The following is a 57,671-nucleotide window of genomic DNA, read 5'->3' as shown; positions in this document are numbered from 1 at the left end:
TCAGCGGCGACCTCGCCACCCTCGCCGGCAGCCTGCTGCTCTTCCTGGAGCGTTACAACGGCACCCCGCTGGCGGTGACCGACACCCACGTGCACCTGCTGCGGATGGGCCCCCGCCCGGACGCCGACCGGCCCGACCGACGGCAACCGCGGGTGCTGTGGAGTGTGCGGCGCGACCGGGTGGCCCGGGTCGACTCGGAGCGCGGCGCGACAGGGCTCGTGCAGCTGACGTCCACGATCGTCTTCGACGACGGCTCGTGGATCCGACTCACCCAGCCCGCGCTCCGCGACGACCAGTCGCGCTTCCTGACCGCGATCCACGACCTCCCCGGCCAGCGCCCTCAACCGTGACCCGGCGCGCCGGGCCGGCCGCGACCGGGCGCGCGGGCTCAGCCGTGACCCGGCCGGCTGGTCAGCCGTCGCGTTCGGGGTAGCCGACCGGCACCGCGGAGACGTCGTCCAGCGCGGTGGTGATCTCCTCGGGCAGGGTGATCCGCTCCACTGCGAGCGCGCCGAGCAACTGCCCGACGGTGCGCGCGCCGAGGATCGGCGCTGTCACGCCGGGCCGGTCCCGGATCCAGGCCAACGCCACCTCCAGCGGCGACACCCCCAGCCCGCCAGCCGCTGTCGCCACCGCCTCCACGATGCTGGAGCAGCGTGGCTCCAGGTAGGTCGAGACGAACCGTTCGAAGTGCGGCGACGCGGCCCGGGAGTCGGCCGGGCGGCCGTGCCGGTACTTGCCGGTGAGCACGCCCCGGCCCAGCGGCGACCAGGGCAGCAGGCCCAAGCCGAGCGCGTCGCACGCGGGCAGCACCTCCCGCTCCACACCCCGCTCCAGCAGCGAATACTCCACCTGGGACGCGACCACCGGCGCCCGCCCCGGCCAGGCGGTCTGCCAGGCGGCGGCCCGCGCGGTCTGCCAGCCGGAGAAGTTCGACACCCCGACGTAGCGGACCTTGCCGCTGGCCACCGCGTGGTCCAGGGCGGCCAGGGTCTCCTCCAGCGGGGTGTCCGGGTCGTACCCGTGCACCTGGAACAGGTCGACGTGGTCGGTGCCGAGCCGGCGCAGCGACGCGTCCAACGTGCGCAGCAGGTGCCCCCGGGAGCCGTCCCGACGTCGGCCACTGCCGGGGCGCAACCCGGCCTTGGTCGCGATCAGCAGCTCCTCGCGGGGGACGAGGGAGCCCAGCAGCGAGCCGATCACCGACTCGGCGTCGCCGTCGCCGTACACGTCGGCGGTGTCGATCAGGTTGCCGCCCGCGTCGAGGTAACTCTTCAGCTGAGCGGCCGCATCGTCGGCGTCGGTGTCCCGGCCCCAGGTCATGGTGCCGAGCGCGAGCCGGGAAACCGCCAGCCCGCTTCGGCCGAGCGGTCGCTGTTGCATGGGTGAACCTTATTTCGAACCTGCCGCCACGGATATCCTCGCTCCCGTATCTCTGCCGGTTCTGCCGGTTCCGCCGTCCCGGGCTGCCCCGATGGAGGGGGGACCAAAGGGGTCGAGCCGGTGATCGAGTCCGTTATCGGCATTGCGTAACCTGGGGCGACCTGTGCCACGGATGGGGGAGGACCAGTGCGACTCGGGCTCAGTCTCGGATACCAGACGGCGTGGAGCACACCGGCCGACCACCTGGCGCTGGCCCAGGAGGCGGACCGGCTGGGCTATTCGGTGGTGTGGGCGGCGGAGGCATACGGCTCCGACTCGCCCAGCATGCTCGCCTGGATGGCCGGCCAGACCGAACGGATCGACGTCGGCGCCGCGGTGATGCAGATCCCCGCCCGTACGCCGGCGGCCACCGCCATGACCGCCGCCACCATCGACGCGCTCTCCGGCGGCCGGTTCCGGCTCGGCCTGGGTGTCTCCGGCCCGCAGGTGTCCGAGGGTTGGCACGGCGTGCGCTTCGCCAAGCCGCTGGCCCGGACCCGCGAGTTCGTCGACATCGTCAAGCTGGCCATCGCCCGCAAGGAGGTGGCGTACGACGGCGAGCACTACACGCTGCCGCTGCCGGACGGCCCGGGCAAGGCCCTGCGGCTGGGCTTCCACCCACCCCGCGAGCACATACCGATCTACCTGGCCGCTGTCGGCCCGAAGAACCTGGAGCTGGCCGGCGAGATCGCCGACGGCTGGCTGGCCGTGTTCTACGCCCCGGAGTTCGCCGAGGAGCAGCTCGCCTCGGTGCGAGCCGGGCGGGCCAAGGTCGGCAAGGAGCTGGCCGGGTTCGACGTGGTGCCGTCGGTGCCCGTGGTGATCGGCGACGACGTGGCCTCCTGCGCCGAACTCGTCCGCTGGTACGCCGCGCTCTACGTGGGCGGCATGGGCAGCCGCCAGCAGAACTTCTACAACCAGCTCGCCACCCGGATGGGCTACGGCGACGCCGCCCGCGAGGTGCAGGACCTGTACCTGGCCAAGCGGCAGCGCGACGCCGCAGCCGCCGTGCCCATGGAGTTCATCGACCGCACCTCGCTGCTCGGCCCGAAGGAGCGCATCGCCGAGCGGATGCGGGAGTACGCGGCGGCCGGTGTCACCACGCTGTCGGTGACCCTCTTCGTGGCCGACCGGGACAGCGGTGTGCAGACCCTGCGTACCGTCGCCGAGGCTCTCGACCTCTCGGGAGTCGGCGAGTGACCTGGGTCGAGGCCATCGTCCTGGGCATCGTCCAGGGACTGACCGAGTTCCTTCCGGTCAGCTCGTCGGGGCATCTGCGGATCACCTCGGCGATCTTCTTCGACCGGGACGCCGGTGCGTCGTTCACAGCGGTCACCCAGCTCGGCACCGAAGCGGCAGTGCTGATCTACTTCGCCAAGGACATCTGGCGGATCACCCGGACGTGGCTGGTGGGCATCCGGGACACGTCGGTCCGCTCCAGCCTCGACTACCGGATGGGCTGGTACGTGATCGTCGGCTCGATCCCGATCGGGCTGTTCGGTTTCGTGTTCAAGGACCAGATCAAGACCGCCGGGCGCAACCTGTGGGTGGTGGCGACCACGCTGATCGTGTTCGCCTTCGTGTTGGCGTTCGCCGAGTACTGGGGGCGGCAGACCCGCACCCTGGAGAACTTCCGGATGAAGGACGGCATCGTGATGGGCTTCGCCCAGGCGATGGCGCTGGTCCCCGGGGTGTCCCGCTCCGGCGGCACGCTCACCGCCGGCCTGCTGCTCAACCTGACCCGGGAGGCGGCGGCACGGTACTCGTTCCTGCTGGCCATTCCGGCGGTGGTGATGTCCGGGGTGTTCAGCCTCGGGGACGTCTTCGAACCGTCCGCCCCGGGCACGTCGGTGCCCACCGTGGCCCAGACGATCGTGGCCACCCTCATCGCCTTCGGCATCGGCTACGCGGCCATCGCCTGGCTGCTGCGCTACGTCGCCCACCACACCCTGTACGTCTTCGTGCTGTACCGGGTCGCGCTGGGCACCCTGGTCCTGGCCCTGCTGCTGACCGGCACGATCGACGCCACCTGAGCGATCCGCCGACGGCCCCCGGCTCCGCCCGCAGGCGGAGCCGGGGGCCGCATTCGTGAGGTCGCCGCCCGCGACGGCCCGACGCGGGGCCCAGGTCATAGGGTGGTCCCGTGGCGACCCTTCTTCTTCTGCGACACGGCCGAACCACGGCGAACGCCGATGGCGGCCTGGCCGGTCGGCAACCGGTCGAGTTGGACGACACCGGGCGCGCCCAGGCCACAGCGGTCGGCGAGCGGTTGCGGGCGGTGCCGCTGGCCGCGGTGGTGACCAGCCCGCTCATCCGCTGCCGGCAGACCCTGGAGCTGGCGCTGCCGCAGGCCGCCCCGGTGGTCGAGGACGGGCTGATCGAGTGCGACTACGGCAGCTGGGAGGGGCAGCCGCTGAAGAAACTCGCCAAGGAGCCGCTCTGGCCGGTGGTCCAGCAGCACCCCAGCGCGGCGGTCTTCCCGGGTGGGGAGGCGATGGCGGCGATGGCGGCACGTGCCGTGGCGGCGGTGCGTTCCTGGGACGCCCGGGTGAACGCCGAGCACGGGCCCGAGGCGGTCTGGTTGGCGTGCAGCCACGGCGACGTGATCAAGGCCATCGTGGCGGACGCGCTCGGCGTACACCTGGATGCCTTTCAGCGGATCGTGGCCGACCCGGCGTCGGTGACGGCGATCCGGTTCACGCCGCTGCGTCCGTTTCTGGTGCGACTCAACGACACCGGCGGCGACCTGGCGGCGCTGGTGCCGCCGCCGGCCAAGCGGCGTCGGCGCGCGAATCGCGTGGCCGACTCGGACGCGGCCGTCGGCGGTGGGGCGGGTGCGTCGCGGTGAGGCGCGTCACGACACCGCCTGCGGCCAGGGCGTCAGCGGACGCCGGAAAGGCCGCCACGCCCGGTTTTAGCCCCTGGTACGCCGGGCGCGCCGTCGCTGTGGCGATTCGCGTCGGTGGGGTGCGCGACGCCAAGGCGGGCCGGATAGGGTCGTGGGTATGACCCACCAGGTGCACGCCTTCGAACCGCCGGAGCGGTTCGTCGCCGGGACTGTCGGGCCGCCGGGGGAGCGCACGTTCTTCCTGCAGGCCCGCGGCGGCGGCAGGCTGGTCAGCGTCGCGCTGGAGAAGGTCCAGGTTTCCCTGCTCGCCGAGAAGCTCGAGGAGCTGCTCACCGAGGCGCAGCGTCGCTTCGGGGTGGACCTGCCCGAGCTGGCGCCGGTGATCGGCGACAACGAGCCGCTGGACACTCCCGTCGACGAGGAGTTCCGGGTCGGGACGCTCGGGCTGGCCTTCGACGTGGACACCGCGACAGTGGTGATCGAGGCGATCGCGGCGGGCGAGGTGGAGCCCGAGGTCGAGCTGGGCGACGAGGACGACGAGGACGAGGACGACGACGAGGACGAAGAGCCGGACGAGGACCTGGATCGGCTCCGGGTCCGGCTCACCCCGCAGGCGACCCGCCAGTTCATCGAGCGGGCCCGGCGAGTGGTCAACGCGGGCCGGCCACCGTGCCCGCTCTGCGGCCAACCGTTGGACCCCGCCGGGCACCTCTGCCCGCGGCACAACGGTTATCACCGGTGACCTCGTCCGGCCTCCAGCCTCGCCAGGACGGCGACGCCGCGCTGCGGCTGCTGCGTGACGGCGTCCTCGACCTGGAGGGTCGGCTGGTCGACGCGTCGAACACGACGCTGCGCGGCATCCTGACCCTGGACGGGTCGACCGCCCGCTGCGTCTACAAGCCGGTCCGGGGCGAGCGCCCCCTCTGGGACTTCCCCGACGGCACCCTGGCCGGTCGGGAGGTCTCGGCGTACCTGGTCTCCCGGGCCACCGGATGGGATCTGGTGCCGCCCACAGTGCTGCGGGACGGCCCGTTCGGCCCCGGCTCCTGCCAGCTGTGGATCGACGAGCCGGAGGACGCCGAACCACTTGTCGGTTTCCTGCCCGCCGGGGAGTTGCCGCCGCGCTGGATCCCGATTGCCGCCGCCCGGGACGACGACGGCGCCGCGTACGCCCTCGCCCACGCCGACGACCCGCGGCTGGCCCGGCTCGCGGTGCTCGACGCGGTGCTCAACAACGCCGACCGTAAGGGCGGTCACGTGCTCGTCGGTGCCGACGACCGGATCTACGGCGTCGACCACGGGGTGAGCTTCCACGTGGAGGACAAGCTGCGCACGGTTCTCTGGGGCTGGGCCGGTAAGCGGCTGCCCGCGGACGCCGTGGAGATGCTCGACGCGCTGGCCGGGCAGGTCGCCGGTGCGCTCGGCGCGGAGCTGGCCGACCATCTGACCATCAGCGAGGTGGCCGAGGTGGCCGCCCGGGTCGACCGGCTGCGCGAGACCGGTTGCTTCCCCCAGCCTCCGGAGGACTGGCCGGCGATGCCCTGGCCGCCCATGTGAACCGCTGTCATCTTGATCACCCGTGGGGTGCTCCGGCGTTGTCGCCGGGCTGGCTAGGCTGATCCCATGGAGTCTTGGGCGGGACACGAGGTGCCACGGCTGCCGGGCAGGGGCGAGCCACTGGCGTTGTACGACTCGGCGCGGCAGGGTGTCCACCCGAGTGAGCCGGCCGACGCGGGCAGCATGTACGTCTGCGGCATCACCCCGTACGACGCCACCCACCTCGGCCACGCCGCCACCATGATCACGTTCGACCTGGTGCAGCGGATGTGGCGCGACGCCGGCCGTCCGGTGCGCTACGTGCAGAACGTCACCGACATCGACGACCCACTGCTGGAGCGGGCCGCCCGCGACGGCGAGGACTGGGTGGTCCTGGCGATGCGCGAGACGGCGCTGTTCCGCGAGGACATGGAGGCGCTGCGGATCATCCCGCCGGCGCACTACGTGGGCGCTGTCGAGTCGATCCCGGACATCGCCGACAAGGTCGAGGTGCTGCTCAAGGACGGCGCCGCGTACCGGCTCGACGACGGCACGGGCGACGTCTACTTCGACATCTCCGCCACGCCTCGCTTCGGCTACGAGTCGAACCTGACCCGCGAGCAGATGCTGGAGATCTTCCCCGAGCGCGGCGGCGACCCCGACCGGGCCGGCAAGCGGGACCCACTGGACCCGCTGCTGTGGCGCGGCGCCCGCGAGGGCGAGCCGTCCTGGCCGGGCGGCGAGCTGGGCCCGGGCCGCCCCGGCTGGCACATCGAGTGCGCGGTGATCGCGCTCAACCTGCTCGGCGACCGGATCGACGTGCAGGGCGGCGGCAACGACCTGCTGTTCCCGCACCACGAGGCCTCCGCCGCGCACGCCGAGCGGCTCACCGGCCAGGCGCCGTTCGCGGAGCACTACGTCCACGCCGGCATGATCGGTCTGGACGGCGAGAAGATGTCCAAGTCCCGCGGCAACCTGGTCTTCGTGTCCCGGCTGCGCGCCGACAAGGTCGACCCGATGGCGATCCGGCTGGCGCTGATCTCCGGGCACTACCGCAGCGACCGCACCTGGACCGACGACCTGCTCACCGCCGCGTACGAACGCCTGGACCGTTGGCGGCGGGCCGCCGCCGCGCCCGCCGGGCCGTCCGGGGCTGAGCTGCTGTCCGAGGTACGCGCACGCCTGGCCGACGACCTGGACACCCCCGGAGCCCTGGCCGCAGCCGACCGCTGGGCCGAGGCGACCCTCGCCGGTGCCACCGACGACCCCGAAGCGCCCGCCCTCTTCGCGAACACTGTCGACGCCCTCCTGGGCATCCGCCTCTAGCCCAGCCCACGCACGGCTCAGTTCAGGACCGGGCCGGGGTCGTGGCGCGCCCTCGACCGGGTCACGGAATGAACGCCACTTCGGGGAAGGACCGGCTCGGGCCGTTCAGCAGGTGGCCACCCCGGTGCCGCAGGTGCAGGTCGAAGAACGCCAGCGGGTACGCCTGCCCGATGCGGACCGCGCGGGCGGGGTCGAGTGTGCCGACCCAACCGACGAGTTCCTCGTCGCTCATGCCGATGAGCTTTGCCAGTTGCGGCACGAGCCACTGGTTGTCGCCGTAGGACGAGTGGACCGCTTCGGCGGCCTGCACGTTGAGTCGCCATCCGCGTAGGTGCGTGAAGAACTCGGCGACGGCGGGCTCCGCAGCCCGGCTGTACTCCGCCGTCATCAGCATGAACGGCCGGTACAGGTCGGCGGAGGGCAGCGGCTGCGACACCATCGGGCCGTCCAGGCTCAACCCCGCCCGGACCCGTCGGTCGGTGCCCATGGTCAGGGCCGTCGCGGTGCCGCCCTTCGACCAGCCGAACATGCCGATCCGACTCAGGTCGAGGGCAGCGCCCAGCCCGGTCGGCAGCGGCGCGTGGTCGACGTCGGGGTTCCCCCCGGCGGCGAGGTCGGAGATCTGATCGAGGACGAACCGGACGTCCCGGGTGTAGGTCCACGGGGTGGAATCGAAGCCCTCCTCCTGGACGGTGACTCGGCCGTCCGGGAATTCGCTGAACCCGTCGTACGTGTGGTCCACAGTGACCACCGCGTACCCGTGGCTGGCGAGTTCCTGCACCACGATGGTGGTGTCCGAACGGTGGCTGCCGGCGCCGTGCGAATACAGCACCACCGGCAACCGCCGGCCCGGGTGCCGCACCGGGGCGCCCTCGTGCCCGGCCGTCAGCGGTGCCAGCGCGGCGTGGGGGTCGAAACCGGCGGAGTCCAGCAGCATGCGCATCGAGGCGGCGGTCATCCACGGGGAGCGCGGGTAGCGCCGCTCGTTCCGGGCGGGATACCAGACGCTGACCATCAGTTCCCGATACCGCTCCGGCCCGGCCAGCGGTTCCGGCCGCGACCGGTCGACCAGATGCAGCGGCACCACACCCACGGGGTACGGCCCGGTCGGCCGGGGGAGAGCGAGCCGGACCGGGCCCGCATCGGCGGTCGCCGCCGCGGCGCGGCCGGCGATGCCCATCGGTACGCCGGCCCCGACCGCCAGCGCGGCTCCGACAAGGCCACGGCGCGTGATCCCCCGCGCACCAACAGATTTCACGGTCAGCATTGATCCTCCAGTGGGTTGCTCGACGCCGGAACCGGACCGCCCCGGCCATCGATATACCCGCAGTATATATACCGAGTGTATAGATGCAAGGTTGGCGGCGCGCTTCGACAGCGATGAGCTCTCACGGACCCCCTGGCGCGCCTTTCGCCCCGCGACCTTGCAGTTTCTGTCCCGGCGAAAGGCGCAAAACCGGCATAAGTGCGACCGAAAGTGCAAGATCGCCCGGGCTGGGCTGGGCTGGGCCGGGCCGGGCCGGGGCCGAGGCGGGCCGGGCCGGGCTGGGCGAGTGGGGCGGCGGGGCTGGCTAGCCCAGGACCAGGCCGGGGTCAGGTTCCGGGTCGGGGGTCGGGCCGGGGATCTTGTACTCCTCGGTCAGGGTGGTCATGGGGCCGGGCCAGGTCGCCTGGGACACCTCGATCGGCTTGCGGTGCGCGTCGTACGCGACGTGCAGCAGGTGCAGCACCGGGGTGTCCGGCCGGATCTGGAGGGTCTCGGCCTCCTCCCGGCTCGGCTGGCGGGCGCTGATCGTGTCGGTGGCCGAGACGTACCGCCGTCCGGTCGCTTCCTCCGCCTCCTGGTAGAGCGGCCGGCCGAACGCCTCGGTGCGCTCCAGCGAGGTGCCGGCGGTGTCGCGGGGCAGGAACCAGGAGGCGCCGACCTCGACGGGGGAGTCGTCGGTGCGGACGAGGTGCCGCCGGCAGAGCAGGTTGGTGCCGTCGGACACGCCGAAGGCGTCGGCCACCTCGGCGGGGGCGGGGGCGTGCCCCACGGAGACGAGCTGTTGACGGTATCGGGCGGCCAGATCGGTGTGGTAGCCGCGGAAGCCGCCGTACCGGCCTCGGGAGAGGCGGTTGAGGCGGCGGCGGGTGCCTCGGACGTACGTACCGGAGCCGGGTTTGGTGATCAGGATGCCCTCGACCCGCAGCTGGTCGACGGCGCGTTGCACCGTCTGCTTGGCGACGCCGAACATCTCGGCGATGGCCGGGATGGACGGCAGCCGCTCGCCCGGCCCCCAGTCGCCCCGGCGGACCTGGGCCTTGAGCTGCGCGGCGATCTGTCGGTGCGGGAACTCGGCGGCCCCGGGATTGATCTGCACACCCGCCTCCTTGATCACATCTAGGTTCCTAGGATGCCCCAGCGGGTGTGACGGCGCCACCCCGGACACGCGAAAACGGGCCCCCGGACCAGAAAAGGTCCGAAGGCCCGCAGCCGAAACAGTGCTACCAGGAGCCGGCGGTGGGGCCGGCCGAACCGCCCCGGCGGCGCAGGTACTTCTCGAACTCCTGGGCGATCTCGTCACCGGTCAACGGGGTGATTCCCTCGTCGCCGACCCGTTCTTCCAGCTCGCGGACGTATTCGCCCAGCTCGGCGTCCTGCTCCGCGGCGCTGCGCACCCGCTGCTCCCACTCGGCGGACTCCTCGGCCAGGTCGGCCATCGGCACCGGCAGGTCGACGACCTCCTCGACCCGGTGCAGCAGGGCGAGGGTGGCCTTCGGGCAGGGCGGGTTGTTGGCGTAGTGCGGCACGTGCACCCAGAACGAGACGGCGTCCACCTCGGCGCGGGTGCAGGCGTCGTGCAGCACGCCGACGATGCCGGTCGGCCCGTCGTACCGGGTGGGGGTGAGCTGGTAGCGCTCGGCGGCCTGCGCGTCGGAGGCGCTGCCGCTGATCGGCAGCGGCCGGGTGTACGGCACGTCGGCCAGCAACGCGCCGAGCAGCACCACCCGTTCCACCTCCAGGCTGTGGCAGATCTCCAGCACCTGCTCGCAGAACGTCCGCCAGCGCATGCTGGGCTCGATGCCCCGGATCAGCACCACGTCACGGTCGGTGCCCTCCGGGCTGGCCACCATGAACCGGGTCGTCGGCCACTCCACCCGTCGGGTCTCCCCGTCGGCCATGGTGATGGTGGGCCGGCTGACCTGGAAGTCGTAGAAGTCCTCCGGATCCAGCTCGGCGATCTGTCGGGCGTTCCAGACCTGCTCCAGGTGCTCGACCGCGGCGGTGGACGCGTCGGCGGCGTCATTCCAGCCCTCGAACGCGGCGATCGCCACCGGGGACCGCAGCACCGGCAGTCCGTCGAACTCGGTCACGCCGTCACCTCACCCTGCTCGTCGCGGCTGGCGCCGGGACCGCGCCCGGTCGTCATACCGTGTGGCACGGCGGCGTCCCTGTTGTCCTTCACGTCCGTCAGCCTACGTGCAGGGCGAGGGTGCGGCCCGTCGGCCGCGCCGGTCGGCCGCTCCGGCAGCAGGTCATACCCGAACGAACCAGACAGGGTGATAACCGTGACACAATAGGGGATCGCTCGAGGATGGTCGTGGAGTCCGGCCGAATCGCACTAACCTGAACGGGTGCGGACTTCATTGATGGATGTGCTGGCTGAGCGGATTCTCATCGCCGATGGCGCGATGGGCACGATGCTTCAGGCCGCGGACCTCACGCTCGACGACTTCGACGGGCTGGAGGGGTGCAACGAGATCCTCAACGTCACCCGCCCGGACGTGGTGCGCGGGGTGCACGACGCCTACCTGGCCGTCGGTGCCGACTGCGTGGAGACCAACACCTTCGGGGCCAACCTCGCCAACCTCGCCGAGTACGACATCCCGCACCGCATCCGCGAGTTGTCCGAGGCGGGCGCTCGGATCGCCCGGGAGGCCGCCGACGCGGCCAGCACCCCGGAGCGGCCCCGATTCGTGCTCGGCTCGATCGGGCCGGGCACCAAGCTGCCCACCCTCGGGCACGCCGCCTACTCGACCCTGCGCGACGCCTACCAGGAGAACGCCGCGGGTCTGATCGTCGGCGGCGCGGACGCGCTGATCATCGAGACCTGCCAGGACCTGCTCCAGGTCAAGGCGGCAGTGGTCGGGTCGAAGCGGGCGATGGCCGAGCTGGGCCAGTCGGTCCCGATCATCTGTCACGTGGCCGTGGAGACCACCGGCACCATGCTGGTGGGCAGCGAGATCGGGGCGGCCCTCGCCGCGATCGAGCCGCTCGGCGTGGACCTGATCGGGCTCAACTGCTCGACCGGCCCGGCCGAGATGAGCGAGCACCTGCGCTACCTGTCGCAGCACTCCCGCATCCCGCTGTCGGTGATGCCGAACGCCGGCCTGCCGGTGCTGACCGCCGACGGGGCGTACTTCCCGCTGACTCCCGTGGAGCTGGCCGAGGCCCTGGAGCGGTTCATCACCGAGTATGGCGTGGGGCTGGTCGGCGGCTGCTGCGGCACCACCCCGGAGCACATCCAGGTGCTGGCCGAGCGGCTGCACGGCGTCACCGCCCCGGCCCGCGAGCCCCGGCACGAGGCGGGCGTCTCCTCGGTCTACCACCCGGTGCCGTTCGCCCAGGACGCGTCGGTGCTGATGGTGGGGGAGCGGACCAACGCCAACGGCTCGAAGGCGTTCCGGGAGGCGATGCTCGCCGGTGACTGGCGGGCCTGTGTGGAGATCGCCCGCAGTCAGGCGCGCGACGGCTCGCACCTGCTCGACCTGTGCGTGGACTACGTCGGCCGCGACGGCACGCAGGACATGCGGGAGCTGGCCGGCCGGTTCGCCACCGCGTCGACGCTGCCGATCATGTTGGACTCCACCGAGCCGAACGTGGTGGAGGCCGGCTTGGAGATGCTCGGCGGTCGCTGCGTGGTCAACTCGGTGAACTTCGAGGACGGTGACGGCCCCGAATCGCGGTACGCGCGGGTGATGCCGATCGTCCGTGAGCACGGCGCGGCGGTGGTGGCGCTACTCATCGACGAGGAGGGCCAGGCCCGTACCCAGGAGTGGAAGGTCCGGGTCGCGGCGCGGTTGATCGACGACCTGACCGGCCGCTGGGGCGTGGACCGCTCCGACATCCTGATCGACGCGCTGACCTTCCCGATCGCCACCGGCCAGGAGGAGACCCGCCGCGACGGCATCGAGACGATCGAGGCGATCCGGGAGATCTCCCGCCGTTACCCCGGTGTCAACTTCACCCTGGGCATCTCGAACATCTCGTTCGGGCTCAACCCGGCGGCCCGGCAGGTGCTCAACTCGGTGTTCCTGCACGAGTGTGTGCAGGCCGGCCTGACCTCGGCGATCGTGCACGCCAGCAAGATCCTGCCGATGTCGAAGATCCCCGACGCGCAGCGCGAGGTCGCCCTGGACCTGGTCTACGACCGGCGTCGCGAGGGGTACGACCCGGTGCAGCATTTCCTGGAGCTCTTCGAGGGCGTCGACGTGACCAGCGCCCGGGCCAGCCGCGCCCAGGAGTTGGCGGCGCTGCCGTTGGACGAGCGGCTCAAGCGGCGGATCATCGACGGTGAGCGCAACGGCCTGGAGGCCGACCTGGACGAGGCGATGGCCGGCGGCCGGTCGCCGTTGTCGATCATCAACGACATCCTGCTGGACGGCATGAAGGTGGTCGGTGAGCTGTTCGGCTCCGGCCAGATGCAGCTGCCGTTCGTGCTCCAGTCCGCCGAGGTGATGAAGACCGCGGTGGCCTACCTGGAACCGCACATGGAGACCATCGAGGACGGCGGCAAGGGCCGCATCGTGCTCGCCACCGTGCGCGGCGACGTGCACGACATCGGCAAGAACCTGGTCGACATCATCCTGTCCAACAACGGCTACGAGGTGGTGAACATCGGCATCAAGCAGCCGATCAGCGCCATCCTGGACGCCGCCGAGCAGCACCGCGCCGACGCGATCGGCATGTCCGGGCTGCTGGTCAAGAGCACTGTCATCATGAAGGAGAACCTGGCCGAGATGGCCACCCGCGGGGTCGCGGAACGCTGGCCGGTCCTGCTGGGTGGGGCGGCGCTGACCCGCGCGTACGTCGAGGACGACCTGCGGTCGACGTTCCCCGGGCAGGTGCACTACGCGCGGGACGCGTTCGAGGGTCTGTCCCTGATGGACAGGGTGATGACCGCCAAGCGCGGCGGCGCCCCGGTGATCGACCCGGAGCGGGAGGCCGCGCTCGCGGCCCGGCGGGCGCGCCGGGAACGGCAGCGCTCGATGGTCACGACGTCGCTGCCGGAGCTGCACGACTCCTCGGTCCGCTCCGACGTGGCCGCCGACGTGGCGGTGCCCACCCCGCCGTTCTTCGGCACCCGCGTCGTCAAGGGCGTGCCGATGGCCGACTACGCGGCGCTGCTCGACGAACGGGCCACCTTCTCCGGCCAGTGGGGGCTGCGCGGCGCCCGGGGCGGCAGCGGACCCTCCTACGAGGAGCTGGTCGAGACCGAGGGCCGGCCGCGGCTGCGGTACTGGCTGGACCGGCTGATCGCCGACCAGGTCCTTGAGGCAGCAGTGGTGTACGGCTACTTCCCCGCGTACTCCGAAGGCAACGACCTGGTGGTGCTCGACGAGAACGGGCACGCGGAGCGCGCCCGGTTCTCCTTCCCCCGGCAGCGGCAGGAGCGGCGGCTCTGCCTGGCGGACTTCTTCAGGCCCCAGGGCGACCAGCTCGATGTGGTCGCGTTGCAACTGGTCACCGTCGGCCAGCCGGTCAGCGAGTACGCGGCGAAGCTGTTCGCTCGCAACGAGTACCGCGACTACCTGGAGGTGCACGGCCTCTCCGTGCAGCTCACCGAGGCCCTCGCCGAATACTGGCACCAGCGCATCCGCGCCGAGATGACCCTGCCCGACGGTCGTCCGCTGGGGCACGACGACCCGGCGGACCTCGCCGGCATCCTGCACAACGACTACCGGGGTTGCCGGTACGCGTTCGGCTACCCGGCCTGCCCCGACCTGGAAGACCGGGCGAAGATCATGGATCTGCTCGGCGCGGACCGGATCGGGGTCGAGCTGTCCGAGGAGTTCCAGCTCATGCCGGAGCAGGCCACCGACGCGATCGTGGTCCACCACCCGGAGGCCAACTACTTCAACGCCAAGTAACGGGCGCAGGTGGCCTGACCTGCTCCTGAGGTCGTCCGGAGGGCCGCTGAACCATGATCATGCCGTCTCCAGGCCGTCAAAGGCTTCCGGGCCGTCCTCGGCGGTCTGGTTCTCGCCGAACGCGGCGTCGATGGCGCGCCGCGTTCGGTCCTCGCTGGTCGGCAGGAGATGCGTGTAGGTCCGCAGGGTGAACCCAGGGTCGGCGTGGCCCAGGTACGTCGACAGGGCCTTGACGCTCTCGCCGGCGTCCAGGAGGACCGAGGCGTAGGTGTGCCGCAGGACGTGCATGCCGTTGTGACGGTCGTCGGGGATGCCGGCGGCCCGGATGGCGCGCTTCCAGACTCCGGGGTTGAACTTCGAGCGGCTGAGCGGCAGGCCGTCGGCGGTGGTCAGGTAGAGCGTGACGGTCGTGGGATCGCCGGTCAGGGCTCCCCAGGGCAGGGTGACCTCTACGGGCGGGTACTGCTGGGCGTGGTCGCTCAGGCGGCGAGCTACTGAGGCGGGGAGGGGAACCTCCCGGGTCTTGCCGCCTTTGGGTGGGGCGAAGATGAGCGCGCCGCGCACGAGTTTGACCTGACGGGCGACTCGGAGGGTTGGCCGGTTCGCGTCCAAATCGTCAGGGCTTACGGCGAAAATTTCCCCCTGTCGCAGTCCGCAGCCCGCGCCCAGATCGACCGCGACTCGGTAGCGGTCTGGCATTTTGGAGCGGAACGCGGTGAGCCGGTCGACTGACCACGGCTGGACCTTGGTGGGAACGTGCCTGGGGCGTTGGATGCTCTTGGCTGCGAACGGATTACTGACGATCTTCTTGTCATCTACAGCCGCGTTCAGAATCATCGACACGTCGCTGAAGAGGACCCGGCGGTAGCCGGCAGACAGTCCCTTTTCCTGCAACCCGCGCGCCCACGCTCGGATCGTCGCCGGCTGGATCGATGCGACCGGCTTGTCACCGAGGACGGGATACACATGCAACCGGAGTTCGTACTCGATGCGGTCGCGGGTGAGGACGTCGGTAGTTGCAGCGGCGAGCCATTCGTCGGCGTACCGCTTGAAGGTGGTGCGACCGGCGTCGGGGTCGACGTAGGTGCCCTTGAGAATGTCAGCTTGGACGTTGGCCAGGAATGCCTGTGCCTCGCGCTTCTTCTTGTCGGGGAACGACTGCGACTTCTCTTTGCCGTCCGGAGCGAGGTACCGGACGCGGTAGCGCATCCCCTGTCCGCACGCTGGCTTTGGTTCCTGCCGGGACTTCCCGCCCGGACCGGCAACCGTCTTGTACCAGAGGTCAACGATGTGCCCCATCTCAGGCCGCCTTGGACTGGTCGGCGAACCACGCACGCACCGCGTCAGGGTCGTAGCGCAGATGCCTACCGACGCGGCCGGCGGGTGGACCGATGCGGCGCTTGCGCCAGGTGTAGAGGGTCTGGACCGGGACGCCGAGGTAGGCCGATACGTCGTCGACGGTCCAGAGCGTGAGGGGTTGGGCGGTCATGTCGTCTCCCGTTGTCGAGGGGTCAAGCAGCAGCCAGCGGGGTGCCGGCGGGGGTGGTGTCGAGTTCGCGGGCTAGTTCATCGCGGGTCGCTCTCGCGCCCTGGCGGACGCTTTGGCGAGTGGCGTGTCGCCGGTGGTGTGCCAGCCACGGTCCGGCGAAGGTGCGGTGCAGGCCGGCCGGTGTTAGGGCGCACGTCATCGCCCCGGTTCACCCGCGGCGAGCGGGTTGCGGGCAGGGGTTGTCGCCCCGGCGGCCCGCCCGGACAGGGCTGCGGGGGGTGAAGAGGGATACGGAGTCGCCGCCGACGCGTGAGGTGCGCTGCGCCTGGTCGGGTACTGGTTATCGCCTCGTGACCAAGTCGCAGGTCACGAGCGTCTTGTTAGAAGCGTTGGGCGGCTGTTCGGGGTGTTACTCCAGCCTGTCGAGGAAGCCGTCGATCATCGTGATGAGTTCGTCAGTGGGGACGCCGTTGGTGGCTGCGGTGCGGACCTCGCCGAGTACCTCGCGAACCTGCTGGCGGGTCTTGCGGCGGATCTCGTCGCTGTCGGCGAAGAAGCCGTCGAACGCGGCCTGTGCCCTGGTCAGGAACTCGTCGCGCAGCTGTTGCGGGACTCTGCCCTCAGACGGGCCGAGTGACCCGGCCGCGACCGCCTCGTAGTGCGCCGTGTCGGTGCCGTTGAGCGCTTCCTCGCCGCGCATCCACCGCAGTAGCCGGGTTGAGTCGACCACCACGCCAGGCGCGACCTGCACCTGTTGGTCGGCGCCGGGAACCAGCAAAGCCTCCGGTGGGACATCCAGCGCGTAGGCGAAGCGCATCAGCTCGTCGACCGTGACCGGAGTCCGGCGGCGGCCCGCCTCGATGTTCATCAACACCGTCGTCGACATCGCCGGATCGCCGTACAGCTCAGCAGCTTTGTCCGGGTTCAGCCGGCGCTTCTTCCGGATCTCTTTGAGGCGCAGACGTACCACCTCACCCGGCGTTGCGTCGCCGCCGAGCTGCTCACTTGTCATGTCCGTAAGTTTTACTCGCCCTGTTGACAAGTTGCAAGCCCCGCGGCCATATTGCTTTCGCACCTAGCAAGTTACCTTTGATTGCTTACCGATAAGGCAAGTGAGTGGACGATGCGAGAAGAGCCGAACGGCATGTGGACCCACGACGAAGCAGCCCGATACCTGGGTATCCAGCCCCAGACCTTGTACTACATGAACTACAAGGGCAACGGGCCCAAGTCGTACAAGGTCGGAAAGTACCGCCGCTACCGCAGGCGCGACATCGACGCGTGGCTCGAAGCGAACAGCTCCGAACGCTGACACCCCCACCACCGCCACGCCACCCGGTTCGGAGCGCGCCCCGCATGACCACCGGCACCAACTTCGCCCTGTTCTATGTCGACGACTCTGGTAGCGAAGCCCACGGCTTGACCACGTTCAGCTGGATCCGGACCGACCCGGCGCACTGGGCCGACGCTATTCAGCGATGGCTCCAGTTCCGCGCCGCGATCTACCGCCGCCACGGCATCCCCGCCGACACCCGGCTGCACGCCACCGAACTCGCCGGTGGCCGAGGAACCTGGGCACAAGCCCCTGCCACGAGGAGCAAGCGCGCGGGCCTCGCCGTCATCCAAGACGGACTGAACGCCATCGCGGCCCTGCCGGGCATCACCCTTGGGAGCGTCTACCGCCGCACCAGCTCTCGCGGACGCGACTTCGAACGCGACAAGCAAGATCTCTACCGCTGCATGGTCGCGAGACTCGACGCCGAATTACGGGAGGCTGCCGCCTTCGGTGCCGTCGTGATGGACGGCGATGGCACGAACGGGAACTACAACCGCGGACACCGATGCCTCGACAACGGTCGTGCCCTCATCGAGGACCCCTTTTTCCGGCAGGCCAGCGCCAGCCAATGGGTCCAGATCGCCGACCTCGCGGCATGGACCGGGTATCGGTCTCTTCGCCCTGCCGGTCGGAGAGACAAGAGCACCGCGTGGTACGCCCAAATCCTGCAGCACCTTGACAGGGACGGAGGGCCGGTTGAACTCTGAACGCTCGGCAACCTATCGCGGCGCTCTCTAGGTGGATGCGCGCGCGAATAAATTGATCAGCCGAGACTTGCGGATCAAAGGTGGGCGCCCCCGCCGCTAGCGGCCCGTAGTGGCGCGGGCGCAGGAGTAGCATCCGCCCCCGACGCAAGCGGTGTCATAGCCCCCACTTTTGGTGACCCGCCGGAGTGCAGCGGGAGACATCCTTCTCGCCTTGGCCGGTTTGGGGGCTTGACAGCGGTAGTCGGGGGAGGAGCGTCGCTCCTCGCCCGCAGCGCCAAACGGGCCGCACCGCCGAGCAAGTCGTTCCGGTGCCAGTGCACCGGCTCTTCTGGCCCGCTCGCAAGGTCTCAGCTCCTCTTGGCCCTGTAAGGCCGCCGGGCGTTGGGTTAGCTCGACCCACGCTTGCTGCCATAGCGTCGCACCTGCCTATTCGCGGCCTACGCGCCCATCACCGCCACCGAATCGCGCGCCGTGCTCGTCGTCGTCAGCCGTTCCCTGCGTGCTTCTGTCCAGATACTGGGTGTGCCACCGGCTCGCGGAGAAGCTCGCGCTCGGCTGGCGCCTTACCACGGAGGCGTAGCGCTGGGACCCACCAAGCGGACGGGTCGCGCCCACGTTGGCGGCAGCGCTGCAACGGAGACCGGCCGTTCCTGGCCGGTGGAACCCCATCGAGGTCACCCGCGACCACACGATCTGATGGCTGCAACGGGAGACCGCCGTTCCTGGCCGGTGGAACCCCCGGCTGGTCGTCGGACAGGGTGAGGGTGGTGCGGCTGCAACGGAGACCGGCCCTTCTTGGCCGGTGGAACCCGGCGCATCTTCGCGCCCGGGTCCTGCGAGCCGCTGCTGCAACGGAGACCGACCGTTCCTGGCCGGTGGAACGCGGAGCACGTACGAGTCCATGCGCCGGCTGATCTCGGCGCTGCAACGGAGACCGACCGTTCCTTGGCCGGTGGAACCGGTGGCGTCCTGGACGGTGATACCGGCGGCCCGGTTGCTGCAGCGGTCACCGACCGTATCCGCCCGGTGAAAATCCGACCACTCGACGTCGCCCACCTCGGGGTCGAGCGAGCTGCAACGGAGACCGGCCGCATCCGGCCGGTAAAACTCCCAGACTTCGCCGCACCACCTACTGGGCCAGATCGCGCTACAACGGAGACCGGCCGTATCCGGCCGGTGAAACTCCCCGACGATCGGCAGCCAACCAGCGATACCCTCGGCGCTGCAACGGAGACCGGCCGCATCCGGCCGGTGAAACTGGCGGGCCTCATGGGCAGCGACGCGGGTACGTCCCTGCTGCAACGGAGACCGGCCGCATCCGGCCGGTGAGACCCTTCTTGAACTGGTCAAATGCGTGGGCGCCAATGTGGCCACACCCATTCTGGTGCCTGCTATGCCAGATTTTGCCCGGGTATGTTGGTTCGGAACCTCGTGCTTGTGGCGTGATCGCCTACGGTTCCGAACCGCGGAGGCAGCGCGTGCCTGCCGGAGGTGGCGCGCTTTAGTTGTCAAGGTCCGTGGCCGGGGGATGGGCTGGTTGTCAATGAATTGCCTGATGCCGTTGGCGGCGATCCCTGCGTGAGTTCGCCAGACTTGCTTAACCCAATCGGATTCCGTGGCCTCGTCGTGTCGGGGCGGTGCCAGATTAGCTCGGAGTCTCCTCGACGACCGAAGTGGCATTAAGGCGTGCGCTGCCTGGCCTGGTGGGCTTTGCGTGAGCGCCTGGTACCGGGGGTGGGTCTGCACGGCGTTGGTCAGGTTGGTGGACCGGGTCGTGGCTAGGTTTGTTGGATCCCGGCAGTGTCACACCGATGAGGAGCGTGTGTGTGGCGTCTTTGACGCGTTCTTAGAGTTGACGTCCGGTGCTCGACCGCGGTTAGGGCATCTCTCAGGCTATCTACCCCATCGACTTCGCCCGGGTCTTCAAAGGCGCCAGTGGGCGATAGATGAGATCCATCTGTGTCCGGAGTCGACGACGACGTTGCGACAGCTCGCGGCGTTCACTCGTGCGGTGGGTGTGGGGTCGTGGCCGACGGTTGAACCGACCGTCTGACGTGCATGTCGGCCACCATTTCCACCAGTCTGCTCGACACGGGGGATAACTCGGTTCCGGTTGCCGACTCGGCAGCTTGGCGCCGTTCGGGTGTCTCACGCTGGGTCGGCATCAAGATCCTCGCAGTCAACCCCGCCGGCGTCTGTTCAGGCGCCATGGTCGCGTGGATCTTCGATGAAGGCCAGGAAGGACCGACCGAACCGGGTGACCGCGTCCAGCCTGACGTAATGGGCGAAGTAGCTGTGCTCGCCGTTGTACCCGGCTTCGGTGAGTGAGCCGACGTCGAGCAGGCCCTCGTCCTTGAGACGCTCGCACTGTTTGTCGAGGAGGACCTCCACGTCGCCGCTGGCATTGGCTGGAGACTGCACCGGCGATAGCCGGTGGGCGATGTCGGCAACGAGCACCAGCTCGGTCTCCGGAAACGACGACTCGGCGACCATGATCTCCTCGCGGTACTGCGGGTCCGCCAAGAACTTGAGTAAACGCAGTGAGACCGGCGGGAGTCGATCGATCAGATCAAAGAAGACATGCTGACGGTCTTCGTCCGGGTCGACAGCGAGGGCGGTGTTGAGCACCGCGTTACGGAGTAACTCGCGCTTTTCCCGACGGCTCCGTTCGGCGATCCGCGTTCCCGCCGCCACTGCGTCCACGAACGCCTCGTTGTTGGCGAGGTGCTCAAAGTCGCCCACGCGTTCCTCTAGCTCACGTAGGGCGACGGCCAGGTCGGTCAGCCACTCCTGCATGCGCCGGTTGTACCGGCGTGCGAGCACGTCGGCGAGCATGACGCCGAGAGGTCCTCCAACACCAGGAATCGCAGAAACCACCATCTCGGCAGCTTTGCTCAGTCCCTGTCGGCGGTCGCTCTGCGCGGGCGGTCTCAACTCCATGCCGACCATGATGGACGACGGCGTCCAGCTAGATCAGTAAGCGGGCCGGACTCCGCCCGTTCGAGGGTGACCTGGTTGGCGGGTCGAGGGGGTGGTCGGTGGAGACGAACGACGACGCCAGGATCGCCGCTGGTCCGGTGAGCGCGCGCTTGACGGGCCGGTTGGTCCGTGACTGCGCGCGCTATGCGGCTGCGGCGAGTGCGGAGATGACAGAGGTGGGCATCTGCTGGCGGGCGGTTCCGCTCGTGGTGGAGCTGAGGAAGTTCAGTAGGTGGCAGGGGCGCTCGGGGGCGCCGAGCGGGACTGGTTCGACCCGCCGCCATCCGCGAGCCGAGGCGGCCTTGATCGCGGTTAGGTAGGTGCCGTCGCTCATGCGGCCGAGCGTGCGGGCGCGCATCAGCAGCGCGGCCAGCGAGACCTGCCAGTAGCGCTTGAGTTCGAACAGTCTTGACCAGTCGACAGTGTCGGGCAGCTGGTCGGCGATCTCGTCGGCGGGCATGAGGAACGCCGCGGCGAACGTGTGTGCCTGTTTCTCGACTTCTTTGACCCCCCAGATCTGTTCGCCATGGAGCACGAGGTGGCCCAGTTCGTGGGCGGCGTCGAAGCGTGATCTGGCGCGGTCGTTCTTGTCCGTGCCGAGTACGACGACCGGGTGGTCGTTGAATGGCAGGGAGAACGCGTCGACGTCGGTGCTGCCCAGCGGAAGGCGGATAACGACGACGCCGTGGTGTTCGAGGAGGTCCACGACGTTGCCGATAGGTCCGGGGGGTAGTTTCCACTCCTCGCGGACCTGCCCGGCGATGCGCTCGATCTCCTCGCCGGCGGCATCGAGGCTGTTGACCCGGATCTGCGGGACGGCTCCGCTGGGGAACTGCCCGGCGGCGGCGGCGTGGACCGCGAGGTCGTGGGCGACGTGGGCGACGGCACGCGCCCGGCGGCGATCGGCGACTGCGGTGCGGCGCAGCGACCGGAAGAATCCCTCGTGGGTCTCCACGAGGGGCTGGTGGAAGAACTCGACGGGCACGTCGAGCGTCACGCTCAGGACGTGGAGCGTCTCGGGACTGGGCCGGGCGGCACCGCTCTCGAACTGGCTGACAGCGGCTGCTGAGACGACTACCTGCCCAGCGAGGTGCGCCTGACTGAGCCCGGCAAGCTCCCTAGCCATCCGCAGGCGTGCCCCCTGGAACCCCGGCGCGCTCACTCTGTCTCCTCCGCCCTTGATCTTGCATCCGATTCTGGTCGGTTCGCCGCGTAAGGCCGGACTGCCGCGCCGAACATTACCCTTCCGAAGCGGAACACTATGCGGAACATGACGTCGAAAAATTAAGTAAGATTCGAAGGGCTGGAGCCGGGGGCCGACCGCGCTGTGCGGTCAGGTCTTGCCGGCCACGACGACTCCGCCACGGAACGGCGGGTCAGAACGGATGTGTGTACATGGCACCGCGAACCACAGGGGAGGCGTTCGCCGAGTTCGACGTCGCGCTGAACCTGGATCGGCGGGAACTGAAGCAGGCTCAAGGCCGCCACCAGGAGGTCACCGAGGTCTTGACGGAGGCGGGCATCGCTTCGTCGACCTTCCTGCAGGGCAGCTTCGCCCGCAAGACGATGCTCAAGCCGCTCAAGGACGTCGACATGATCGTCCTGCTGGCCGAGGATCACCGGCAGCGGTGGTTCGGCGCCGGCAAGGGCGGCCCGGCCGCCTCGATGGCCGCGATCCGCCAGGCGGTCGCCGCTCGTTGGCCCGACGCCCGTTTCGACGAGGACAAGCAGCCCGCCCACGCGCTGCAGGTCACGTTCGCGGACTGCACCTTCACGTTCGACCTGGTGCCGGCCTTCGAGGACGGCGACACCGAGGAGGGCGTGTTCATCGCCGACCGTGACCTCGACCGGTGGGAGTGGTCGAACACTCGCACCCTGCGGCGGGTGGTCCGTGAACGTAACCTGGCCACCGTCGGTGCCTTCGTGCACCAGGTCCGGATGGGCAAGTCGTTCAAGACCAACCAGCCCACGCTGGAGAAACTGTCTGGCCTGGTCATCGAGTCCCTGTGGTACGCGGCGATCACGACGAAGATGTCCCACGCCGCCGCCGCGGTCACCGCGCTCGACCACGCGGCCGAGGCGGTCATGGGCAAGGTGTACGACCCGACCGGCGTGGACGACCTCGCCAAGGACTGGACACCGGGCGAGCGGTTGCGGTTCAGCCAGACGTTCGGCCTCGCGGCCAAGCGGGGTCGCGAGGCGCGGCGGCTCGCCGCCGACGGCGACCATCAGGCCGCGATCGATATCTGGCACGCGGTGTTCGGCGAACCGTTCCACGCCCCGACCGTTCAGCCCGCCGCCCAGGCGTTGGCCGCTCTGAGCGCGGGCAGCATCACCTCCGCCGGCCGGGCCGTGACCTCACAGCGCGGTGCGCAGACCAACCGGCCGGCGAGGTCATGGCGTACCCGGTGACGGCGGTCCTGCAGGATCCCGCCGCGGCGGCCGATCACCTCCTGTGCCGCGCCGACGTGTTCGGCGTGGCGCAGGCCGCCGGCCTCACCACCGCGCTCGGCGGGGCTCGCCTCGAGCTGACCCTGCTACCGCTTCCCGCGTTAGCAGCCGACGGCTACCCGGTCGAGCGGATCCGGCTGGTCATCCTGCCGCCCGGCGACCAGGTGTACGCCTACCCGCGCTCGGGCAGCGACCGTCCCTTCAAGCACCGCAACCTGCAGCTCGGGGATCTCTGCCTGCAGTACGACCGCGACGATCCCGCGCTGCGGTGGCTGCCCGAAGATGGACTGGAGCCTCTGGTCACGCTCGTGCACCGGCATCTGATCTTCGAGGAGGCGTGGCGGCGCAGCGGCGATTGGCCGTGCGAGGATGCCCCCCACGGCGATGACCGGCATGCTCCACACCGGATCGCCACGACCGCGATGCGGAAGGAGATCGGCCGGTGGTCACGGACCTAACAACGCTCGTGCAGGCCGTGGATTCCGCCGCCGCCCAGCCGCCCACGATCACCATCGCCCTGGCCGTCCTCGGTTCCAGCGTGGTCGCCGGCCTGATCAGCGTCATCCTCGGCAACACCCGGGCGAATGCCACGGCACGCCGAGAACGCTACGCCCAAGCCGTGCGCACCCTCGTCGCCTGGGCCGAATACCCGTACCGCATCCGCCGCCGGACCAGCGACGACGCGGCCACCCTCACCGCCCTCGCCGACCGCGGCCACACTCTGCAGGAACAACTCGCCGAATCCCGCGCGTGGATCGCCGCCGAGAGCCGCGCCATGAGCGAGGTCTTCGACGCTTGCCTCGCCGACATCAACCCCCTGGTCGGCCCCGCTTGCGCGATCGCTTGGCAGCAGCCACCCATCACCAAGAGCGCCGAGATGCTGCTCGGCGACTTCGGCCCTCGCGGGATCAACGCCATCGTCGCGCGGATGGAGTGCGCGATCATCTACCGCTTCGGACTGCGCCGCCTGATGTGGCGCCGGTGGGTACTGCGCAGGCTCCGCCACCGGGCCTGCCTGCCCGTGACGCCCCGGACCACGGCCGAATAGGTCGCGACCAGGATGTCGCAGCCGGCATGCACAGCAGTGCGCACGGTTAGGCGATGATGCGTTGCCGAAGCCTCCGGGCGAAAACACGGCTGAGCCGCACACGGAGTCCGCTTCCGCTGGTGCGGTCGACAGGGCACTGGCTCACCGCGCGTGATGCGACAAGCCGTGCCGTGGAAGGAGCCCACCACCCCAATGGCCCTACACCCGGACGTCTCCCAGACCGCCACCTCAACTGCCCCCGACGGGCCGAGCCCACCTCGACCCCGGCCCCCCACAGGCACCGACGCGAGCGACGAGGCCGAACAGCGTCCGTCGTACCCGGAGGACGCCCGGACGGCGAAGTCTGCGGCAACAGATTGAGAGGGAGATCGCCTGGTGGCTTCCAAAACTAGGGCCTACTGATTAGGACTTGGCGAACGACGGTGTCCGCTCTCGACGGGGCGCTGGCTCATCGCGCGGGGTGCGACCAGCCGTGCCGGTAGAGGATGCCGACCATCCCGATGGCCCTACACCCGAACGTCTACCGCCTCCTTGCCTAGCCGCCGCCGACCGGTCGAGTTCGCCCGACCTCGGCCTGCGGCGTGCGCGAACGGTGGGCGCACGCTCAACCGAGCGCTTGCCGAACAGATGTAGGTGCGCGCGTAGCCGGTGGGGAGCGGTCATGGCTCGGTGTGGTCCGCCGACGGTGTGGCTGACGTTGGTGTGCCAACCGCTCTCCGCCCCACGCCCACGTCCTGCCGATCACGGACGAGAACACTGTCGCCGAGCCGAGCAGCCCTTCCGCAGAGGCCGCCTTGGTCGACGGCATTGACGCCCAGCCGTCGAGCCAAGTGTTCCGTCCCACTTCAGGGGGCGCACCACGTCGGCGTCGCCAACTCGACAGTTGTCAATCTTGGGCGGGGCGGACGTACGTCGCCCCGAAGGGGATGAAGTTCGCCAGGGCGCCGACAAGCAGCACCCGGCATACTGTTCCCACAACAGCTACTTGCAGACGTGTCCACCATAAATGCGGGGTAAGCGTGCTCTCTTCCATCGAGTCGCTAGCGCGACCTGCGCTCCCAAGGGAGCCGGCTGTCCTCATCGTAGCCGACAGCAGAAACGCCGCCAGCGAACTGTGCGATGCACTTTCTCAGGCAGGCATGGGAAAGGTAACGACGGCCACCTTCGCCCAAGCAAGAGAAACGACCGACTGGGCCTCTATTACCCTTGCCTTGATGCTCCCCGCAATCTCGAAGCATAGCTATTATCTCATTTCTAGGATCCGCAGGAGTTGGCTAGTATCAAGCGTTCCCGTGATTGTCATAGCTGGACACGAGGGCAGTACTGAAATCGTCGAAAACTTAAAGATGGGATTCGACGTCGCCATTCCCGCACCAGCCGATCCCAACGTAGTCGTTGAGTATGCAAAGTCTCTGCTTCGCCGCCGCGCAATACTCGTCGAACAGTCGCCGCTGACAGAGATGCCAGGAGCCTCGGTCTTTCGATCGGTCGTTGAAAACCACGTAGCGCGACGACGGGCTATCGCAATCTGCCGCATGGACATTGATCGGTTGAAGTCGGTCGTTGACAAGTACGGCTTTGCTCGGGGCAGCGCCGTAATCTCGGCGTTGGCGGAGGCCCTTGAGATGTCAGCATCGAAGACGCGCCCGCGACCGTTCGTCGCCCACGTAGGCGGTGATGACTTCCTCGTCCTGTGTCAGCCGCGCCTCATACAGGTAATCACCACCAGAGTTACCGTGCTCTTTGAGCGAGCGGCGGATGAAATCTACGACCCTGACGACTTGCGCCGCGGCTACGTCGAGCTTCTGAGTAGGAGGCAGGAAATGGTTCGCGCAGCTCTAGTGACCCTTTCGTCTGGCATCGTCGTGACAACCCGGCGCCGAAGAATCAGTTATGAGGACTTGATGCAGAAAGCAAACGAGATGCTAATCGTCGCCAAGTCCCAGCCAGGATCTTATGTGGCCCTAACGCGAAATCCAGGATAAGGCGGAGAGGTGCCGCGGCGTCTACGGCCGGTGGAGCCTAGAAGGCCAACGCGAACACGCCCGACAACTCAGCATGGCTGCAACGGAGACCGGCCGTCTACGGCCGGTGGAGCTAGTTGAACTCGTGACCCTCACGGGTCACCCCCCACAAGCTGCAACGGAGACCGGCCGTGCCATCTACGGCCGGTGGAGCACATTTAACGCGTGACTCGGATCGGTGCCTCGATGTAGCTGCAACGGAGGCCGACCGTCTGCGGCCGGTGGAGCTGTCGTGCTCAAAGAAGGCGAGCCGCTCAGCGTCTGGACGCTGCAACGGAGACCGGCCGTTTCCGGCCGGTGGAGCTCGGGCTGCGAGTGATCTACGGGTACGACATGGACAAGCTGCAACGGAGACCGGCATCTACGGCCGGTGGAGCACTGATTCCCATCGCGGGTGATCGCCTCGTTCACGGTGCTGCAACCGAGACCGGCCGTTTACGGCCGGTGGAGCACGTTGCTCTGCATCTGAAGCTTGAACGGGTCGGGGCTGCAACGGAGACCGGCCGTCTACGGCCGGTGGAGTAGTTCCCCGGCAATGACACGAGACGCGCCGCCGAAGTGCTGCAACGGAGACCGGCCCTACCTGGCCGGTGAAACGGTCAGGTAGCGCCGGTCTCCGCCCGTTGGAAGACCGACGGGCCGACCAAGACCATGCTCGGCGCCGAGCACCTGCAACGGAGACCGGTCGCCTCAGACCGGTGGGACTTAACCCGTGTCCACGCCGTACAGCGACTGCATGGACGAGCTGCAACCGAGACCGGCCGTCGTCTCCGACAGACGGAACGCTTCTCGACCAGCGTCCGTTCGTACTTTCACTGGCACCAGCCCATGCTGCAACGGAGACCGGCCGTCTCCAGGCCGGTGGAACTCCCACGCCGCCATCAGGATGAAGGCGATGCCACCGGCACTGCAACGGAGATCGGCCGTCCCCCGGCCGGTGGAGCAGGTCGCCGAGATGTACTGGGCGTCGGCCGGCCGCCCGGCTGCAACGGAGACCGGCCGTCTCCGGCCGGCCGGTGGAGCGGGCCGAGGTGTTCGACGATGTCGCCTACGAACCGCGAGCTGCAACGGAGACCGGCCGTCTCCGGCCGGTGGAGCCCTTCTTGAGCTCAGCAAATAGACAAACGTTAACTGACAGGGCTTGTTTTTGCTGCTATGCGTGTTCTGTCCTGGTTCTCTGGTTCGGAACCCCGCGCCTGCGGCGTGGTCGCGAACGGTTCCGAACCACAGAGCGACGCGGGTCTGCTGGTGGTGGCGCGCTTCAGTTGTCAAGGTCCGTGGCCAGTGGTGGGCGTCCGTGGGTGGCGAATCGCTGCTGGCGGGGGAGGTAACTGTAAGGGGCACCTCAGGCATCCCGAACCCGTCAAACTCCGCGATGTCAGCGCTGTCCGGGACGTTGCCAGATTAGCTCGGACTCTCCTTGACGACCGAAGCGGCATTGAGGCGGTGCGCTGCTTGGCCTGGTCGGCTTTGCGCGGGCGCATGGTGCGTGGGCTGGTTCTGCCTGGCGGTGGTCAGGTTGGTGGGCCCGGTTGTAGCTGGCTTTCGTCTGGATCCCGACAGTGTCACACCCTGGGTGTATGACGTGGAGTCGATGAGGCTGTCTCCCGATCGTCTGTTGGCCCGGCTCGATGAGTTCGGGTGGGCCGTGCTCCCGAGGTGGCTCGATGAGGAGTGTGTGTGACGTCTTTTGACGCGTTCTTCAAGTTGGCGTCCGGTGAGTTGCCGTACGGGTACCAGGCGCGGCTGGCGCACGATGGTCTTCCTGCAGTGGTTCAGGCGCCGACCGGAGCGGGGAAGACGGGCATCATCCTGGCGTGGCTCTGGCGGCGGCTGCACGGGCCTGATCCTGTCGGGACGCCGCGGAGGTTGGTCTTTGCGCTGCCGCAGCGGTCGTTGGTAGAGCAGGTGGCGCGGGAGACCGAGAGGTGGTTGGCGAACCTTGGGTTGTCCGAGACGGTTGCGTTGCATGTGGTGATGGGTGGGGCGGGGGAGTCTCAGCGGCGTTGGCGGTTGGAGATGGATCAGCCGGCGATTCTGATCGGTACGGTGGACTCGCTGGTCAGTAAGGCGCTCAACCGCGGTTATGGCATCTCTCGGGCCATCTACCCCATCGACTTCGCCCTGGTCGTCAACGGCGCTCAGTGGGTGATTGATGAGATCCAGTTGTGTCCGGAGTCGACGACGACGTTGCGGCAGCTCGCGGCGTTCACTCGTGCAAGTGTTGCGGGGTCGTGGCCGACGGCTGAGCCGACCGGCCTGACGTGTATGTCAGCCACTGTGTCCGCGAGTCTGCTCGACACGGTGGATAACCCGGTCCCGGTCGAGTCCGACGTGGTGCGCGTCGAGGCGGGCGACCGGGTGGGAAAGCTGGCTGTCAGGTTGGACGCGAGGCGCAGGGTTGCCCGGCTTCCGGTGGAGCCCGGCGACTACGCGTCGATCGCGGCGGCGGTGCTGCGGCGGCACCGGCCGGGCACCCTGACCCTGGTGGTGATGAACACGGTCGCTGCGGCACGCGGCGTGCACGTGGCCCTGCGGGGGGAGTCGGTGCCTCTCACGTTGTTGCATTCCCGGTTTCGGGGGGTGGAGCGGGAGCGCTTGGCAGAGGCGATCAGTGCGGAGCCTTCGGGCGCTGGTCATGTGGTGGTCGCTACCCAGGTGGTTGAGGCCGGTCTTGATCTTGATGCGGCGGTGTTGGTCACGGAGGCGGCTCCGTGGCCGTCGGTTGTGCAGCGGGCGGGGCGGTGTAACCGGCGGGGTCTGCTGACGGATGCGGAGCTGTGGTGGCTGCCGCCGGTCAAGCACCTGCCGTATGAGGAAGCGGATGTGCGCGCGAGCGTCGCCGAGCTGACGGTGCTGGACGGCGTTGCGGTGACGAGTGAGGATCTCCTCGCTCGCGATGTGCTCGTGACGGAGCCTGAGGTCACCGTTCTGCGCCGGGCGGATCTCCTCGCGTTGTTCGATACCGCACCGGATCTGACCGGGGCGGATCTGGATGTGGGCCCGTATGTGCGCGATGCTGACGATCTTGACGTGTTGCTCGCCTGGGCGGTGTGGGCGCCTACGGACGCGAGTGGGCGGCCGGCGGGGGAGGCGAAGGCGCCGGAGGCGAGGTGGCGTTGCCGGGTGCCCCTCGGTGAGTTGCGCGCTCTCGCGAAACGCGTCCCAGTGTGGCGTTTCAGCCAGGTGACGGGTCAGTGGACGCGGGTCAGTGATCGGCAGTCGGCCCGTCCGGGTGAGGTGCTGGTGGTCGCGGCGAGCGCGGGTGGTTATGACCCGGAGTCCGGGTTCGATCCGTCGGTGCGTCGGGCGGTGCCGGGTTGCCCCTCGCTGGACCCGGTGCCGGTGCCCGTGCCCGGGATCGGTATGGACCAGGCGGCCGGGGTGGAGGATGCGTATCAGCAGGATGATGCCAGCGTCGCGCAGCCGCAATGGGTGAGTCTGGAGCAGCACAGCACGGATGTACGCGCCCAAGCGCGGGCATTGATCGGCGGCATCAACCCGGCTCTCCCGGGACCGGTGTTGCATGCGGTCGCCGTCGCCGCCTACGCGCACGACGCGGGGAAGACTCATCCGGCCTGGCAGGACGCTCTGTGCGCCCTGGCGCCGCCGGATGAGCGTGAGCACGTTGAGGGTGGGCGTCCGTGGGCGAAGTCCGCGATCGCCGGCCGGCTGGTCTACTCGGGTGGGGTCACGAACTTCCGGCACGAGTTGGTGTCGTTGTTGCTGTTGGATGGTCCGTTACGTGGCCTGCTCGCCGACGTTGAGGATCCGGATCTGGTGCGGTACCTGGCGTTGGCTCATCACGGGAAGCTGCGGGTCCAGGTCCGCGGGCCGGATGACACCGACGACGACCGGCTGCTCGGGTTGAAACGCAACGAGGTGGTGCTGACCTCGGACCTGCTGGGGCAACCAGGGGGCACGCTGACGGTCGACCTGGATCAGTTCGGCCTTGGCGGTGCCCGGTCGTGGACCCGTACTGCTCTTGGTCTGCGGGATCGGTACGGGCCGTTCGTGCTGGCGTACTTGGAGACGTTGGTGCGGATCGCCGACTGGCGGGCCAGCGCGAACCCGGGAACAGCCGCATGACCCGGCACGTGTTGGCGGGGCTGCGTCCGACGCCGTTGAGCGCGTACCTCGCTGGTCTTGGCCTGTTTCGGGTGCTGGGTGAGCAGGCCGACCCGGAGGTGACCGCCTGCTGGACTGACGACGGTCTGGTGCTCGACACGACGGTGCCGGAGCTTGGCGGGTGGTTGGTGGATCGGTATGTGCCGACGCCGGTGCTGAGCCCGTGGAACGAGGGCAGCGGTTTCGGGGTGAAGGACAAGACCCCGAAACAGGCCCTCGATGCGTTGGTCGCGCATCCCTCACCTCGCCTCGACGCGTTCCGGGTAGCGGTGGTGACCGCCACGTGGGTGGGTGAGCGGTCTCGTTCGCAGGGTTGGACGAAGGAACGCACGATCCGCCAGTTCCGTAACCGGGCCCCGGACGCGTTGCTGCCGTGGATCGACGCCACGGTGGTCCTCGTCGGCGAGCAGAGTTACTTTCCGCCGCTGCTGGGCTCGGGTGGCAACGACGGCCGGTTGGAGTTCTCCACCTCCTTCCATCAACGGTTACTCGAGGTTCTCGGGGTCACGCCGGTGCAGGTCGACCGCTCTCGTGCCCTCGCCCAGGATCTGCTCACCGGTCAGGAGAGCGTGCCGCTGAGTCGGGCGTCCGCGGGTCAGTTTGACCCGCTGTCCACGGGTGGGCCGAACTCGTCGCCGTTCGGTGCGGCGGAGGCGATCGTGAACCCGTGGGCGTTCGTGCTCATGGTCGAGGGGGCGTTGTTCTTCGCCTCCACCGCCGTGCGCCGCCATCAGCATCAGGCCGGGCGGGCAGCGATCCCCTTCACGGTGGCCGCTACCCCCGACGGGTCGACGAGCGGCGCCGCCGGTGAGGTGAGCCGGGGTGAAATCTGGGCGCCGCTGTGGGAGCGGCCGTTCAGCCTGTCCGAGACCCGGCAACTGTTCTCCGACGCCCGCGCCGCCTGGCGTGGGCGGCCCGCCCGCCGGGCCGTCGAGTTTTACGCCGCCACCCGCAGCCTCGGCGTCGCACGCGGTGTCGACGCCTTCACCCGCTATGGTCTGCACCAACGTAACGGCCTCGCCCACGTCGCGGTGCCCCTGGACCGGGTGACGGTCGTGGACCGACCGGAGGTACGCCTCGCCGCCCGGTTGGAGGACTGGGTGTCCTGGGTACGCCGCGGTGCGGGCACCGGCTCGGTCGGGGAGAGGTTGCGCCGCTTCGACACCGCTTACCTCGCCTACGTGCGTGACGGCGGAGCGCTGCCGTTGGCCCGGCTCCTCGCCTCGGTGACCGACCTCGAACAGGCCGTCGGCCGCAGCGGACGCACCCGTGACGCCGTACCCGTGCGGACACCACCGTCAGCGGGCGAGTTCCTTGAGGTGCTCACGGCGGCCAGCCGCGCCGAATTACGGATCGCGGTGGGCATAGCCTCCGCCGCCACGGCGGCCCCACGGCAGGAGGCGCGGACCATGCGTCACCTGCTGCTGCCCGTCGACCCGCAACCGCGGTGGCGTGCCAGCCCGGTGGTGCCCGGGTTCGGACTGCGTCCGCTGCGCCATGTCCTGGCCGACGTGCTGCTGTGGCGCAGCCGCACCGCCGTGGACGAGCACAGCGAGCAGACGTTCCGCGGCTCGCCGACCTTCCGCCGCGGCGTACGGGTTCCCCCTCTCGACCTGCACGCCTTCGCTACACCCGGCCGCCTCGACGACGGCGCCCTGGACCTGTGGCTACGCGCGTGCCTCGCCCTGCGCTGGGACGGCGTCGAGCACACCTGGGCCGACCCCGACGAACCCGTGGTCCCGATCGCCACCCTCGGGCTCCTGCACCCCCTGGCCGACGGCGTGACACCCCCACGCCGCGCTCAGGGGGACGTGCCCCGGTGGGCGCTCAGCCCGGACTGGCCCGCCCGGCTCGCTGCCGGACAGATACCCGCCGTGCACGCCGAGGCCGTCCGCCGGCTCCGCCAAGCCGGCTGGGACGCGGTGCCGGCGCCGGCGCAGATCCCGATCGACGGCCACGCGCTCGCGGCGGCGTTGGTCCCGCGCTGCCGGCAACCCCAACGCATGCTGCGCCGCTACTTCGGCGCCCCGATCGCCTCCGACGAACCGCGCGAGACCGCGTATGCCCCCGAACTGCTCAAGGAGACGTTGTGACCAAACCCCGCACGGTGATCAAGGCTGACCTGCGTCCGCTCATGGGATCCCGTTTCCAACCCGCCGGGTTCCCCGACCTCGGCGCCGCGGAGTTCGACTCCACCGACGGGAGGGCGTTGCTGGTCGAGTCCACCCAGTCGATGGCGAACCGCCTGGAGGCGGCGACCTGGGACGACGCCCGCGCCGAGCAGCGCGATGAACTGTCCGGTCTGCCGTACGTGCGGGTCGTCGACGGCGACGGCGCGTTCCTGTCCTCCAGCCGGCTTGAGGCACATCGGTTGGCCTCCGCGTATGTCATGAACGGCGCGGTCGACGGCGTCAAGGGTGAGCAGTGGATGCGCGAGCGCCTGGGACTCACCGCCGGCCGACCGTTGGATCACCGGGCGGTGGCCCGCGCCTGCTTCGCGCTCGACCCGGTGTCCCTGATCCACGGCGTGTTCTTCGCCCGCAAGGGCTGGCCCTGGCAGCCCCGGATCGCTCGCGCGGTCACCAGCTTCATCGAGGCATACGACGTCCGGCCGGCGGTCAGCGGCGGGGTCAAACGCGACGTGGTGATCAACGAGGCGAAGGACGGCGCGACCGCCGAGGGGTACGGGACCGTGCCGCACCACCGGGTCGAGTACACCGCGAAGCAAATCACAGCGTACTTCTCGGTCGACCATGCACAACTGCGCTCCTACGGCCTGTCCGACTCCGCGACCGCGCTGCTGGAAGCACTCGTCGACTTCGAGATTGGCACCCTGCTCGACGGTGGACTCCGCCTCCGAACCGCCTGCGACCTGGAAGTCGTCGGCATTGAAGAGGAACGACCGGACACCGCCGAGGCCACCCGCCGCGTCGCCAAACTCGTTCAGGAGTGCGGCGACCAGCTCGGCCCCGTCACCACCGCCGTCTGGACCGGACGGGGCAAGGGATGACGATCACCCTCGCGGTCCGCTTCCCCCTCGGCCGCTACCACGCCACCGCCTGGGACCGCAGCGTCAACGAAGGAGCCGTCGAATGGCCACCATCACCATGGCGGCTACTCCGCGCGCTCGTCGCGACCTGGTACACCCGCTGGCCCGACCTCCCCGCCCCCACACTCGACGAACTCCTCCATACCCTCGGTGACCTGCCCATCTACCAAGCCCCACCCGCAGGCCCTGGCCACAGCCGCCACTACCTGCCCGACGCCGACCACATCACCGGCGTGACTGGGTCTACCGACCTCACCCTTGATCCGTACCTGTCCGTTCCGCGCGACCAAGACCTCTTCATCCAGTGGCCGGCGACCCTCACCGATGAGCAGCGGGACACCCTCGCGAAGCTCGTCGAGTTGATCCCCTACCTCGGCCGCGCCGACTCCGTCTGCGATGCCCGGCTCCTTGACACCAACCCTGAGCCCGACGACACCTGGTGGCGACCGACGGTGGCAGGGGCCGAAACCGTACGGCTACTCGCCCCAGCTGGACCGATCCGACGGGCAATCCTCGAAACGACAACCCTGGAAGTACGCAAGGGACGCCGCACCCTGCCCCCCGAGACACGCTGGGTCCGCTACACCCGTCAACCCGCCGAACCATCAGCACTCGCGAAAGAACGGGACGTCGACAGTGGTGTCACCGCGATCCGCTTCGCTGTCACGTCACGTGCACCGTTCAAGGCCACCCACGCTGTCCTGCTCGCCGACAGAGTCCACCAACTCGCGGCGACCAAAATCGACAGCAACCGGCCTATTCTGTTCGGGAAACGAGGCGCGGCAACGAACCATCAGCACGCCCACTGGATCCCCATCCCCACCGGAGCGCAAGCCGGCGCCACCGTGACCAGCTTCCTCGTCTGGGTACCCAGCGGACTCATGCTCGACGAAATCAGTCACCTCATCGGCATCCGCAACGCCTCCGGACGCCGCGGCGACCACCAGGTCAAAGGCCTCCCCGACGTCACGCTGATGTTGCAAGCCACCGGCAGCCTCCAGCAAGTAGCACCAGAGCTGTGCGGGCCCGCCCGCCGATGGCGCAGCCTCACCCCATACCTGCCCGTCCGATACCCGAAACGCCAAACCCTCGACCAATACATCACCGCCGACATCCGAACCGAACTCGGATACCGCAACCTGCCACCAGCAACCGTCACCCGCCTTAGCCCGGAGGAGGGTCTGTCCGACCGGTGGGCATTGACCTACCGCCGATACCGGCAAACCGAGAAACTCACCAACGCCCGCCGTGGACTCGGACTACGACTGGAGTTCGACCACGAGCAGCCGGGACCACTCCTCCTCGGTCAACTCAGTCACTTCGGATACGGCATGTTTCTACCGGAACATGGTTAGGTTCCACGAAGACCTTCCAATGGGCCGAAGGACGACAAGAAATCCGCTTGTCCTCGCCCTTGCGTAGCCTTCAATTAATACGGCAACCGCACTAGAACGTGTAACAACAAGCGAAGGCCGTGTTCTGAACAGGACGCCGCGCTTTTCGGGGATAGCTAGTGAAGCCCCGTTCACCTGCGGGTAGAGAGGGAGGGATTTCCGGCGTGTGGCATTGGTGCTCGCTCATGCTGTGGAGGTGATCTGTCGTCTTCGACCAGTGAAACCTGCTCGGCCGGCAGAAGGGCTGCCCGGATGGCAGCCGCTGCAACTGAGACCGGTCGTCTCCGACCGGTGAAACTGTCCGAACTGGTCAAGGCCCTCCAGCGGCGACTGCTGCAACGGAGGCCGGTCGTGTCGGACCGGTGAAGTCCTGGCCCGCGTCGGGAAGACCTACGCGAACGCGTGGCTGCAACGGAGACCGGTCGTATCGGACCGGTAGTATTTTGGGAATCGAGCGTATGGGTGAACGCTCACGCGGCTGGGTCTGTTTGTTATCCGCTATGCCGGGTCCGCCCTGGTTTGCTGGTACGTCCGCGCTTGTGGCGCGATCAAACACGGTCCCGAAGTCGTGGACGCGGCGCGCCTCTCGGGAGTGGCACGTTTAGTTGTCAAGGTCCGTGACCGGGAAGGGGCTGGCTATCAATGAATGGCGTAATGCTCCCATAGACGAGGTGTTCGACAAGCAGTACGACGACGACGCGGACCAGGAGGGCAGTGTCGGGCCTAGTTGGAGCAAATCAGGTAGTCAGTCTTCGAGAAGCCGCTCGTTCAACCCTTCCGGCCGATCGTCCCTGCCGGGCTAGAAGATCGGCTCCGTGACGCGGTAGGCGCGGGTCGGGTGGTCGAATTCCCTGCGCGGCGTCTTTCTGACGAGAACGACTTCCCGCGTCCGGGCTTGCTGGGACGCGACTTCCAGGACGGCCGCGCTTCCAGCCCTGGTGGTCCCCGCGAATCCCCGACGTACGAGGGCGACGAAGACCTCTCGAGGAAGGTATCGAGTGTTGCTGTAGGTGACCTCGAATCCGGTGCGGGGCCCGGTGCGTAGGCTTCCGTCGGCGATCGCGCGTTGGAGGTAGTCGGCAGGTACGTACATGCCCTTTAGGACGAATGGGTCACCGGGGGTGAAGTCCTCGTCACGGACGAACTTGAACCAGAACGGGCTGGGCACCATGCGCCAGTCACCCGAGTTGACTGGTTCGTTTAACCCGATATCCATCCGCTGCAGCTGCTCCTCAAGTTCCGCCTGGCCCGTGTGCGCCCATCGCTCGATGCCACTGTTTTGTCTAGCGGCGCGCCGGGTCATACGTTTGTATTGCACTAGTGTGAAGATCTGTTCGAGTTCGTCGTAGTAAATGAGGTCGACGCCTAGGGCCTTCTCGAGCGGTTTGCGGTTGACGTTGGTGATGGTCAACGTGAACTGGTCGTCGGTGAAGCGGGCGATGCTGGAGCTTCGCATCTGTAGTTGACCATGAGGGTCGAAGCGGCGCAGGTCCTCGGCGAGCAGGTCGTCTTCGTTGTCCGCCACGAACAACGGGTTGTCTGTAAGATACAGCGGATTCACTGTGGCGCCGAACGGCTCGCTGGGGCTGAGCCCGTCGCCTGGGGTGTACAAAAGGTCGTCGGGTGCCGACACGCCGGAGATATCAATCGCCAGTGAGACGGCGTCACGCTCTTCACGTAACCGAGCGGCGTGTGGCCCGGCCAGAGGCTCGCCGGCCTCACGCAGCGCGGCGATCCACTGCCCGACGGCGGGTGAGAGCTGCTGCAGCGCGCCGACAACGGCGGCACCGCCTTGCGGAGGCAGCCGTTTCGGCGCAAGGGGATGAGGCATCCGGCTCAGCAGATCGATTCGCCGCTTCACGTCCTGCGGCAGCGCGTCGTGCAGGCGCTTGACAGGCACCGGTTTGGGAAGACGGAACACCGGCGTGACCGACGTACGGTCCTTGCCGGTCGCAACCTGCTGCGAGCGACGGGCAACGCCGATGAGCACTACCGCGCCAGCATCACCAGTGTCGTTACCGACGCCACCGATGCCGAGCATGAGAGCGCCGGGACTCGGCCGGTTGTTCCGGTAGAACACGTCCGTAACCCGGGTCGAGACCCGCCGCTGATCCTCTTCAATCATGACCTCGTCGAGCGCCCATAAGATCACATCTCGTGCCGACATGCGGATAGCCTGCCAGCTATCTCTGCCCGAGACAGCCTCCGCGATCATCAAGTTTCAGCGGGTTCAGTTTTATTCTGCAGGCCTGCGGCAGGTGACGGCGATGCCGCAAGGCTGAACTAGCCGCGAATCGTGCTCGTTGGGTCGAATTTCGAGTACCAAGTAGAGCACCGGTCATTCCACGCCCGGCGTCGCACGGCTTTCAGCCTTAGTCGGGCAAATCGGGCAGACCCGCTAGCAATTCAGCAAGCGGTGCCCCGTGTACGTCCTCAGGGTCACCGTCCACCAGCGGCATGAGGCCACAGGACCGGAAAAAGGCCACTCGCTCCAGAACGTCGTCGTCGCTCTGGTCAGGCAACAGAGCGACGAAGGAACATCCCGCCATGACCGCCTGCTCGGCGAAGCAGCGCAGCAAAGCTGTCCCGACGCCCTTCCGCTGCGCCTCGGGGTGGACCCCAATCAGGTATATCCATGCCTGCGGCAGGGGATGGCCGGGCTGCTCGATGCGCTCGTCATACGTCGAATCGAAGCGACCCTCGACCAAGCCGAGAACCTCGTCCCCGTCGAGGGCCACCCAACTCGGCAGGGACGGTTCAGGGCCTCCCTCGGAGGCGTACTGGTAGTCCCAGCCTTCTTGGCCGTGGCCCATGCCGTAGAGGATGTCCGCCATCTGGTGGTAGTCACCGGGCTTGGACTCGCGTAGCAGCATGAAGCCAGGGTAGGCACGGCGCCCTACGGCTCACCAGTGCCCGACAGTTGCGGTACCTCCCCCTTGCTTCGGCGGGCCATCATTCGGGCGTGAACATCCAAGATATGAACCTTGCCGACTGGACGGCAGTGCTCCTCGCTCCCGTCACCGTCACCGGAGCGGTCGTCGCAGCTTTGGCGTGGCGAACCTCCGCTGGTGTGCGCCGTGACCAGGCCGACGCTGAGCAAAAGCGCCGGCACCGGGAGATGCGGCCAGAACTGCATCTGGCGCTCGACATGAAGTGGCCGCCGGAAGCTGGCTTGCTGGTGGTGAAGTTGATGGGCCCTCGAGACGTGGAGCGGTACGACCGGATCCGGGTTGAGGTCCGCGACGACGGTAAGAACCGGCAACCACGCCACGACGTGACCGCGGAGCAAATTCGCCTGCAGGTGTGGGGGCCGTTTCGGCTGCGTCCCGGTACCGACGGCGCAGACCATGATGGACGTGCCGCCGAGCAAGACGATCAGGCGGTCACCGACTCGTGGCTATTCACGGTCGAGCGCACAACCCCGCCGGCCTGGTATTCAGGTGGTGATTCGGCGTGGCGTAGTGACTACGCTGACGAGCCGCTGCGATTTCGGATTGAGGTCGGGTTGGGCGACCAGTCGTGGGTGGAAATGCAGGAGGTTCCGCAGCCCCAGCGCAGCGCCTACGAGGACGGCGGCCTGACGGTGGTGTGAACCTGCGTCCTGACCTGCGCCGCTTCCGTGCCCGCGAGTTGGACGTGTTGGTCGCCACCATCACCGTCGCGGCCAGAGTTAATCTTCCGGCCCGTGGGGTCGTCGTCCAGGACACCCAGCTCGGCTGGACCCCCTCAGTGGCCACGGTGTAGCGGCCGCACCGGCCGCACAGGTACCGGCGAGATCGAGGGCTACGCCTGCCTGATCGTGACGCGATCGCAGGACCGCTTTGGCAGCAACGTCTCGTCGAGGGCTACACCGTCACCTCCCAAATCCCGGCCACCCCGCCCGACCACCTGCTGGCCGAAGCCGTTCATCTTCGTCAGCGCCGCCAGCTTGACCACAGTTGGTCTGCTGGCGACGCTGCTGCGCGTCGTCGCCCCGGCGCGCACCCCAAACGTGCGCGGCCTGCTTCGGGCCCCTTTGCCCGTGAAGTCAACGAACCTGCAACGAAGACCGGCCGTATATACCCGATCGAACCGGCGGCCCGGTGCGTGGCGTTGGTACTCGCCAACGCTGCAACGGTGACCGGTGGTCTTCGACCGCCGAAACGCGTCGGCCGCAATCGCAAATGGCTGTCCCAGATCGAGCCGCAACGGAGACCAGTCGTCTCCGACCGGTGAACGAGCGCTCGACCATCCGCCGTTCCCACGGCCCGGCCATGCTGCAACGGGGATCGGTCGTCTCCGACCAGTGAAACGCAAGGCGTCGTGCAACGGAGGCCGGCCGTCTCCGTCCGGTGGAACTCGGTGCACCTTGCCCGTGAGCTGGCCCGGATCCGGGGGCTGCAACGGAGGCCGGCCTTTCCGACCGGTGGGACTGCTCGCGGACGAACTTGGCGCCGTACGGGACGACGAAGCTGCAACGGAGACCGGCCGTCTCCGACCGGTGGAACAGGTCCGCCCACCACGCCGAACCGCCGGCGGTGTCGCTACAACGGAGACCGGCTGTCTCCGACTGGTGGAACGACGCCATCTGGCGGATAGCCGCGTTCTGGAGCATGGAGGGCTGTCACGGAGGCCGGCCGTCTCCGACCGGTGGAACGACGCCGCCCTCACCGTCGGCGTCGGCGGTTCAGTCGCTGCAACGGAGACCGGCCGTCTCCGACCGGTGGAACGCTTCGTGACCTGGTCAAATAGATGAAAGCTTGCAACTGGTCTGATTTGTGCCCGCTAGGCCGGTTCCGCGCGGGTTTGCTGGTTCGGAACCCCGCGCTTGTGGCGTGATCGCATACGGTTCCGATCCGGCCGAGGCGGCGGGTTCTCTGCTGGAAGTGGCGCGCTTCAGTTGTCAAGGTCCGTGGCCGGGAAGGGCTGGTTGTTCCGAACGGCGCAATGCCGCTGGCTGCGATACCTGCATGGGTTGGCCGCGCTTGCCCGAGCCGATCGGACTACGCGGTGTCGCCGCCCGCATCAGACGATGCCAGATTAACTGGCAGTCGCCACTGACTGAAGGTCGAGCGCGAACGTGCTGTCAGTGATCATTTAGGAGGACGCCGCGAGCGGCCATGAACGCGAACGGTTCGGTGGCGTTGGCGCTACCTGGCGGGTTGCTGGTGTGAGTTTCGAAGTGCAGGTGAGGGCCGCTGGAGTGGCCGCTGGTGCCGACGACGCCGAGCTGCTGTCCGGTGCTGACGGCTTGCCCAACGGCAACGTACGGGCGGTGGAGCATGTGGCAGTAGCGGGTCGCGGTGTCGTCGGCGTGGCGGATCTGGACGTACCATCCGCAGCCTGGCGTGTTGAGGGAGCCGTCGATGTCGCAGTTGGCGCTGCCGCACTTGGCGGTGATGACGATTCCGGCGCTGGCGGCGTAGATCGGGGTTCCCTTGGGTGCGGCGACGTCCACGCCGTCGTGGGTGGGGCGTTCGGGTGTGCGGAAGCCGCTGGTGAAGGTGCCGTTGACGGGCTTGACCCAGGTGCCGGCTCCCGGTGAGCAGGTGAGGCTGCCATCGGTGAGAGCGTTGACGATGGCGGTGGCGAGGGGTTCGTGTTGGGCGTAGGCGTCGGGGAAGGCGCTGACCTGGACGCGCTGGGCCACGACGGTCAGGGGGAGGGTCTCCCAGCCGGGTATGCCGCGCATCTTGGTGAAGAACTTGGTGGCGGAGATGGCCGGGGTCATGAGTTCTTGGACGGTGCCCCATCCGCCTGCTCCGTCGGGCGGGAGTGGTCGTTGTTGGAAGAGCCCGACGCTGTCATGGTCGGCGCCGACTCCGTCGTGGGGGAGAGTTAGGGACCGGGGGACGTTCGCGTTGGCGAGGTTCCTGAGGTGGGACTCCTGCAGGGCGGTGGCAATGCCGATCACGGCGGCCCTGGCGGGCAGCTTCATCTGAACGGACGCGGTGTAGATGCTCTGGGCGTGCGCCAGAGCGGTCGGCGCGAGGTCTTTCAACTCGGCCTGCGCGGCACTTCCGGGTGCCAGGGCGGGTAGGCAGCCGGTGGTGGAGGCGGCGGGTTCGAGGCTGCCGCTGCCGGTGGCCGCGACGTAGACGCTCAGGGCGAGCGCCAGGGGTACGAGGGGTGCGAGCGTGAGCGGTCTCATCGCCGCCTCGGCAGGGGCGTAGGCATGGGGCACCTCGGACGGACGCAGGTCAGCCTGTATGCGATTGCAAACAGCATGAAGTGCCGCCGAGGATAGCCGAGCGAGGCGTCCGGCTGTCAACTATCGCAAACGGAGTCAGGTGAGGTTGGCGAAGATCAGGCCCGCGACGATGGTGCCGAGGAGCCCACCGGCGACGACCTGCGCCGTGGTGTGGTCGCGCAGCGCGACGCGGGACCATCCCACGGCCGCCCCGACGACGGCCAGGCCGGCGATCGCGAGGGCGGGTAGCTGGCTGGCGAGCATGGTCGTGGCGCCGGCGGCCACGGCGGTGTGCACGCTGATCTTCCAGCGCAGGGTGACGACGGCGAGTGCGGCGAGGGTGGCGAACATGGCCAGGGTGAGGGCGATGACCGCGCGGGGTGCGTCGCCGACGGCCATGGCGCCGATTCCGATCCCGACCGAGGTGAGGATGAGGGTCATGACGGTGAGGCGGTGGCTGCGTACGCCGAGGTGCCGGTCGGCCCACCGCCCGGCGGTGACGCCGCGCTTGATGAGCAGGACCGGGATGACTGCGGCGAACACCGCGCTGACGATGCCCCATCCGAGGCCCTCCCACCGGCCGGAGGTCCAGCCGGTGATGAGGCTGACGGCGATGATCCAGGTCTTCGGATCGAGCCAGTCGGTCACCCGGCGGGCAGTGCGGGATTCGGCGGTAAGGGTGGCGGTCATCGGTGCGGCTCCGGTGCGGTGCTTGCGTGGGTCAGGGCGTCCCGGACCGCCGTGGTGTCCCAGACGTGGGCGAGGTCGAGCAGCCGGGTAAGCCGTTCGACCGGGTTTGGTGACGTGGGCGGCGGGGCGTAGGGGGCAGCGGGCGTAACCGTGGGCGGCAGCGCCTGGGCGATGCGGAGCAGGCTGGCTTCGGTCGTTGCCGCGAGATCCTGGCTGGTGAGCCCTTGGGTGGCAAGGCGGTCGTGGACGCGATGGACGAGCTGTTCGTCGGTACGGCGGTACAGGTCGTGGATCGTGTCGTGGAGTTCGACGACGTGACGGGAGAGCCGCTCGCGGGGACTGAGCCCGGGTGGATCGAGACGGTGGTCGGCAGGCACGAGATCGTGCCAGAGCGGGCCGAGTGTCCGTAGATGCCGGCGGGCTCTCAGGTTGGCTCGCGTTCCGGGCGCACCGGCGATGGTGAGCCCGGCCGTGATGAGCAGCATGGCGAGGTACTTGATGTCGTCGGAGAGGTCGACGTAGAAGATGTCACCGCGGCTTGGTGGGCCGACGGCGAGACGTGCGCCGAAGTAGGCGGCCCGGTACAGGGCGTACCCGGTGCCGATGCTGCATCCGACGACGAGCACCAGCTGACCGGCGCGTACGACGCGGTGTCGGCTGGCCAGGTGGGCACGGCGGAACAGCCGGGCGGACAGGGTTATCGCGACGCCGAGATACACCGTCCAGCTCAGGATGTACGCCGTGGCGATGGGTTTGCCGGCCGCCTGGTCAGCGAAGTCCTCGGAGTCGACGCGGGGCATCGTCCAGAACAGGCAGGTCATGATGACGACGGTGACCGCCAGGCCGGCCAGGGAAACGCGACGCCGGACATGGGTGGCCGTGCCCAGGACGGCAAGGTCGAACAGGGCCGCCACCGCCACGAGTCCGGCGAGGTGTTTCACCAGGACGCCGGCGCCGTGTACGCCAGCGAGCTGGTCGATTGCGTGCGCGATTGGCTCGACACGGACCGTCATCGACACGGCCAGCCCGGTGATGGCCGCCCACACCGCACGGTGAGCGGGCCCGCTGTGTATGGCGTGTACCCGAGCGACTGACACGATCCACAACGCGGCCACCACGACGAGTTCGGCGGCGGAGGGTTCAGACATCGTCGAGCGCGAGGGCGGATGCCACCTGAGACAGCCCGGCGGGTGCGCCAGGCGCGGCGCGGCCCGCACGGTCGATGATGACGGTGGCCATCATCTCGGCTTCGCGCTCCTGGTCGCTGGTGAAGTCGTGTCGGCCGAGCATGGCGCGTACGACGGTCATGTCGAGGTCCGGCAGCAGGATCTCGCCGAGGTCGACGTCGGATGCCTCGTGGCCCCACAGCATGTGGCCCACCTCGTGCGCCGTGATGTGGTCCTGCTCCCACGAACTGCGGGTGGGGTCCACGAAGATCAGGTCCTGGGTGGCGGTGTGCACCCACAGCCCGGAGTGTTGGCCCGACCGCGAGGACGCGGGAAGGTCGCGCAGGGTCACGGGCCGTTGTCGGTGCCGGGCGATGGCGGCGGCGAGGCCGTGCCGATCGAAGGGGGACGGGACCACGATGCTGTTGTCATCGAGTAGCTGCTCGCACCGCCGCCGCAGATCGCGTAGGTGAGCCTGACTCTCGGGTCCGGCGGCCCGTGGTCGGCGCATTGCCTCTCCCATCGAATGGCGAGCCGGGGCACAGGGCGACCCGGCTGTGGTGCGATGAGTCAGGCTAGTGGCCTGCCGTGGTGCGGCGTCAAGCCGAAGTCGCAGGTCAGAGGCATTTCACACTCGATTGACCGGCAGCGTCCCACCGCTGTCGGCGTCCGGCAAGCCCTCAATCCGGCGGGCGTACCGTAGCTGCGCCTTGATCGGCTCGAGGGCCTCCGCTGACAGCCCGGCGGCGAGCCGGGCGAGTTCCCGCACCCCGTCGTCGCGCAGCTCGGTGACGATCTCCAGCTGCGCGTCAACACGTTCCGCGACGATGTCATCGCTGAAGTAGGTCACCGGGACGCCGAACAACTGGGCAACCCAGGCGAGCTTGTCCAGGCTCGGCGTTTTGCGCTGGCCGGTGCGGATCTGCTGGAGATAGACCGGGGAGATCACCGCTTCGCCACCGGCCAGTGCAGCGATTTTCGCCGCCGCCTCGCGGTAGCTGTAGGGGCGGCCCAGCGTCGCGGGGTAGACCGTGCGGAACAGGTGATCCAGGCGCGCGGCAACGCGGTGGGTCCTGTCGTCGGTCGTCATCCCGGCAGCGGCCTTTCTGTCAGTGCGTCGGTCAAGCCTGCAATGACAGCAATCGCAGACGCAAGTTGCCACATGACCTATGTCACCCAGCGGGGTCTACCCCTGCGGACGGCGGGCTGCTTAAAGTCTGATCCTGCTGTACGCGATTGCTAACACCCCTGGTCAGCTCGCGGCGGCGTGTCCCTCCGCTCTGCAAGGAGTTCCTCATGCACACCCTTTCCTCTGCCCTGTCCGTGCTCGCCGACGTGCCCAACCCGGCTCCGGCTGACCCGACGGGTGGCAGCAACGGCATCTCGCTGCTGCTGTCGTACGTCAAGTGGGGTGCACTGATCGGGTGCGCCATCGCCGCCCTCGCCTCGGGCGGCCTGATGGCCGTCGGGAAGCTCTCCAACCGGCCCGGCACCGCTGAGATGGGCAAGAGCGCCTTCATCTGGTCGCTCGGAGGGGTGATCGTCACCGCCATGGCGATCCCCCTGGTCAACACCGTCTTCGGCGCAGCGAACTGAGCTGAGCCGTGAACGACTTCATCGACCCGGGACCACGCCGTGCCCGGTGGGTCGTCATCGCCTGCGGAGCACTCGCGACCCTGGTCGCGGCCACCGGGCTGATCGTCTGGGTGCTGAAACCCCATCGCGGTGACGCCACAACGGCGACGCCGGTCGCGTTGCCGCCCACGGCCACCGGATCCTTAACGTCAGTTCCGAGCGGGCCGGTTCAGCTGGGCGCCGGTAGCCAGACGGTGCAGGGCATCGCGGTGGGACACCCGCACTCACCAGCGGGTGCGGTGACGGCCGGTACGGAATACCTCACGCAGGTGCTGTCGAACCTGGATCCGGCTCGCGCGCGGACGATCGCCACCGTGATCGCCGACCCCTCGTTCGCCGACGCCAGCGACTACCTCGCCGAGGGGGCGGTGAACCTGCGGCGCACCCTCGGCGTGTCCACGATCGGGCCGGTGCCGCTGGGCGCATCGCTCACCTTCGGACCGGCCGCCTACCAGCTTCGCGACGCCACACCGGACACGACGACCGTGCTGGTCCTCGGCTACCTGTCCACCACCGCGCCCGGCCGGCAGGTCGCCTCCACCATCGGCGTGTACCCGATCCGGCTGCACTGGGCCGCCACCGACTGGAAGGTCCTCCCGCCGGACCCGGCGGACGCCACCGACTACACCAGCCTTGCGACCCAGCCCGGCAGCGCCGAGGCCGCCGCCCAAGGTTGGCAGGAAATCATCCCGTGAACGCCGCAGCCTGCGACCCGCTCAACGGCCAGATCAGCGGCTGCACCCCCGGCGGCATCATCGACGGCGCCGCGGCCAACGCCTGGGAATCAGTCTGCCGCTCGTTCGCCGACGCCGCCACATCGCTGCTGAAGACCTTCGCCGACGCGTTCGTCGCGTTTCCCAACCTCGACCTGATGAGCATCAACCAGCCACTGGCGATCTCGCGGTGGCTGGCGATGGGCATCGCCGCCCTACTACTGCTCCTCCAGGTCGTCCGGACCGTCGCCACCCGCGACGGCTCCCCGCTGGCGCAGGGCCTCGTCGGCGCGGGTAAGGCGGTGCTGGCGTTCCTCGTCACGATGGTCGTCGCCAACGCTGCCCTGATCGCCGCCGACGAAGTCAGCCGCGGCATCATCAACCGATCCTTAGGCGGCAACGAAGGCCTCAAGGCCAAACTCACCGTCCTGTTCCAGATGGGCTCGGTCACCGGCTCTTCGGGGTCGCTGATGCTCATCCTCGCGCTGGTGGGCATCGCGCTCACGCTGGTGCTGTGGTTCGAGCTGCTGCTGCGCAACGCCGCGATCGCGGTATTGCTGGCCACCTCGCCTATCGCCGCGGTCGGCAACATGTCGGAGACGACGCAGAGTTGGTGGTCGAAGCTCTGCGTCGCCACCATCCAGCTGGTCATCCTCAAGCCCATGATCGCGCTGGTCTTCGCGATCGGCTTCGGCGTTCTCGGAGACCCGACCGACCCCACCCGGGCCAAGGACGTGACCACCCTGCTGACCGGCATGTTGGTGCTGCTCATGGCCGTCGTCGCGTGGCCGGTCATCGCCCGCTTCTTCACCTTCGCCACCGTGCAGGCCGCCGCCGGTGGCGGGCTCGCCGGGATGCTGGGCTTCGCCGCTGGTAGGGCGAACGCCAGCGGCCCGCCGAGCGGGGTGAACCCAGCTCAGTTCAGCCAGGCCAGTGAGGCACGCACCCTCGCCTCGGCTGCCGGCAAGAGCGGCGCCGCTGGCGGCGCGGCCGGTGGTAGCGCCGGCGCGGCGGGCGGCGCGACCGCGGCACTCGGGGCGGTCGCCGCGCCGGTCGCGGTCGCCGCCGCCGGCGTCGACCTGGCCCAGCGGGCTGTCAACTCCCTGGCCGGGCGGATGGAACAAACCGCCGGGCACGCTGGCGTACACGGTGCGAACCCGCACGCCCGCCCGGCCGGCTACTCCCGCTACGCAGGCAGCTGGACCGGCGCCCTCACCGGCACCGCTGGCCGCTCCGCCGCACCAACCGGCACCACCGGAAGCTCCACCGCAACGGCTGAAGCGAAACCTCGAATCCCGGCCTCCTCCGGTGACATGACCGGACCCGCTCCGACATCTGCGCCGAGTCGAGCGGCCGAAGCCGTGCCACCGCCGCTCCACACGCCTCCACCGGCCCCCGAGACCAACCCGACGCCAAGACCCTCGGCCAGCGCCGCGAGTTCGGCCGCGCCTCCGACCCAACCAAGGGGGACGGGCGTACCCGATCCAGCCCTGCCAGCCCCGCACGACTCTCCAGCCGCTAACCCAACCGAGGAGGCCGACCGGTGAGCACCCCCACCGCCGAGCACCGCACCCGCAGCTACTTCGGATGGCAGCACGAGAAGGTCGCATTCCTGTTCGGGATGACCCTGCAGCGAGTCACGATGCTCGCCGGCGCCGTCCTGGCGGGGATCTGGCCGCTCGCCGCCGCCCGCCCCGCCGCCGGGGCACTACTCTGGCCGCTCGCCATCGTGTTGGCGACGCTGGCGTTCCTGCGCGTCGGAGGCCGCACCACCGACGAATGGGTGCTGGCGTTCACCTCCTATCACTGGGGCCGCTCCCGCACCCGGCACCGCTTCCTCTCCGCCGCGTTCGCTCCTGCCCCGGCCGACGCGACGGCCGCGAAACCGATGGACCTGCCCGGAGTCCTGGCGCCGCTGACGATTCTGGAGGCGCAGGGTCCGTCGGGGCAGCCGCTCGCGGTGGCGTACCACCGTCTGGACCGCACCTACACCGCGGTCGCGCGAGTCCGCTACTCCGGAATCAGCCTGGTCGACTCCGCCCGCCGGGACCAACGCGTCGCCGGCTGGGGCGCGCTGCTGGCCGGGCTGTGCACAGAGGGGAACCCGATCGTGCGGGTGCAGGCGCTGCAGCGCATCGTCCCGGAGTCCGGAGCGGCGCTGCGCCGCTGGCACGCCGACCACGTCGCCGCCACCGCCCCGGCCGAGGCGGTCGCGGTCACCAGCGATCTGCTCACCGCCGCCGCACTCTCCAGCAGCGGCCGGGAGGCGTACCTGGCCTTCACGATGGACCACCGCCGCGCCGCCGGGGCGATCAAGAGCGCAGGTGGGGGTAGCGTCGCCGCGGCGGACATCCTCACCCGGCACCTGCGGGCACTGTCCGCGTCGATCGCCGGCGCGGACCTGCAGGTCGAGTCGTGGCTGGGCCCCCGCGACCTCGCCGAGGTCATCCGCACCGCCTACGACCCGCACGCCGGCCGGCACCTCGCCGAACGCCGCGCCAACGCCACCACCCCGGGTGCCGACGGTCTGCCCGCTGGCGTCGATCCGGCCGTTGCAGGCCCCGCCGCAGCGCTCAGCTCCCCGGGTAGCTACGCCCACGACGGCGCCCACTCCGTCACGTACTGGATCCACGACTGGCCCCGCAACCAGGTCTACTCCACGGTCCTCGCCCCGCTACTCGGCGACGGCGTGCACCGGCGGGCGTACTCGATGCACATCGAACCCCTCGGGCCGCGCGAGGCGTCCCGCAAGGTGATGGGGGAGCGGACCCGCCGCTCCGTCGCCGTGGGGATGCGGCACCGCACCCAGCAGATCGTGCCCGAGCACGAGCGGCAGGCCCTGGCGCGCGCCGAGGCGCAGGACGCCGAGCTCGCCGCCGGCCACGGCCTAGTCCGGTTCACCGGCTACGTCACCGTGACCGTCACCGACCCGGCCCAGACCGAGGACGCCTGCGCGGCACTGGAGGCCGACGCCGCCGCAGCCCGCATCGAGCTGCGCCGCATGTGGTACGCCCACGACACCGGCTTCGTGATGGGCGCCCTCCCGTTCGGCTTCGGCCTGCCCCGGAAGCGGTGGTGAGCCCGATGCTGCGCCGTACTCGAGGCAACAACCTGCCGGTCGCCGACCTGAGCGACCTCCTCGGCGACCTCCCAACCCCGACCACGCCCGCCGCGGCCCTCTCGAAGCCCGGGCGGGCCCGACCGGAACCGACGCCGCCGCGGCGCGGATGGCCGCGGCCGTTCGCCGGGCAGGCAGCCCGCGCCCCGCAGATCCCCGTCTTCCGGGCCTCCACCGGCCAGATGCAGGGCCTCTACCCGTGGCTGTACGGGCAGACGATGCCCCCGGCCGGCACCTACATCGGTATCGACACCCAGTCGGGAGGCAGCTTCTCCTGCCATCCCATCGAGTGGCTGCGCCTGCAACTGATCACCAACCCGAACTTCCTCATCACCGGCGTACCCGGCTCCGGGAAGTCCGCCACCATCAAGCTGCTCTGCTACCGGCTGATGGCCTACGGCGTGCGCGCCTTCGTCCTCGGTGACATCAAGAACGAGTACGCCACCCTCGCCCGCCACCTCGGCGTCGAGCCCCTCGAGCTCGGGCCAGGCCTCGGCAACCGGCTCAACCCCCTCGACAGCGGACCCCTCGGCCGCAACCTTCCCGGCGACACGGAGAAGCTCCGCGAGCGGCTGGACGAGATCCACCGCAGACGCATCACCCTGCTCTCTTCGCTGCTGGTGATGCGCCTGGGTCGGGCACTGTCCCCGACCGAGGAGGCGGCCCTGTCCCTGGCCATCAAGCACGCCTCCGGCGAGGCCACCGGCGACAGCGGCCTCACCGATCCGACCATCCCTGCCGTCTGGGCGCTGCTACGCGACCCACTGCCGGACATGGCCTCCGAACTGCGGGTCCGCGGCGACGACACCGGGGAACTGCGGGAGATGATCCGCCCGACGGCCGACGCCCTCGGCAACATGGTCCAGGGGTCGCTGAGCGGCCTGTTCGACGGGCCGACGACCATTCGCCTGGACTTTGACGCTCCCATCCAGACCGTCGACCTGTCCCGCATCGACGGCCGCGGCGACGAGACCGTCGCGATGACCCTGGCCTGCGTCTCCTCCTGGGGACAGGCCGCCATCGACGAACCCGACGGTCCCGTCCGCATGGTCATCCGCGACGAACTCTGGCGGGCCATGCGCGTCCCCGCCATGATCCGCAAGGTCGACTCCGACCTGCGGCTGTCCCGCGCCCAAGGAACGATCCAGGTGCTCAGCACCCACCGGCTCGCCGACTTCGAAGCCGTCGGCCCGGCCGGCAGCGAAGAGGTCACCATCGCCAGCAACCTCATCGCCTCCTGCGACGTGCGGGTATGTCTGCGCCAGGACACCGCGCCGTTGGCCATGACCAAGGACCAGATCGGGCTCACCGACACCGAGTGCGCCCACATCGCCTCCTGGTCCGGCGAGCACGTCGGCCGGGCGCTGTGGAAGATCGGCCGGCAGCCCAGCCAGATCGTGCAGACCATCCTCACCCCGCAGGAACGGCAGCTGTTCTACACCAACGAACGAATGGCGGTGTAGATGAGCGGCAACACCACGCGGCTCGGCGGGAGTCTCACCAGCGGCTCTGACTGGGTGGTGGGTGCCGTCGTCGCGGTGGCCGCTAGCAGCATGCTCGGCATCTGGCTGACCGGCCAGGTCGCCGGGCTGCTGGCGCTGCACTGGCCGGCGACCTCCCCAGCCGACGCGTACGGCATCGCTCTCGCCCTGCCCCGGCACCTCAGCGACCCTCGACTGGCCTGGCCACCACCTGTCCAGGGCCAGCTGCCGGGCCCGATCCGCTTCTACACCGCCGCCGTGCTCGTCACCGGTGCCCTCTCGACAGCAGGAGCGGCGCTGTGGCAGCGGTGGGGCAACGGACGCCAGGCCCGGGGGATGGCATCGCGGCAGCAGCTGCGGCGCACCCTCTCCGCCGAGGCCGTCCTGCGGTCGGCCCCGCGCCTGCGGCCTGGTCTGGCTCAGAAGCCGAAGCTGACGGATGTCGCGGTGCCGTTGGGCGACGCCGGATCGATGCGCCTGCACGCAGGGCTCGAATCCTCCGTGCTCCTGGTCGCCCCGCCCCGTCAGGGCAAGACCAGCCAGGTCATTATCCCGTGGCTGCGCGGTTTCCCCGGCGCCGCAGTCGTCACCTCCGTACGTCCCGACGTCTTGGAGAACACCGCCACGCTCCGGGCGGGAACGGCGTGGGTGATGGAGCTGACCGGTGATCTCACCTGGCCGCACCGCATCGCCTGGAGCCCCGTCGCCGGCTGCGACCGGTACGACGTCGCCCGCAAGCGGGCCGGCGTGATGATCCAGGTCGGTAAGCAGGAGAGCACCGACACGACCAACGCCGGGTTCTTCGGCATGACCGCCACCAACCTGATGGCCGCCTGGCTGCACACCGCCGCCCTCACCGGCCGGACCATGACAGACGTCCTGGCCTGGTCGACCGACGACACCAACGACCAGCCCGTGAAACTCCTGCGCGATGCCTACGGGGCCCGCGACGGGGTCCTGAAGATGCTCGACGGGTTCTACCGCCAACCGCACACCACCCGGTCCAACCTGTGGGCCACCGTCCAGACCGGCACCAGCTGTCTCTTCGGCGAAGCCGCCCACCACGTCTTCGCCGGAACGGTCGATGAATCCTTCGACATCGAGACGTTCCTGCGCTCCGGCACCGACACCGTGTACCTGCTCGTTGACGAACAACAGGCCGAAGCCCTCGCTCCACTCGTCACCGCCTTCGTCGACGAGATCACCACCACCGCGAAACGCCTCGCACTGCGCGCCCCCACCGGCCGGCTGGACCCGCCCCTGGGCCTGATCCTCGACGAGGTCACCAACGTCGTCCCGCTGCCGGACCTACCGCAGCTGATGTCCTACGCCGCAGGCAGCGGCATCTTCGTCACCGCCGTCCTGCAGAACCTCGCCGCCGCCGAACAACGCTGGCGGGCCGTGGGCCGCCGAATGCTCTGGGCCAACTCCACCATCAAGATCGCCCTCGGTGGGCTCGCCGGCGACGACCTCGACGACTTCTCTCAACTCGCCGGCACCTATCGCGAAACCCTCCTTGTCCCGCAACGCAACGACCGTGGCGTCATCGTCCAGACCACCGTCACCGACCGCAAGACCATGTCCCCCGAAGCGATTCGCACCCTCAACGAGCAGCGCCGGGAGGCGCTGGTCATCCATGCCACCACCCCGGCCGTCCTCACCCGCATGGCTCGTCACTACGAGAGCCGACATGCCAGGGAGTACGCGGACGCGGTTCGCCACGCCCGCACCCTGCTGGGCCACAGCCCGGAGACCCCGCGATGACCATCGACTCACCGGCCGCTGCGGCCTCAGACGCTCCCGTCCGGCCGATCCGCGAGTGGCACGCCCTGACCCTCGAAGAGCAGAGCGCCGAGTGGACGGCGCTGGTCGGTTGGGTCACCTGGATCCATGACCTCTACGAACTCTCCCGTGAAGAGCGACTGCCGCTGTGCTGGCCACAGCACCCCGGGCTCGTCGAGGAACTGCGCAGCCTCAAGATCTGGCGCGACGTCCTCTACACCAGCCGCGACAGCGGCGGCGCCCATTCCCCCCGCTCCTGGCACGGAGAACTGCGCCAAACCCTCGCTGCCGCAGGCAACTTCTGGGCCCCGACCTGCCGGGCGGGTCACACCAGCGCCGCTCTACTGAGCGAGGCGCACCCCGACCTCGCCCAACGCTGGCAGACCCACGGGCCGCCGCTGATGGCCTCTAGCCCCGCCCTCGGCCCGGCCCGCAGCCTTCCCGACACGATTGCCGACGCGGAGATGGCCTCGGCTCTCGACCAGGGCGAGGCCCGGCCACACAGCCGCAGCATGCCCTACTACGCCCACCTCGCCGGCGCGTGGTGGACCCGCAGCAGCGACGGCGCGTGGCTTCGGTGTACCGACCCCGACCACCACGCCCACCTCGACGAAACGAGCGCCCGAATGCGCGCCGCCGACACCGTCCGCGACCAGCTCACGAAGCAGTAAGGACCCGCCATGAGTGACCTGATCATGCGCGCGGAGCAGGGCGTTCTCGGTGCCCTCCTCGCCGATCCGAACCAGCCTCTCATCACTGACAACCTCATCAGCGACGACTTCAGCCACCCCGCTCACCGGGCCATCTACAGCGCCATCCTGGACACCCTTGTGACCGGCGAGGACCCCGGACGGATCGTTGCCGCTGTCGTCACGATCGTCGACCGGCCCGACGTCGACACCAACCTGCTCGACGCTCTTGCCGCCGCCGCCCCGGATGACCAGCGGGTTCACGCCTACAGCCAGATCGTCATCCAAGCCGCATTCGACCGCGACACCATCGACTTCGCCGAGCCCTACGTCACCGCCGCGACGCAGACTACCGACCCGGTCGCCCGGGACGCGCTCGCTCGCCTCGGCCAAGCCCTCACCGCCCAAGCGGAGATCTTCGCCCCCGCCAGCACGATCGATCCGGACCAGGCCCTGTCCCTGCCCACCGTCGTGGCCTTGGCTGCCGCCGACCTGCACCCCGAAGATGCGATCATCGCCGACCTTCTACAGCACCCCGAACAAGCCCGCGACGTTGCCGCATGGCTGACCCCCGACGTCTTCACGGCCGACGAACGGCGACTCACCTACGAACTCGCGGTCTCGATCGCCTATGACCACGACCCCATCGACGCCGTCATCCTCGCCTGGAACGTCGAACGCGCACGGGAGATCCAATCACTCTGGGCACCACACCAGCGGCTTCCAGAGACCCTGAACCACTACACCCACCTCGCCCGCCTGGAGGTCACCGCCGTCGCAGTCGGGACCGCCGTCACCATCGGCCACGACCTGGTCTCCGAACACGTCACGGTCACCCTCACCCGCAGCGCCAGCGCAGCCGAGGCCGCCGCTATCGCCCGCTCCGCGGAAGTCGAAGGCCCAGTTGCTGGGGTGGAACCGCCACGCGAATCCAGCCCAACCCTCGACGTTCCTCGTATCGAGCTGTGAAGGGAGTGCCAGCCATGAACACCAACCCCGAACCCGCGACCACCATCAGCGCCGGCGCCCCGCCCCGCGTACCGCGGACCATGAGCCACGACGAGATGCGCCGGCACGAAGAGCAACAGCGGGCCAGCCGCCTCTCCCCGCGAGACCGACACCACATGTTCGTCCGCCACGACGATCGCTGGTGGATTGGCGACCACGACGGCTACGTCGAGATCACCAGCGAGGAGCAGAACCTCAAGCTCGATCAGTGGCACGAGCGGCTCAACAACGGCGCGCTCTGGGTCTGAGCCGTCGAGGCTTAGCAGCACGCTGCCTGTGGGTTGTCGGCGAGCGGTACAAGCGCTGAATCCGGTACTGACGGCTAGGCGTGTCTCCACCACTGCACCGCTCGACTAGTCGACACATCCATGCAACGATCAAACATGTGTTCGATACTTGGAGACTGTGAGTCAAGGGCGGTCCCCTAGGTCGCCTGCAGTTTGGCCCGTAACGGGTTATCGTCGCTGGTGGGGACGGTTGCGATGGCTATGAAGGCTAGGTCTGCGGATGTCGGACCGACGTGGGCGGCGTGACGACGGTTGTCGACGCCGGCATGATCGTGCCTGCGGCCCGTCGGCTGATTCCGGGGGCTCTGGCTGCACGACGGTTGACGTGTGGCTTGGCGCGGCGCGATGCGGCCGTACGCGCAAGGCTGTCCGCCCGGAAGGTGTTCCTCTTTGAGGAAGGTCTGCTTGCGGCGACTCCGGCTGAGGTGGAACGCCTGGCCGAGGCAGTGAGTTGCCGCCCTGATGAGCTGATCGACATCGTGCCAGGCCAGGAGACGCTTGCCGATCTGCGCTTCTTGATCGGGCTGACGCTGGCCCGCACGTCGGAGTTGTTGAAGGCATCTCACGCCGGTCAGGATCTGCGTGTGTCGGCGGAGGCGCTGTCTGCGCTCGAATGCGGTGAGTCGATGGCCGGCCGGGATTGGGTGGAGCCGGTGATGACCGGTCGCCTCTTGCCGCCGCTGGCCAAGATCTATCGGGTGCCGACCCGGATGGTTTTGGACGCGTGGATGCGCACCCGACCGGAGGATCCTGCGCCGGCGGTGGAAGGCGGAGGACGCAGGGGGCCGTCTCGGGCCGCTGCCGAGGCGTGGGCGTCGCTCAATGAGCGGCAGCGCGTGTATCTGGGCGAGATCATGCGCGACGACCGGATGACCGAGACCGAGATGTGGATGCGTCGGCTGCAGAGGTTGCCGGTGCCGCCTGCCGCCGAGTGGCGTCAGCTGCCGCTGGCGCTGAAGGCGTCGTCAGAGCCGGGTCATACGCGTCTCCAGGAGCGGCTGCGCCGACGTGGGGTTCATGACCCGGGCGCTGGCCGGACTCTGCACGCCCTCGCTCGCCGGGGCCTGGTGATCGTGACCGAGGATGTCATCGATCATCCGGATGCCGGTGAGGTCGTTCGGATTGCTGTCAAGATCACCCGACGCGGACGGGCTGCCGCCCGGGCGGGTCTGGATGAGGCTGTCGAAGTGGATCACGAGCCGCATCTGTTGTCGGAGTGGTTGTGGGGTGTATTGGTCCGGGTGGCGGCGGCCGGGCCCGAGGGTCTGCCGGAGGACCGGCTGGCGGGCAGATCTTTGTTCTTTCTTGGCGTCGGTTATCGCAACGCGGCCGGTGGCCCGCCGAGCAGAGGGCTGATCGAGGCAGTGCCCGTGCTGGCTCCCGGCGGAACGCACGTGGTGGAGTTCCGTTGGCAGTTAACTGATCTCGGCCGGCGTCACGTCGTCGAGTTCGCGGACACCTATCGTCAGCGGTATCCGCGCGTGGAGTGCCCCGGACTCGAACGCCTCGTCGTCTGATTTCTGACACTGACCTCGACCGCTTTCGGGACCTCGTCTTGTCAGAGGGTGGGTCTAACATCCGCCTTCGTGACCCATGCTGTCGATGACGACGCGCGCACGTTAAGTGATCTTCATGTTCGCTACCTCGTGACCAAGGCGGCCCTGCATGCCGCGAAGGCCCTCACTGCTGCTGGGTGGAAGCCGGAGCGGCGGCTGGAGACTTTGATGGAGTGCCACGGGATTGTGCTGGCTGCCCGCGGCCCGGGAAGCCCGTTGCCGTTCGGCTGGTTCCGGCAGGCTCTTTCGGGTGACCTTGCGCAGCTACTGCCCGAGGGGGTGGAGCCAGTCGATCTCAAGGGGTTGCTCGTCATGGATCAGGACGGGCAGGTCACGGAGGACGCCTTCGATCTGGACTTCGAGCAGAGGATGCTGCTGCACACTCTGCGCAAACTCGATCGCAGCTCGGACATGCTCGCGGGTGTGCGCGAGCTGCGGGAGGAGGTGGAGCAGGAGACTGTGTATCTGGCGCTGAGCAAACAGGGCGTTCAATCGGTCTACGAGAACGGGCGTGCGGATCTGATCCGATATCCGTCCGGGTCGACCGATGAGCTGGCGGACTTGCGGCTGCCGCCGACCGTGGTCGAGTTCTACACCGACATCCCGTACGCCTCGATCCACCAGGGCTGGTGGTACGAGTGTCCTATCTGCCGGTGGCCGATGCGGCTGGCGTTGGCGAAGAGCGCCGGTGCGCTGGTGGGGTCGGCCCGATGCTGGCACACCCCGCACGCCGATATGGGGGCCTCGTACCTGTTCCGTCCGAGCGATGACGGTTCTGCTGCCGAACTCCTTCCCGAACCACGCCCGGACCGTCCCGCCACCCGCGAAGCGGTGCTGTTTCCCGACATCGATGTTGTTCCCCAGCCGATGCCGGCGGAGAACCACAAGGCGCTGGCCCGGGGCATCTGGCGATACACCACAGTGCCAGGGATTCCGGAGCTGGCGCTGCGGGACCGACTGGTCGAACGCGGGCTGAAGGTGAACCTGTGGCCGGCCCTGGACGCCTACGACCTGAAGGTGACGATCCCTGGCACCAAGACGTCCTTCAAGGTCGACGTCAAGGACTACACCTCGGCGACGACGCTCGCGAGCCTCATCCATGCGCAGGAGGGTGACCGCGGCGGCGCCGAATGGCTCGTGGTCCCGGACTACCGGGCCGGGCAGGTCCCCCTGTTGTCCGAGGTGTGCCAGAAGTACGACATGAAGGTGGCCACCGCCTCGGCCTTCGGTGAGCTGGTCTGCAAGCAAGCGGGGGTGAGGTGGGCATGAGCGACCCGACCGTGCAGACCAGCGTGGTGCACGCCGCCCTGGCACTGGCAGCCCACTATTTCCCACGCCGTATCCCCGGTGACGCACGTGACGCCGCCGGGTTCGCCGACGCCGCGTTCCTGCTGTCCGGGAAATACACGGTGTGGGACCGCTGGAGCAGGCTTACCCGCGACGAGAAGCAGCGGATCGCGCTGGTCGGATCGATCGCCCCAGCCGACCTGGCCGAGCATCGTGCCTTCTCGGTCGCCGCCCGCACCGCCCTCACCCCTTCCGATCCAGGTCCGGACGAGGAACAGGCACCCATCGCAGCCTTTGAGCTCGCCGGGAACAACCCGTTCAGGGCTGACGCCGCGTTTCCTCGCGTTGGCGGGAACCTGCTGGACTACGTCGATCGCCAGACCGCCCGGTTCCGGCGCCCAAGCGTCCGCCCGAAGCCGCCGGACTTCGCGGGCCCCGGAACGTGGAGTACCCCCACGATCTACGTCAAGGACGGCGGTCAGATCCACGGGCGGGTGCGGATCCCGCGCTATCCGCATTTCACCGAACCGTTCGCCCTCGACCAGCTGCCGCACGTGTCGACCGTCCCCTACACGCCCGAGCTGCAGATTCCCACGCACGAACTCCTGACGTTGGCCGCCCAGATCGACGAACGCTTCCCGCCGGCCAAGCGGTTCCTGCACACCACGCTCACCGGCCTGGTCGACGTGCTGCAGACCACCGACGTCGTCTCGCCCCGTGAAGTTTTAACAATGTCGGCCGTCGGCCTGGAGATCTTCCACGCTCCCACCGGCACCGGCAAGAGCGTGCTGGTCCGGGTCATGGCCAGCTGGTTCGCCCTGCGCAACCTACGAGTCACGCTCGTGCAGCCGGACATCAAGTCCTGCCTGGCGATGACCTCGAACATCCAGGGCGACCTGGCCTATCTCCGAGAGCAACAGGACCTGGACCACACGCCGACGTGCGCGCACCTGATGTCCTCGAGCAGCATGCGCGAGCGGGCCGTCAAGCACGCTTCGCTGATCGACGAAGACCCCGAATCGCCCGGCGACTGGGGTCTACGCGGAGAACGCGACATCGACCCGCTCGCCTACGGATGCGCGCAACGCGAGTTCACCGAGTCCACCGGCGACTACCCGCCCGGACGTGAACCCTGCCTCTCGCTCGGCCGTCAGGGCGTCGGAGTCTCGGCCTGCCCGTGGATCCCGACCTGTAGCAAGTTCACCCCGGTCTACGAGGC

48 protein-coding genes (2 of these 48 running past the window's edge) are annotated in these 57,671 nt (G+C 68.8%); 31 read left to right on the top strand and 17 right to left on the bottom strand.

What is annotated here, in order from left to right:
* Positions 1-350: the 3' end of a hypothetical protein gene (locus tag OG598_RS12215; RefSeq protein WP_328654529.1), read on the top strand. Its footprint begins 556 nt before the window's first position; 350 of the gene's 906 nt are visible here — the last part of the coding sequence; its start codon lies beyond the left edge, outside the window; the stop codon is at positions 348-350.
* A gap of 61 nt (positions 351-411) precedes the next feature.
* Here the strand turns inward: OG598_RS12215 and OG598_RS12210 are convergent, their stop codons facing one another.
* A complete protein-coding gene (locus OG598_RS12210; RefSeq protein WP_328654528.1) occupies positions 412-1,383 on the bottom strand; it encodes an aldo/keto reductase in 972 nt (323 codons plus the stop codon).
* Positions 1,384-1,569: 186 nt separating this feature from the next.
* Between OG598_RS12210 and OG598_RS12205 the strand changes: the two genes are divergently transcribed.
* The 6 genes from OG598_RS12205 to mshC all read left to right on the top strand — a co-directional run bounded on the left by OG598_RS12205 (position 1,570) and on the right by mshC (position 7,132).
* On the top strand, positions 1,570-2,622 hold the full coding sequence (locus tag OG598_RS12205; protein ID WP_030332780.1) for an LLM class F420-dependent oxidoreductase: 1,053 nt from the start codon (positions 1,570-1,572) through the stop codon (positions 2,620-2,622).
* On the top strand, positions 2,619-3,455 hold the full coding sequence (locus tag OG598_RS12200; protein WP_238685853.1) for an undecaprenyl-diphosphate phosphatase: 837 nt from the start codon (positions 2,619-2,621) through the stop codon (positions 3,453-3,455). The genes OG598_RS12205 and OG598_RS12200 overlap by 4 nt, the downstream gene beginning before the upstream one ends.
* A gap of 110 nt (positions 3,456-3,565) precedes the next feature.
* A complete protein-coding gene (locus tag OG598_RS12195) occupies positions 3,566-4,270 on the top strand; it encodes an MSMEG_4193 family putative phosphomutase (protein WP_238682281.1) in 705 nt (234 codons plus the stop codon).
* 157 nt (positions 4,271-4,427) lie between these two features.
* Complete coding sequence (locus OG598_RS12190; protein WP_088948067.1) at positions 4,428-5,012, top strand: DUF3090 domain-containing protein; 585 nt, start codon at positions 4,428-4,430, stop codon at positions 5,010-5,012.
* A complete protein-coding gene (locus OG598_RS12185) occupies positions 5,009-5,827 on the top strand; it encodes an SCO1664 family protein (protein WP_328654527.1) in 819 nt (272 codons plus the stop codon). Before OG598_RS12190 ends, OG598_RS12185 begins: the two co-directional genes overlap by 4 nt.
* Positions 5,828-5,893: 66 nt before the next feature.
* A complete protein-coding gene (gene mshC / locus OG598_RS12180; RefSeq protein ID WP_328654526.1) occupies positions 5,894-7,132 on the top strand; it encodes a cysteine--1-D-myo-inosityl 2-amino-2-deoxy-alpha-D-glucopyranoside ligase in 1,239 nt (412 codons plus the stop codon).
* Positions 7,133-7,193: 61 nt separating this feature from the next.
* On the opposite strand, the gene OG598_RS12175 is transcribed toward mshC, so the two are convergent.
* From OG598_RS12175 to OG598_RS12165, 3 genes are all read right to left on the bottom strand, one after another.
* On the bottom strand, positions 7,194-8,399 hold the full coding sequence (locus OG598_RS12175) for an alpha/beta hydrolase family protein (RefSeq protein ID WP_328654525.1): 1,206 nt from the start codon (positions 8,397-8,399) through the stop codon (positions 7,194-7,196).
* A 304-nt stretch (positions 8,400-8,703) separates the two neighbouring features.
* Positions 8,704-9,495: a GntR family transcriptional regulator gene (locus OG598_RS12170; RefSeq protein WP_091408867.1), complete on the bottom strand. Its 792-nt coding sequence runs from the start codon at positions 9,493-9,495 to the stop codon at positions 8,704-8,706.
* A 124-nt stretch (positions 9,496-9,619) separates the two neighbouring features.
* The gene (locus OG598_RS12165) at positions 9,620-10,489 is read right to left on the bottom strand and encodes a PAC2 family protein (RefSeq protein WP_030332815.1); all 870 of its coding nucleotides are present in this window, start codon (positions 10,487-10,489) and stop codon (positions 9,620-9,622) included.
* Between the two features lie 276 nt (positions 10,490-10,765).
* Between OG598_RS12165 and metH the strand changes: the two genes are divergently transcribed.
* Entirely contained in the window at positions 10,766-14,266 is a 3,501-nt protein-coding gene (gene metH / locus OG598_RS12160; protein ID WP_442931502.1) for a methionine synthase, read from the top strand.
* 57 nt (positions 14,267-14,323) lie between these two features.
* Here metH and OG598_RS12155 read toward each other — a convergent pair whose 3' ends face one another.
* The 3 genes from OG598_RS12155 to OG598_RS12145 form a co-directional block, all read right to left on the bottom strand.
* The gene (locus OG598_RS12155) at positions 14,324-15,565 is read right to left on the bottom strand and encodes a tyrosine-type recombinase/integrase (RefSeq protein WP_328654523.1); all 1,242 of its coding nucleotides are present in this window, start codon (positions 15,563-15,565) and stop codon (positions 14,324-14,326) included.
* A gap of 1 nt (position 15,566) precedes the next feature.
* Positions 15,567-15,755: a helix-turn-helix domain-containing protein gene (locus OG598_RS12150; RefSeq protein ID WP_328654522.1), complete on the bottom strand. Its 189-nt coding sequence runs from the start codon at positions 15,753-15,755 to the stop codon at positions 15,567-15,569.
* Between the two features lie 409 nt (positions 15,756-16,164).
* Positions 16,165-16,767, bottom strand: a complete 603-nt coding sequence (locus OG598_RS12145) for a helix-turn-helix domain-containing protein (protein ID WP_328654521.1) — start codon at positions 16,765-16,767, stop codon at positions 16,165-16,167.
* Positions 16,768-16,878: 111 nt separating this feature from the next.
* Here OG598_RS12145 and OG598_RS12140 point away from each other — a divergent pair, with 111 nt between their 5' ends.
* Entirely contained in the window at positions 16,879-17,067 is a 189-nt protein-coding gene (locus OG598_RS12140) for a helix-turn-helix transcriptional regulator (protein WP_328654520.1), read from the top strand.
* Positions 17,068-17,111: 44 nt separating this feature from the next.
* Complete coding sequence (locus OG598_RS12135; RefSeq protein ID WP_328654519.1) at positions 17,112-17,798, top strand: DUF3800 domain-containing protein; 687 nt, start codon at positions 17,112-17,114, stop codon at positions 17,796-17,798.
* A 2,199-nt stretch (positions 17,799-19,997) separates the two neighbouring features.
* Here OG598_RS12135 and OG598_RS12130 read toward each other — a convergent pair.
* Positions 19,998-20,738: a hypothetical protein gene (locus OG598_RS12130; RefSeq protein WP_328654518.1), complete on the bottom strand. Its 741-nt coding sequence runs from the start codon at positions 20,736-20,738 to the stop codon at positions 19,998-20,000.
* Positions 20,739-20,919: 181 nt separating this feature from the next.
* Positions 20,920-21,939, bottom strand: coding sequence for a helix-turn-helix domain-containing protein (locus OG598_RS12125; RefSeq protein ID WP_328654517.1), 1,020 nt, complete (start codon positions 21,937-21,939; stop codon positions 20,920-20,922).
* A 233-nt stretch (positions 21,940-22,172) separates the two neighbouring features.
* Here OG598_RS12125 and OG598_RS12120 point away from each other — a divergent pair, with 233 nt between their 5' ends.
* The 8 genes from OG598_RS12120 (at position 22,173) to csb2 (ending at position 34,832) form a co-directional block, all read left to right on the top strand.
* On the top strand, positions 22,173-23,189 hold the full coding sequence (locus OG598_RS12120) for a nucleotidyltransferase (protein ID WP_328654516.1): 1,017 nt from the start codon (positions 22,173-22,175) through the stop codon (positions 23,187-23,189).
* Positions 23,186-23,686, top strand: a complete 501-nt coding sequence (locus OG598_RS12115; RefSeq protein WP_328654515.1) for a hypothetical protein — start codon at positions 23,186-23,188, stop codon at positions 23,684-23,686. The genes OG598_RS12120 and OG598_RS12115 overlap by 4 nt, the downstream gene beginning before the upstream one ends.
* The gene (locus OG598_RS12110) at positions 23,671-24,276 is read left to right on the top strand and encodes a hypothetical protein (protein WP_328654514.1); all 606 of its coding nucleotides are present in this window, start codon (positions 23,671-23,673) and stop codon (positions 24,274-24,276) included. The genes OG598_RS12115 and OG598_RS12110 overlap by 16 nt, the downstream gene beginning before the upstream one ends.
* Before the next feature lie 1,019 nt (positions 24,277-25,295).
* Positions 25,296-26,261, top strand: coding sequence for a diguanylate cyclase domain-containing protein (locus OG598_RS12105; RefSeq protein WP_328654513.1), 966 nt, complete (start codon positions 25,296-25,298; stop codon positions 26,259-26,261).
* Positions 26,262-27,980: 1,719 nt separating this feature from the next.
* Positions 27,981-30,389, top strand: coding sequence for a type I-G CRISPR-associated helicase/endonuclease Cas3g (cas3g, locus tag OG598_RS12100; RefSeq protein ID WP_328654512.1), 2,409 nt, complete (start codon positions 27,981-27,983; stop codon positions 30,387-30,389).
* Positions 30,386-32,521, top strand: coding sequence for a type I-G CRISPR-associated protein Cas8g1/Csx17 (gene cas8g1, locus OG598_RS12095; protein ID WP_328654511.1), 2,136 nt, complete (start codon positions 30,386-30,388; stop codon positions 32,519-32,521). The genes cas3g and cas8g1 overlap by 4 nt, the downstream gene beginning before the upstream one ends.
* The gene (cas7g, locus tag OG598_RS12090; RefSeq protein WP_328654510.1) at positions 32,518-33,438 is read left to right on the top strand and encodes a type I-G CRISPR-associated RAMP protein Csb1/Cas7g; all 921 of its coding nucleotides are present in this window, start codon (positions 32,518-32,520) and stop codon (positions 33,436-33,438) included. Before cas8g1 ends, cas7g begins: the two co-directional genes overlap by 4 nt.
* The gene (csb2, locus tag OG598_RS12085) at positions 33,435-34,832 is read left to right on the top strand and encodes a type I-G CRISPR-associated protein Csb2 (RefSeq protein ID WP_328654509.1); all 1,398 of its coding nucleotides are present in this window, start codon (positions 33,435-33,437) and stop codon (positions 34,830-34,832) included. The genes cas7g and csb2 overlap by 4 nt, the downstream gene beginning before the upstream one ends.
* Before the next feature lie 838 nt (positions 34,833-35,670).
* Here the strand turns inward: csb2 and OG598_RS12080 are convergent.
* Positions 35,671-37,038 carry a hypothetical protein gene (locus OG598_RS12080; RefSeq protein ID WP_328654508.1) on the bottom strand — a complete coding sequence of 456 codons (1,368 nt, stop codon included), beginning with the start codon at positions 37,036-37,038 and terminating at the stop codon, positions 35,671-35,673.
* 205 nt (positions 37,039-37,243) lie between these two features.
* Positions 37,244-37,744 carry a GNAT family N-acetyltransferase gene (locus tag OG598_RS12075; RefSeq protein WP_328654507.1) on the bottom strand — a complete coding sequence of 167 codons (501 nt, stop codon included), beginning with the start codon at positions 37,742-37,744 and terminating at the stop codon, positions 37,244-37,246.
* An 89-nt stretch (positions 37,745-37,833) separates the two neighbouring features.
* On the opposite strand from OG598_RS12075, the gene OG598_RS12070 reads away from it, so the two are divergent.
* A complete protein-coding gene (locus tag OG598_RS12070; RefSeq protein WP_328654506.1) occupies positions 37,834-38,463 on the top strand; it encodes a hypothetical protein in 630 nt (209 codons plus the stop codon).
* A gap of 191 nt (positions 38,464-38,654) precedes the next feature.
* Here the strand turns inward: OG598_RS12070 and OG598_RS12065 are convergent, their stop codons facing one another.
* From OG598_RS12065 to OG598_RS12040, 6 genes are all read right to left on the bottom strand, one after another.
* The gene (locus OG598_RS12065; RefSeq protein WP_328654505.1) at positions 38,655-38,807 is read right to left on the bottom strand and encodes a hypothetical protein; all 153 of its coding nucleotides are present in this window, start codon (positions 38,805-38,807) and stop codon (positions 38,655-38,657) included.
* Between the two features lie 1,129 nt (positions 38,808-39,936).
* Positions 39,937-41,001 (bottom strand): M23 family metallopeptidase, encoded by a 1,065-nt coding sequence (locus OG598_RS12060; RefSeq protein WP_328654504.1) that lies wholly within the window; start codon positions 40,999-41,001, stop codon positions 39,937-39,939.
* Between the two features lie 135 nt (positions 41,002-41,136).
* On the bottom strand, positions 41,137-41,730 hold the full coding sequence (locus tag OG598_RS12055) for a phosphoesterase PA-phosphatase (protein ID WP_328654503.1): 594 nt from the start codon (positions 41,728-41,730) through the stop codon (positions 41,137-41,139).
* The gene (locus OG598_RS12050) at positions 41,727-42,878 is read right to left on the bottom strand and encodes an MAB_1171c family putative transporter (protein ID WP_328654502.1); all 1,152 of its coding nucleotides are present in this window, start codon (positions 42,876-42,878) and stop codon (positions 41,727-41,729) included. Before OG598_RS12050 ends, OG598_RS12055 begins: the two co-directional genes overlap by 4 nt.
* Complete coding sequence (locus tag OG598_RS12045) at positions 42,871-43,407, bottom strand: hypothetical protein (RefSeq protein WP_328654501.1); 537 nt, start codon at positions 43,405-43,407, stop codon at positions 42,871-42,873. The genes OG598_RS12050 and OG598_RS12045 overlap by 8 nt, the downstream gene beginning before the upstream one ends.
* A gap of 117 nt (positions 43,408-43,524) precedes the next feature.
* Entirely contained in the window at positions 43,525-43,986 is a 462-nt protein-coding gene (locus tag OG598_RS12040; RefSeq protein WP_328654500.1) for a helix-turn-helix domain-containing protein, read from the bottom strand.
* Positions 43,987-44,192: 206 nt separating this feature from the next.
* On the opposite strand from OG598_RS12040, the gene OG598_RS12035 reads away from it, so the two are divergent.
* The 12 genes from OG598_RS12035 to OG598_RS11980 form a co-directional block, all read left to right on the top strand.
* The gene (locus tag OG598_RS12035; protein WP_328654499.1) at positions 44,193-44,492 is read left to right on the top strand and encodes a hypothetical protein; all 300 of its coding nucleotides are present in this window, start codon (positions 44,193-44,195) and stop codon (positions 44,490-44,492) included.
* 8 nt (positions 44,493-44,500) lie between these two features.
* Positions 44,501-45,226: a hypothetical protein gene (locus OG598_RS12030; RefSeq protein WP_328654498.1), complete on the top strand. Its 726-nt coding sequence runs from the start codon at positions 44,501-44,503 to the stop codon at positions 45,224-45,226.
* Complete coding sequence (locus tag OG598_RS12025) at positions 45,223-46,791, top strand: hypothetical protein (protein WP_328654497.1); 1,569 nt, start codon at positions 45,223-45,225, stop codon at positions 46,789-46,791. The genes OG598_RS12030 and OG598_RS12025 overlap by 4 nt, the downstream gene beginning before the upstream one ends.
* Positions 46,788-48,323 (top strand): SCO6880 family protein, encoded by a 1,536-nt coding sequence (locus OG598_RS12020; protein WP_328654496.1) that lies wholly within the window; start codon positions 46,788-46,790, stop codon positions 48,321-48,323. The genes OG598_RS12025 and OG598_RS12020 overlap by 4 nt, the downstream gene beginning before the upstream one ends.
* A 5-nt stretch (positions 48,324-48,328) precedes the next feature.
* Entirely contained in the window at positions 48,329-49,825 is a 1,497-nt protein-coding gene (locus tag OG598_RS12015) for a VirB4 family type IV secretion system protein (protein WP_328654495.1), read from the top strand.
* On the top strand, positions 49,826-51,607 hold the full coding sequence (locus tag OG598_RS12010; protein WP_328654494.1) for a type IV secretory system conjugative DNA transfer family protein: 1,782 nt from the start codon (positions 49,826-49,828) through the stop codon (positions 51,605-51,607).
* The gene (locus tag OG598_RS12005; RefSeq protein WP_328654493.1) at positions 51,604-52,296 is read left to right on the top strand and encodes a hypothetical protein; all 693 of its coding nucleotides are present in this window, start codon (positions 51,604-51,606) and stop codon (positions 52,294-52,296) included. Before OG598_RS12010 ends, OG598_RS12005 begins: the two co-directional genes overlap by 4 nt.
* A 24-nt stretch (positions 52,297-52,320) precedes the next feature.
* Positions 52,321-53,283, top strand: a complete 963-nt coding sequence (locus tag OG598_RS12000) for a DnaB-like helicase N-terminal domain-containing protein (RefSeq protein WP_328654492.1) — start codon at positions 52,321-52,323, stop codon at positions 53,281-53,283.
* Positions 53,284-53,297: 14 nt separating this feature from the next.
* Positions 53,298-53,570 carry a hypothetical protein gene (locus tag OG598_RS11995; RefSeq protein ID WP_328654491.1) on the top strand — a complete coding sequence of 91 codons (273 nt, stop codon included), beginning with the start codon at positions 53,298-53,300 and terminating at the stop codon, positions 53,568-53,570.
* A gap of 281 nt (positions 53,571-53,851) precedes the next feature.
* Positions 53,852-55,126: a hypothetical protein gene (locus tag OG598_RS11990; RefSeq protein ID WP_328654490.1), complete on the top strand. Its 1,275-nt coding sequence runs from the start codon at positions 53,852-53,854 to the stop codon at positions 55,124-55,126.
* Positions 55,127-55,195: 69 nt separating this feature from the next.
* Positions 55,196-56,434 carry a restriction endonuclease-related protein gene (locus OG598_RS11985; RefSeq protein WP_328654489.1) on the top strand — a complete coding sequence of 413 codons (1,239 nt, stop codon included), beginning with the start codon at positions 55,196-55,198 and terminating at the stop codon, positions 56,432-56,434.
* Positions 56,431-57,671, top strand: partial view of a hypothetical protein gene (locus tag OG598_RS11980; protein ID WP_328654488.1) — the beginning only. The gene runs 2,104 nt beyond the window's last position; only the first 1,241 of its 3,345 coding nucleotides appear in the window; its start codon is at positions 56,431-56,433; the stop codon falls past the right edge of the window. Before OG598_RS11985 ends, OG598_RS11980 begins: the two co-directional genes overlap by 4 nt.

Source organism: Micromonospora sp. NBC_00330 (assembly GCF_036136635.1).
GTDB classification, from domain to species: Bacteria; Actinomycetota; Actinomycetes; order Mycobacteriales; family Micromonosporaceae; genus Micromonospora; species Micromonospora salmantinae.
This window is presented reverse-complemented; position numbering and strand designations above follow the sequence as displayed.

Excerpts from the sequence above, each read along its gene's own strand:
- OG598_RS12060 (WP_328654504.1), bottom strand. The coding sequence starts at position 41,001 with ATGAGACCGCTCACGCTCGCACCCCTCGTACCCCTGGCGCTCGCCCTG.
- OG598_RS12135 (WP_328654519.1), top strand. The coding sequence starts at position 17,112 with ATGACCACCGGCACCAACTTCGCCCTGTTCTATGTCGACGACTCTGGT.
- cas8g1 (WP_328654511.1), top strand. The coding sequence starts at position 30,386 with ATGACCCGGCACGTGTTGGCGGGGCTGCGTCCGACGCCGTTGAGCGCG.
- csb2 (WP_328654509.1), top strand. The coding sequence starts at position 33,435 with ATGACGATCACCCTCGCGGTCCGCTTCCCCCTCGGCCGCTACCACGCC.
- OG598_RS12210 (WP_328654528.1), bottom strand. The coding sequence starts at position 1,383 with ATGCAACAGCGACCGCTCGGCCGAAGCGGGCTGGCGGTTTCCCGGCTC.
- OG598_RS11995 (WP_328654491.1), top strand. The coding sequence starts at position 53,298 with ATGAACACCAACCCCGAACCCGCGACCACCATCAGCGCCGGCGCCCCG.
- OG598_RS12155 (WP_328654523.1), bottom strand. The coding sequence starts at position 15,565 with ATGGGGCACATCGTTGACCTCTGGTACAAGACGGTTGCCGGTCCGGGC.
- OG598_RS12080 (WP_328654508.1), bottom strand. The coding sequence starts at position 37,038 with ATGTCGGCACGAGATGTGATCTTATGGGCGCTCGACGAGGTCATGATT.
- OG598_RS12130 (WP_328654518.1), bottom strand. The coding sequence starts at position 20,738 with ATGGAGTTGAGACCGCCCGCGCAGAGCGACCGCCGACAGGGACTGAGC.
- OG598_RS12040 (WP_328654500.1), bottom strand. The coding sequence starts at position 43,986 with ATGACGACCGACGACAGGACCCACCGCGTTGCCGCGCGCCTGGATCAC.
- OG598_RS12000 (WP_328654492.1), top strand. The coding sequence starts at position 52,321 with ATGCGCGCGGAGCAGGGCGTTCTCGGTGCCCTCCTCGCCGATCCGAAC.
- OG598_RS12055 (WP_328654503.1), bottom strand. The coding sequence starts at position 41,730 with ATGACCGCCACCCTTACCGCCGAATCCCGCACTGCCCGCCGGGTGACC.
- OG598_RS12015 (WP_328654495.1), top strand. The coding sequence starts at position 48,329 with ATGCTGCGCCGTACTCGAGGCAACAACCTGCCGGTCGCCGACCTGAGC.
- OG598_RS12075 (WP_328654507.1), bottom strand. The coding sequence starts at position 37,744 with ATGCTGCTACGCGAGTCCAAGCCCGGTGACTACCACCAGATGGCGGAC.
- OG598_RS12140 (WP_328654520.1), top strand. The coding sequence starts at position 16,879 with ATGCGAGAAGAGCCGAACGGCATGTGGACCCACGACGAAGCAGCCCGA.
- metH (WP_442931502.1), top strand. The coding sequence starts at position 10,766 with ATGGATGTGCTGGCTGAGCGGATTCTCATCGCCGATGGCGCGATGGGC.
- OG598_RS12150 (WP_328654522.1), bottom strand. The coding sequence starts at position 15,755 with ATGACCGCCCAACCCCTCACGCTCTGGACCGTCGACGACGTATCGGCC.
- OG598_RS12005 (WP_328654493.1), top strand. The coding sequence starts at position 51,604 with ATGACCATCGACTCACCGGCCGCTGCGGCCTCAGACGCTCCCGTCCGG.
- mshC (WP_328654526.1), top strand. The coding sequence starts at position 5,894 with ATGGAGTCTTGGGCGGGACACGAGGTGCCACGGCTGCCGGGCAGGGGC.
- OG598_RS12175 (WP_328654525.1), bottom strand. The coding sequence starts at position 8,399 with ATGCTGACCGTGAAATCTGTTGGTGCGCGGGGGATCACGCGCCGTGGC.
- OG598_RS12190 (WP_088948067.1), top strand. The coding sequence starts at position 4,428 with ATGACCCACCAGGTGCACGCCTTCGAACCGCCGGAGCGGTTCGTCGCC.
- OG598_RS12010 (WP_328654494.1), top strand. The coding sequence starts at position 49,826 with ATGAGCGGCAACACCACGCGGCTCGGCGGGAGTCTCACCAGCGGCTCT.
- OG598_RS12035 (WP_328654499.1), top strand. The coding sequence starts at position 44,193 with ATGCACACCCTTTCCTCTGCCCTGTCCGTGCTCGCCGACGTGCCCAAC.
- OG598_RS12050 (WP_328654502.1), bottom strand. The coding sequence starts at position 42,878 with ATGTCTGAACCCTCCGCCGCCGAACTCGTCGTGGTGGCCGCGTTGTGG.
- OG598_RS12145 (WP_328654521.1), bottom strand. The coding sequence starts at position 16,767 with ATGACAAGTGAGCAGCTCGGCGGCGACGCAACGCCGGGTGAGGTGGTA.
- OG598_RS12045 (WP_328654501.1), bottom strand. The coding sequence starts at position 43,407 with ATGCGCCGACCACGGGCCGCCGGACCCGAGAGTCAGGCTCACCTACGC.
- OG598_RS12120 (WP_328654516.1), top strand. The coding sequence starts at position 22,173 with ATGGCACCGCGAACCACAGGGGAGGCGTTCGCCGAGTTCGACGTCGCG.